Genomic DNA, 42,766 nt, shown 5'->3' on the forward strand with positions numbered 1-42,766 from the left:
GACGCCGCTGCGGGTGAGTGTGCTGCGCACCGCCGCCGACGACCAGGTGCTGCTCCTGCTGCTGCACCACATCGCCGGTGACGAGTGGTCGGCCGGACCGCTGTCGGCCGATCTGGCGGCCGCCTACGCGGCCCGGTGCGCGGGCGGGGTCCTGGAGCCCGCGCCGCCCGCGGTCCAGTACGTGGACTACGCGCTCTGGCAGCGCGAGCTGCTGGGCGACGCGACGGTCCCGGGATCGGTCGCGCACGACCAGAGCGGTTTCTGGCGCGCGGCCCTGGCGGGGCTGCCCCAGGAACTGGCGCTGCCGGTCGACCGCCCGCGTCCGGTCCGCCCCACGCACGAGGGCCGGACCGTGACCGCGGCCCTGCCGCGGGAGCTGGTGGCGGACTTGGAGGCGCTCGCCGGGGAGCGCGGCACCACGATGTACACGGTCGTGACCGCGGCCGTGGCGGCGCTGCTGCACCGAGTCGGCGCCGGCGAGGACATCCCGCTGGGCAGTCCGGTGGCGGGGCGCGGCGAGGAGGCTCTGGACGGGCTCGTCGGGTTCTTCGTGAACACCCTGGTCATCCGGGCCGACCTGGCGGGCGAGCCGTCGTTCGCCGAACTGCTGCGCCGGACGGCCACCTTCGGCGCGGCTGCACTCGCGCACGCGGACCTGCCCTTCGACGCGGTCGTGGAGGCGGTCGATCCGGAGCGCTCCCTCTCACGGCACCCGCTGTTCCAGACGATGGTGGCCTACGAGGACGGCGGCGCCGAGCCGCTGCGCACCCTCGGTTCGCTGTCGGCCGAGGAGTTCCCGGTCACGGCCGGGGACGCCAAGTTCGACCTGGAGATCCTCTTCCGCCGCACCCCGGGCACCGCCGGCTCGCCCGCCGCGATGACCTGTGGGGTGCGGTACGCGACCGATCTGTTCGACGCCGAGACCGTACGGTCGCTGCTGACCCGGCTGCTGCGGCTGCTCGCGGCGGCCGCGGCAACCCCGGAGGTCCCGCTGGTCGAACTGGAGCTGCTGGACCCCGCCGAGCGCACCCAGCTGCTGGAGGGCTGGAACGACACCGCCCGGCCGGTGGCGCCGCAGACCCTGGACTCGCTGGCCGCGGCGGGCGCCCGGCGCGATCCGCTGGGCACGGCCCTCGTCTTCGAGGGGAGCGAGCTCTCGCGGGCCGACTTCGAGGAGCGGGTGAACCGGCTGGCGCGGCTGCTGATCGGCTGCGGCGTGGGCCCGGAGTCGGTGGTGGCCGTGGCCCTGCCGCGCTCCTTCGACCTCGTCGTCGCCCTGCACGCGGTGGTCCGGGCCGGCGGCGCGTACCTGCCGCTCGACCTCGGCCTGCCGACCGAGCGCCTGGCGTACATGGCGCAGACGGCCGCGCCGGTCTGCCTGCTGACGGACCTGCCCTCGCTGGGGGCGCTGCCGGAGCTGCCCGACACCGAGATCCTCGTCCTGGACGCGCCGGAGCGGGCGGCCGAGCTCGCCGCGCTGCCAGGTGGTCCGGTCGCGGACGCGGAGCGGCGTGCGCCGCTGCTGCCCCGCCATCCCGCCTACGTGATCTTCACCTCCGGTTCCACCGGGATGCCCAAGGGCGTGCTGGTCGAGCACGAGGCGATCGTCAACCGGCTGCGCTGGATGCAGGACGCGTACGGTCTCGACTCCACCGACCGGGTGCTGCAGAAGACCCCGGCGAGCTTCGACGTGTCGGTGTGGGAGTTCTTCTGGCCGCTCGCCGAGGGCGTGCCGCTGGTCATCGCCCGTCCCGAGGGCCACAAGGACCCGCGCCACCTCGCCGACCTGATCCGCGAACAGCGCGTCTCCGTGCTGCACTTCGTCCCGTCCATGCTCGCCGCCTTCCTGGCCGAGGCCGACATCGCGGACTGCCCGTCCCTGCGCCTGGTGGTGTGCAGCGGCGAGGCCCTGCCGAGCGAGCTCGTCACCCGCTTCCACGCGTCAGCTCCCGGCGGCGCCGCCCGACTGGTGAACCTGTACGGCCCCACCGAGGCGGCCGTCGACGTCACCGCCGCGGACTGCCGGTCCACCGGGGCGGGTGCCGCGTACGCCTCCTCCTCCGCCTCCATCGGCAGCCCGGTGTGGAACACCCGCGTGTACGTGCTCGACGAGCGGCTGCGGCCGGTACCCGTCGGAGTCCCCGGCGAGCTGTACCTGGCGGGCGTCCAGCTGGCCCGCGGCTACCTCGGCCGCCCCGCCCTGACCGGCGAGCGCTTCACCGCCGACCCGTACGGGGCTCCCGGTACCCGGATGTACCGCACCGGTGACCTGGTGCGCTGGGGCCGGGACGGGCGGCTGGAGTACCTGGGACGCACGGACGACCAGGTCAAGCTGCGCGGCTTCCGCATCGAACTCGGCGAGATCCAGGCCGTCCTCACCGGCGCCCCCGAGGTGGACCGGGCCGCCGTCGTCGTCCGCGAGGACCAGCCCGGCATCCAGCGCCTCGTCGCCTACGTGGTCCCCACGCCCGGCGCCACCCTGGACCCGGCCGCCCTGCGCACCCTGGCCACCGCCCACCTCCCCGAATACATGGTCCCCGCCGTCTTCACCGAGCTGGAACAGCTGCCGCTGTCCGCCAACGGCAAGCTCGACCGGCGGGCCCTGCCCGCGCCCGCGGCGCCGGTCGCCGGTGCCTCGCGGGCTCCGCGCGACGCCCGTGAGGAGATCCTCGCGGGGATCCTGGCCGACGTGCTGGGCCTGGACTCGGTCGGGGTGGAGGACGACTTCTTCGCCCTCGGCGGTCATTCGCTGCTCGCCGCCCGCGCGGTGGGCCGATTCCGGGCCGCTCTGGACGTGGACTGCGCCATCCGCGACCTCTTCGAGGCGCGGACGGTGGCCGCCCTGGCCGCCCTGCTCGCGGAGCGCTCCGGCGCGGGGCGTCCGCGCCTCGCGGTGGGCGCGCCGCGGCCCGAGCGGCTGCCGCTGTCCTTCGCGCAGCGCAGGCTGTGGTTGCTGGACAGCGTGCGCGGTCCGAGCACCACCTACAACGTGCCGCTCGCGGTGCGGCTCAGCGGGCCGGTGGACACCGTTGCCCTGGAGGCGGCGATCAGGGACCTGGTCGCCCGGCACGAGAGCCTGCGGACGGTGTTCCGTGAGCACGAGGGCGAGCCGTACCAGGTGGTGCTGCCGGCCGAGCGGGCCGAGGTTCAGCTGACCGTGCGTGAGGTGGCGGCGGACCGGCTGGAGGAGGAGGCGGTCCGCGTCGGCGGGCACGTCTTCGACCTGGCGGCCGAGGCGCCGGTACGCGTCACGCTGCTGCGGGCCGCTCCCGAGGACCACCTGCTGGTGGTCCTGGTGCACCACATCGCCACGGACGAGGGGTCGACCGGCCCGCTGCTGGCGGACCTGGACCGCGCGTACACGGCGCGGGAGGCGGGCACGGAGCCCGATTTCGCTCCGCTGCCGGTGCAGTACGCCGACTTCGCGCTGTGGCAGCGGGAGTTGCTCGGCGACGCGGCCGACCCGGAGTCGGTGGCGGGCCGGCAGGCCGCGTACTGGCGGCAGGCGCTGGCCGGCGCACCCGCCGAGACGGCGCTGCCCGCCGACCGGCCGCGGCCCGCGGTCCCCTCGTACGAGGGGGGCGTGGTGACCTTCGAGGTGCCCGCGCGGACCGGAGCGGGGCTGGCGCGGATCGCCCGGGAGGGCGGCGCGACGCTGTTCATGGTGGCGCACGCGGCCGTCGCGGCGCTGCTGCACCGGCTGGGCGCGGGTGAGGACATCCCGCTGGGCAGTCCGGTGTCGGCCCGGGAGGGCGAGGAACTGGACGGGCTCGTCGGCTTCTTCCTGAACACGCTGGTGCTCCGCGCCGACCTCTCCGGGGACCCGAGCTTCGACGAGCTGGTGGCGCGGGTGCGCGACACCGGGCTGGCGGCCTTCGCGCACGCCGATCTACCGCTGGAGGCGGTGGTGGAGGCGGTGGATCCGGAGCGGTCCCGGTCGCGCAATCCGCTGTTCCAGACGATGGTGACCTACCACTCCGTCGGCAGCGCGGTACCGGAGCTGTTCGGGCTGCCGGCGCGGGAGCTCACCGTGGAGACCGGTGGGGCCAAGTTCGATCTGGAGATCGCCTTGGGGGCTTCAGGGGAGCACGGGGCGATCGCGGGCGGGATCCGCTTCGCGTCCGACCTCTTCGACCGTGAGAGCGTCGAACTGCTGGCGCGAAGGCTGCTGTTGCTGCTGGACGCCGTCGTGGAGGCGCCGGAGCGGCCGGTCTCGGCGATCGAGGTGCTGGACCCGGCGGAGCGTGAGCTCGCGCTGCACGGCTGGAACGACACCGGCCGGCCGCCGGCCGGGGCGCGGACGCTGGCCGCCCTGGTGGCGGCGGGCGCGAAGGAGGAGACCGGTCCCGCGCTGGTCTTCGAGGGCGGCGAGCTGTCACGGGCCGACTTCGAGGAGCGGGTGAATCGACTGGCGCGGCTGCTGATCGGCCGTGGGGTCGGCCCGGAGTCGGTCGTGGCCGTGGCCCTGCCGCGCTCCTTCGACCTCGTCGTCGCCCTGCACGCGGTGATCCGGGCCGGCGGCGCGTACCTGCCGCTCGACCTCGGTCTGCCGACCGAACGCCTGGCGAACATGACGCGGACCGCCGAACCCGCCCTGATACTTACCGACAGCCTGTCGGGAAATTTGCTCGCGCCCGAAGTGGGCCGGGAGCGGATCCTGTTGGACTCCCCCACCGTCCGATCCCGGCTGGCCGCACTGGCCGGCTCGGACCTGGCCGAGGCGGAGCGGCGCGCGCCCCTGCTGCCCCACCATCCCGCCTACGTGATCTTCACCTCCGGTTCCACCGGGATGCCCAAGGGCGTGCTGGTCGAGCACGAGGCGATCGTCAACCGGCTGCAGTGGATGCAGGGTGCCTACCGCCTGGGTCCGGGCGACCGGGTGCTCCAAAAGACCCCGGCGAGCTTCGACGTGTCGGTGTGGGAGTTCTTCTGGCCGCTCGCCGAGGGCGTGCCGCTGGTCATCGCCCGTCCTGACGGGCACAAGGACCCGCTGTACCTCGCCGACCTGATCCGCGAGCAGCGCGTCTCGGTGCTGCACTTCGTCCCGTCCATGCTCGCCGCCTTCCTCGGCGAGAGCGAGGTCGCCGACTGCCCGAGCCTGCGGCTGGTGGTGTGCAGCGGCGAGGCGCTGCCGAGCGAGCTCGTCGGCCGGTTCCACGCCTCGGCCGCCGGCGCCCCGGTGGCGCTGGAGAACCTCTACGGGCCCACCGAGGCGGCCGTCGACGTCACCTCGGGCTCCTGCACCGCGCGCACCGCGGCCGAGGGACGGGCCTCGGCCTCGATCGGTCTGCCGGTGTGGAACACCCGCGTGTACGTGCTCGACGAGCGGCTGCGGCCGGTCCCCGTCGGAGTCCCCGGCGAGCTGTACCTGGCGGGCGTCCAGCTGGCCCGCGGCTACCTCGGCCGCCCCGCCCTGACCGGCGAGCGCTTCACCGCCGACCCGTACGGCGCTCCCGGTACCCGGATGTACCGCACGGGTGACCTCGTACGGCGCCTCGCCGACGGCCGCCTCGACTACCTGGGCCGCACCGACGACCAGGTCAAGCTGCGCGGCTTCCGCATCGAACTCGGCGAGATCCAGGCCGTCCTCACCGGCGCCCCCGAGGTGGACCGGGCCGCCGTCGTCGTCCGCGAGGACCAGCCCGGCATCCAGCGCCTCGTCGCCTACGTTGTCCCCACGCCCGGCGCCACGCACGACCCCGCCGCCCTGCGCACCCTGGCCGCCGCCCACCTCCCCGAATACATGGTCCCCGCCGTCTTCACCGAGCTGGAACAGCTGCCGCTGTCCGCCAACGGCAAGCTCGACCGGAGAGCGCTGCCCGCGCCGGTGATCGCCGCGCCGGCCGCACCCGTGGTCCCGTCCGGCCAGGTGCCCGCCGGCACCCCCGAGCAGATCCTGTGCGCCCTGATGGGCGAGGTATTGGGCCTGCCCGGGGTCGGCCCAGACGCCAACTTCTTCGAGCTCGGCGGCGACAGCATCGTCTCCATCCGGCTGGTGGGGCTGGCCCGCAAGGCCGGGCTGACCGTCTCCGCCCGGCAGATCTTCACGCACCCGACGCCCGCCGCGCTCGCCTCGGTCGCCACCGTGCCGCAGGGAGCCCCCGCGCCCGCCGCCCGTACGGCGGAGGCGGGTCCCGGCCCGCTTCCGCTGTCCCCGGTGGCGTCCTGGCTGGCCGAACGCGGCGGCCCGTTCGCCTCGTTCGCCCAGGCCCGGCTGGTCCGGCTGCCCGCCGGGGCCCGGCGCCCGCACCTGACGGCCGCGTTGCAGGCCGTACTGGACCACCACGACGGGCTGCGCCAGCTGCTGACGGTGCCCCGCCCCGGGGTGTGGAGCGCGGAGATCCGCCCGACGGGCGCGGTGGACGCCTCCGCCGTCCTGGAGAGCGTGGACGCGGCCGGCCTGTCGCAGGCCGCGCTGCGCGAGCTGGTCGCCACCGAGTCCGAGCGGGTGTGGCGCCTGCTGGATCCCGAGGCGGGGGCCCTCGTGCGCGCCGTGCACCTGGACCGGGGCCCGGCCGAGCCCGGCCGGCTGCTGCTCGTCGTCCACCACCTCGCGGTGGACGAGGTGTCCTGGCAGATCCTCCTGCCCGACCTGCAGGCGGCCCACGAGGCCGCCGCCGCGGGCCGGACGCCCGTCCTGGAACCGGTCGGCACCCCGCTGCGGGCCTGGACCACGCACCTGCTGGCCGAGGCGCAGAGCCCGCGCCGCACCGCCGAGCTGGACCGCTGGCTGGCCGCCACGCCCGGCGGGCCGCTGCTCGCCGGGCGTCCGCTGGACCCGTCCACCGACACGGCCGCCACCGCGCGCCGGCTGTCCGTACGGATCTCCGCCGAGCGCACCGCTCCGCTGCTCCAGGCCGTTCCGGCCGCCTTCCACGGCACCGTCGGGGACACCCTGCTGAGCGCGCTGGTCCTGGCGGTCGGCGATTGGGCGACCCGGTCGGGCCGGCCCCGGCCGGACGGATTCACCGTGGACCTGGAGGGTCACGGCCGGGAGCAGGAGCTGCTGCCCGGCGCCGACCTCACCCGCACGGTGGGCTGGCTGACCAGCATCCACCCGCTGCGCCTGCCGGTGGGCACGTACGACCCGGCGGCGGTCGCGGCCGGGCGCACGGACGCCGGAGCGCTGCTCAAGGAGGTCAAGGAGCTGCTGCGGGCGGTGCCCGACGGCGGACTCGGCGCCGGCCTGCTCCGGTACAACAACCCTTCAACGGCGCGGCTGTTCGATGCGTCCGCCCGGGCCGAGATCCTGTGGAACTACCTGGGCCGACAGACCGGGCGGGCCGATTCCGCCTGGGGCCCGGCCCCCGAGGCGGACGCCCTGTCCGCCCGCCCCGACCCGGCGATGCCGCTCTCCCACGTACTGGAGATCACCGCGGAGATCACCGACGGGAACGGCGGGCCGGAACTGACCGCCCACTTCATCTGGGCGGGCGAGGCGCTCTCCCAGGACACCGTGGGGCAGCTCGCGGACGGCTGGACGGCCGCCGTGGACGCCCTCGCCGCCTGGGCCGACGGCGGCACGTCCGCGGGGTACACCCCCTCGGACCTCGACCTGGTCGATCTCGACCAGGACCAGATCACCATGCTCGAAGAAATGTGGAGGGCCCAGCAGTGACGCAGGCTCGAATAGAGGACATGCTTCCGCTGTCCCCCTTGCAGCAGGGCATGCTGTTCCATTCCGTCTACGACGCGAGCGCGCCGGACGTGTACACGGTGCAGGTCTCCGTGTCGCTGGCCGGCCCCGTGGACGCGGACCGACTGGAGCGGGCGGGCGCGGCCCTGCTGCGTCGCCACCCCAACCTGCGGGCCGGCTTCTGGCACGAGGGAGTGCCGCAGCCCGTGCAGTTCGTACCGGCCGAGGTGACCTTCGCGCTCGGCCGGACGGACCTGTCGGCCGACCCCTCGGAGGCCGCCGTGCGCCGGGTGGAACGGGCCGAGCTGGACCGCCGGTTCGAGCTGCACCGGCCGCCGCTGCTGCGGCTGCTGCTGGTGCGCCGCCGGGGTCCGGACGACCACCTCCTCGTGGTCACCGTGCACCACATCCTGGTCGACGGCTGGTCCATGCCGCTGCTCGTCGGGGACCTCCTCGCCCTGTACGAGAGCGACGGCGACGCCTCGGAACAGCGGCCCGTACGCCCTTACCGCGACTACCTCAAGTGGCTGAAGGCGCAGGACGTCCCGGCCGCCGAGAGCGCCTGGCGCACCGCGCTGACCGGGCTGGACGAGGCCGTGCTGGTGGCTCCGGCCGATCCGTCGCGTACGGCGGTGCGGCCCGGTGTGCACCGGGTGGAGCTGTCGCAGGCGGCCACCGCCCGGCTGACGGCGGCCGCCCGGTCGCTGGGCACCACGCCCAGCACGGTGATCCAGGCGGTCTGGGGGCTGCTGCTCGGCAGTCTGACGGGCCGCCGGGACGTGGTCTTCGGGCTGACGGTCGCGGGCCGGCCGGAGGAACTCCCCGGCGTGGAATCGATGGTCGGACTGTTCATCACCACCGTCCCGGTACGGCTCACGGCCCGGCCCTGGGAGAGCGTCCGGGACCTGCTCGGACGGTTCCGGGACGAGCAGAACGCCCTGCTCGCCCACCACCACCTGGGCCTGCGGCTGATCCAGAAGCAGGCGGGCGGCGGCGAGCTGTTCGACACCCTCGTGGTCATCGAGAACTACCCGGTGGACCCGTCCGCCCGGGCGCCGCTGGCCGACGGGGTACGGGTGACGGGCGTCGAGGCCCGGGACGGCACGCACTTCCCGCTCACCCTGTCCGTGTCCCTGGACGAGCGGGCCGAACTGGCCCTGGAGTACCGGCCGGACGTGTTCGACCCCCGGAACGCCGCCCGCGTGGCCGAACGGTTCACCGCCCTGCTGGACCAGGTCGCGGGCGATCCGGGCCGCCGCGTGGGGGCCCTGGAACCGCTGACCGCCGCCGACCGCGCGGAGCTGCGTACCGCGGAGACGGGCACCGCGCGGGACGTGGCCGACGGTACGGTCGCCGACCGGTTCGCCGCGCAGGCCGCCGCGACCCCGGACGCCTGCGCGGTGGTCTCGGGCCCCGACCGGCTGACCTTCGCGGAACTCGACTCCCGGGCGGACCGGCTGGCCGCGCTGCTGGCCGCGCGCGGCGCCGGACCCGAGTCGGTCGTGGCGCTGGCCGTACCGCGCTCCGCCGCGTCGGTGGTGGCCATCCTGGCCGTGCTGAAGTCGGGGGCCGCCTATCTGCCGCTGGACCTGGACCACCCGGCCGACCGGATCGCCGTGATGCTGCGGGACGCGGCCCCGGTGTGCGTGCTGACCACGCGGGCGGCGCTCCCGCTGCTGCCCGCCGAGGCGGTGGGCGGACCGGAGCGGATCGCCTTGGACTCGGCGGAGACCACCGCCGAACTCGCGTCGCCGGGCGACGGTTCGCGTCCCCCGCGCACAGAGCCCGAGCACCCGGCGTACGTGATCTACACCTCCGGTTCCACGGGCCGGCCCAAGGGCGTGGTGCTGACCCACGGCGGTCTGTCGAACCTGTACGCCAACCACATAGCGGACGTCTTCGCCCCGGCCGTGGCGGCCGCGGGCGGGCGGCGGCTGCGCGCCCTGCACACCGCCTCCTTCAGCTTCGACACCTCGTGGGAGCAGCTGTTCTGGCTGGTCTCGGGGCACGAGCTGCACGTCCTGGACGAGGTCGGCCGCCGCGACGCCGAGTTCACCGTCGGCTACGTCCGCGAGCACCGGATCGACGCCATGGACGTGACGCCCACCTACGCCGGCGCCCTGCTGGAGTGGGGACTGCTCAGCCGCTCGCACCACCGCCCCGGGCTGCTGCTGCTCGGCGGTGAGGCCGTCCCCGAGGCCCTGTGGACCGAGGTCCGCGAGGCACCCGGGGTCATGTCGGTGAACCTGTACGGGCCCACCGAGTACACGGTGGACGCCCTCGGCGCCGACCTCGCCGAGTCGGCCACCCCGATCGTCGGCCGGCCCATCGGCAACACCTGCGCCCGCGTGCTGGACTCCGCCCTGCGGCCCGCGCCGGCAGGCACCCCCGGTGAGCTGTACCTGGCGGGCCACGGCCTGGCCCGCGGGTACCTGGGCCGGTTCGCGCTGACGGCCGAGCGGTTCGTGGCCGACCCGTACGGTCCGGCGGGCTCGCGGATGTACCGCACCGGCGACCTCGTACGGCTGCGCGCCGACGGGCAGTTGGAGTTCCTCGGGCGGGCCGACGACCAGGTGAAGATCCGCGGCTACCGGATCGAGCTCGGCGAGGTGGAATCGGCCCTGTCCACGCTGCCCGGTGTGGGGTCCGCCGCCGTGGTGGTCCGCGAGGACACCCCCGGGGTCAAGCGGCTCGTCGGCTATGTGACCGGCCCGGTCGAACCGGCGGCGCTCCGGGAGGCGCTGGCCGCCGTACTGCCCGACTACATGGTCCCGGCGGCCGTGGTGGTCGTGGACTCGCTCCCGACCAATATCAGCGGAAAGCTGGACCGGGGCGCGCTGCCCGCGCCCGAGCTGGGCGCGGCGGAGCTGTCGCGGCCGCCGCGCGACGCCCGCGAGGAGGCGCTGTGCGCCGTCTTCGCCCAGGTGCTGGGGCTCGCCTCGGCCGGGATTGACGACGACTTCTTCGCGCTCGGCGGGGACAGCATCGTCTCCATCCAGCTGGTGACCCGGGCCCGCAAGGCGGGCCTGGTCCTCACCCCGCGTGACGTCTTCGAGCAGCGGACCGTGGAGCGGATGGCCGCGGCGGCCCGCACCGCCTCGGACCAGGACGGCGGGTACCTGGCCTCGGCCGGCCCGCTCGTCACCCTCGACGCCGGGCAGGAGGCGGCGCTGGCCGCGGTGTTCCCGCAGGTGGCGGAGGTGCTGCCGCTCGCACCGCTGCAGGAGGGCCTGTACTTCCACGCGGTCTACGACGACCGCGCCCTCGACGTCTACCTCATGCAGAACTTCGTCGAGCTGCTGCACGCCGTCGACGGGCCGGCCCTGCGCGCCGCCTTCGACACGCTGCTCGCCCGCCACCCCAACCTGCGGTCCGGCTTCTGGCACGAGGGCCTGGACGGCCCGGTACAGGTGGTGCCGGCCGAGTGGGAGCTGCCCTGGCGGGAGATCGACCTCAGCCACCTGGACCGGGCGGCGCAGGACGAGGCGCTGCGGGAGTTCTCCCTCGCCGACGCGGCGACCCGGTTCGACCTGGCGGCCCCGCCGCTGCTGCGTGTGGCCCTGATCCGGTTCTCGGCCGAGCGCTGGATGCTGTGCGTGACGCAGCACCACATCCTGACCGACGGCTGGTCGGAGTCTTTGTTCTTCGAGGAGCTGTTCGCCCTGTACGGGCACGGCGGTTCGGCGGACGTGCTGCCGCCGGTCACCCCGTACCGGGACTACCTGCGGTGGCTGTCGGCCGTGGACCGGGAAGCCGCCGAGCAGGCCTGGCGCACCCACCTGTCCGGGCTGGACCAGGCCACGCTCGTGGCCCGGGCCGATCCGAACCGGCAGCCGGTGACCGCCGAGGTGGTGGACCTGTCCCTGGACGAGGCCACCAGCGACCGTCTGCGGTCCTTCGCCCGCGGCTGCGGGGTCACCCTGAACACCGTCCTCAGCACGGCCTGGGCGATGGCCCTGGCCGGGATGACGGGCCGCGACGACGTGGTGTTCGGCGCCACCGTCTCGGGCCGTCCCGCGGACCTCGCCGGGGTCGACCAGATGATCGGCATGTTCATGAACACGCTGCCGTTCCGCATCGCCCTGCGCCCCGACGAGCCGCTGCGCGATCTGATGGTGCGGGTGCAGAGCGAGCACGCGGCCCTGCTGCCGCACCACTACGTGGGGCTCGGCCCGATCCAGCAGCTGACCGGCCTCGGGCAGCTCTTCGACACCCTGTACGTCTTCCGCAACACGCCGCTGAACGACGCCGCCCGCGAGGAGGCGGTGGCGGCCCACGCCATCGGCTGGACGCACAGCGTCGACGGCACGCACTACCCGCTGACCCTCGCCGTCACCCCCGGCCCGGCGCTGGAGCTGAGCCTCGGCTACCGACCCGATCTGTACGACGAGGCCACCGCCCGGCACCTGGCGGGCCGGCTCGCGCTGCTGGTGGAGCAGCTCTCCGACGGCGGGGCGCTCCCGGTGGGCCGGTTGGTCACCCTGGCGGCCGCGGAGCGGGCCGAACTGCTGGCCACCGGCGACGACATGGGCCACGCGATCCCGGACACCACGGTGATCGACCTGTTCGCCGAGCAGGCCGCCCGGACCCCCGGGGAGACCGCTCTGGTCTTCGAGGACCAGCGGCTCAGCTACGCGGAGCTCGACGCCCGATCGAACCGGCTGGCGCGGGCCCTGGTGGCGCGGGGCGCGGGGCCGGAGACCGTGGTGGCGCTCGGGCTGCCCCGGTCGGCGGACTTCGTGGTCGCGCTGTTCGCCGTGCTGAAGACCGGCGCGGCCTATCTGCCGCTGGACCTGGACCACCCCGTGGACCGGCTCGGCGCGATGGTGGCGGACGCCGCTCCGCTGTGCCTGGTCACGACGGCCCCGGTGACGGACCGGGTGCCGGTGGTGGAGGGCGTACCGGCGCTGCTGCTGGACGACCCCGCGACACCTGCCGAGTTGGCGGCGCTGGCGGAGGGCCCCCTGACGGAGTCGGAGCTGACGGGGGTGCGGGACGGCCGGCACCCCGCGTACATCATCTACACCTCCGGTTCGACCGGGCGGCCCAAGGGGGTCGTGGTCCCCTACTCGGGGCTGACCAACATGCTCCTCAACCACCGCGAGCGGATCTTCGCTCCGGCGGTGGCGCTGGCGGGCGGGCGCCGGATGAAGGTGGCGCACACCGTGTCCTTCGCCTTCGACATGTCGTGGGAGGAGTTCTTCTGGCTGGTCGACGGGCACGAGGTGCACGTCATCGGTGAGGAGCTGCGGCTGGACCCGGCGGCCCTGACCGCGCACTACGACCGCGTGGGCATCGACGTGGTCAACGTGACGCCCTCGTACGGCATGCAGTTGGTCGAGGCGGGTCTGCTGGACGCCGACCGGCACCGCCCGACGCTGTTCCTGCTCGGCGGCGAGGCGGTGCCGGACGGTTTGTGGGAGCTGCTGAAGCGCACCGAGGGCACCATGGGCTACAACCTGTACGGCCCGACCGAGTACACGATCAACGCGCTGGGCGCCGACGTGGACGACAGCGCCGGCTCCTGTGTCGGCCGGCCGATCTTCAACACCCGGGCCTACGTGCTCGACAGCGCGCTGCGGCCGGTTCCGGCGGGCGTGGCCGGTGAGTTGTACCTGGCGGGGGCGGGCCTCGCCCGCGGCTACTTCGCGCGGCCGTCGCTGACGGCGGAGCGGTTCGTCGCCGACCCCTTCGGCGAGCCGGGCACGCTGATGTATCGGACGGGTGACCTGGTGCGGTGGCGCGGGGACGCGCAGATCGACTACCTCGGGCGGGCCGACGACCAGGTCAAGATCCGCGGTTTCCGCATCGAACTCGGCGAGGTCGAGTCGGCTGTCGCGGCCGAGCCCGGCATCGCGGCGGCGGCCGTGGTCGTCCACACCGGGCCGACGGGCGTCAAGCGGCTGGTCGCCTACACGGTGGCGTCGGCCGCGGACGCGCCCGAACCGGCCGCCCTGCGGGCCCGACTGTCGGCCGTACTGCCCGAGTACATGCTTCCGTCGGCGTTCGTGGAGCTGTCGGCGCTGCCGCTCACGGTGAACGGGAAGGTGGACCGGGCGGCGCTGCCCGCCCCCGACCTGGGGGACGCGGGCGGCGGCCGGGCGCCGAAGGACGCCCGCGAGGAGCTGCTCTGCGCGATCTTCGCGGAGGTGCTGGGGCTGGAGCGGGTCGGGGCCGAGGACAACTTCTTCGAGCTCGGTGGCCATTCGCTGCTGGCGATGCGGCTGGTCGGCCGGATCCGTGCGGAGTTGGGCACGCCGGTCCAGGTCGGGGCCGTGATGGCCGCGCCGACGGTGGCCGACCTGGCCGCCCGGATCGGGTCGGACGCCCGCCGGGACGCGCTGCGCGTGCTGATGCCGCTGCGGGAACGGGGCGCGGCGGCGCCGCTGTTCTGCTTCCACCCGGCGTCCGGTTTCGCCTGGCAGTACACGGGTCTGCTGCGCCACCTGGACGCGGACCGGCCGGTGTACGGGCTCCAGGCGCCCGGGCTCGCGGGCGAACAGCCGGACGTGGCCGACGTGGCCGCGCTCGCCGAGCTGTACCTGGCGGAGATCCGTACGGTGCAGCCGCAGGGTCCGTACCACTTCCTCGGCTACTCCTTCGGCGGGACCGTGGCACAGACGCTGGCCGCGCTGCTCCAGGAGCGCGGTGAGGAGGTGGCCTTCCTGGGGCTGCTGGACGCGTATCCGCCGGAGATCGAGGACTGGTCGTACATCGACGCCCCGGACCGGCGCGAGCGCCTGGAACGCGAGGAGAGCGGCTTCCTGCTCTCGGTGGCCGGGCTGAACCCGGCGGAGGGCGATGCTCCGGTGGACCGGGCGGAGGCGGCCTCCGCGATCCGCGACAGCCAGGGCCTGCTGGCCGGCTTCGACGAGGCGCTGCTGGGCGCGATCGTGGACACGAACATGCACTGCGTGCGACTGCTGTCGCGCAGCCGCACCCTCCGCTACCGCGGTGACGTGCTGTTCTTCACCGCCTCACGGTCCACGCCGGCGGCGCAGGCGCCCGCCCTGGTCTGGCCCGCGTACCTGGACGGCCGGATCGAGGAGCACGTCCTGGACTGCTCGCACGACGACCTGATGTCCCCCGGGGCCCTGGCGGAGATCGGCCCGGTGCTGGCGCGCGCGTTGGCGTCGGCCGGGCCGACCGCCCGGGACTGACGCACCGGGGTGCGGGCGGGCTCCGCCCGCACCCCGGAACAACGCGCGCGCCACATAGTGTCGTTCAGAATTTTATTAGGTTAGGCTTACCTAAGAATTGAGGAGGGGGCGGCATGTCCGACCACCGTGTGCCCGGCATCCCGGGTACCAGCGGATTCACCGGGAAGGTCGCGCTCGTCACCGGCGCCGGCCAGGGCATCGGCGCGGCCGTCGTCCGTACGCTGTTCCGCCTCGGCGCCACCGTCGCCGCGACGGACATCCGGGCCAAGGCCGTCACCGCGGCGGCGGCCGAACCGGACCCGGAGACCGGACGGGCGCCGTCCGCCGGCGCCGGGGCCGGGGCCGTCCACCCCTACGAACTCGACGTCACCGACCCGGCGGCCGTCGAGCGGACCGTCGAGCGGATCGGGCGGGAACTCGGCCCGATCGACATCCTGGTGAACGTGGCCGGAATCCTGCGGACCGCACCGGTCGCGGAACTGACCGACGAGGACTGGGCAGCCACCTTCGCGGTCAACGTCCAGGGCGTCTTCTTCACCTCCCGCGCCGTCGTCCCCGGCATGGCGGCCCGCGGCTCCGGCAGCGTGATCACCGTCGCCTCGAACGCCGCCGGGATCCCGCGTACCGGTATGGCCGCGTACGCCGCCTCGAAGGCCGCGGCCGTCATGTTCACCAAGTGTCTCGGCCTGGAGTACGCCCGCAGCGGGGTGCGCTGCAATGTCGTGGCCCCCGGCTCCACCGACACCCCGATGCAGTGGGCGCTCTGGAGCGACCCGCAGGCGCCCGCCCGGGTGCTGGACGGGGACCTCGCCAGCTACCGGACGGGGATCCCGCTGGGCCGGATCGCCGACCCGCAGGACATCGCGGACGCCGTCGTGTTCCTCGCCTCGGACCAGGCACGCCACATCACCATGCAGGACCTCTACGTGGACGGCGGAGCCACGCTGCGCTGACCGCGGCAGCCCCCGTCCCCACTCGCGTCATGTGCCACACGTGCAACACCCACACCACGCACAGCACGCACAGCACGCGGAATCCCCGGACCACGCACAGCACGCGTATCACCCGCGCCCTGCGCACCGCCTCGCACCGCACGCAGCCGGCGACCGTCCGGCCGCGCCCACCTGCCCGCATCTGCCCCTACCTGCCCCCACCTGAAGAGGAGTCACCGTGCCGACGGTCCACCAAGTCGCCACGCCCCCCGCACCGGCCGATCCGGTGCACCCCTCCGTCGGCGCCGCCACCACGCTGCTCGACGCCTACCGCGGTGGAGCCCGGTTCCTCGCCACCCCCACCCGCACGTTGCTCGCCCACGGCATCCGCCAGGAGGTCGCGCACTCCGCCGAACCGCTGCCGCACCGCGTCGCCCAGGCCCTGGCCGAGGCCCGGCGGGCCGGACACCCCTACCCCGTGGTCATCGGCGCGATCCCCTTCGCCCCGGACGCCCGCGCGGCCCTCGTCGTCCCGGAGTTCCTGCGCAGCGGCCCGCCGCTCGCCTCCGACCCGCTGATCGCCCTGCCCGCCGCCGGTCCGGCGCCCACCGACTGGGCCATCGCCTCGGTCCCCGAGCCAGAGGTCTACGCCAAGGGCGTGGCCTCGGCGGTGGACCGGATGTGGCAGGGCGAGTTCAGCAAGGTCGTGCTGGCCCGGACCCTGGAACTCGCCTCCGACAGACCTCTGGACATCCCCGCCATGGTCCAGCGGCTCGCCCGCCGTGACCCCTCCGGCTACACCTTCGCACTCCCCACCGGTCCCGGCCGGAACCTACTCGGCGCCAGCCCGGAGCTGCTGCTGTCGCGCCGCGGCGACCGGCTCATCTCCAACCCGCTGGCCGGGTCGACCCCGCGCAGCGCGGACCTCGCCGAGGACGTGCGCCGGGCGGCCGCCCTGCTCGGGTCCGCCAAGGACCTGCACGAGCACGCCGTCGTCGTCGACGCGGTGCACCAGGCCATGGCCCCGTACTGCACCTCGCTCGACGTCCCCGAGCGCCCCACCCTGCTGCGTACGGCCACCATGTGGCACCTGTCCACCACCGTGACCGGGGTGCTCGCGCAGCCCGATGTCTCCGCCCTCGAGATCGCCTCCAGCCTGCACCCGACCCCGGCCGTCTGCGGCAGTCCGACCGGCGTGGCCCGCAAGGTGATCGAGGAGACCGAGTCCTTCGACCGCGGCTTCTTCACCGGCATGATCGGCTGGGAGGACGGCAGCGGTGACGGCGAGTGGGTCGTCACGATCCGCTGCGCCGAGGCCGAGGACAACCGGCTGCGCCTGTACGCCGGGGCGGGGATCGTCTCCGCGTCCGATCCCGACGCCGAGACCGCGGAGACCGCCGCGAAGTTCCGTACCTTCCTGCAGGCCGTCGGAGCCGAGCTGTGAGCGAGCCCCACGACTCCCGTGAGTCCGTCGACCCCCGCGTCTCCGCTGTCGAACCCGCTTGGCAGCCCTGGCCCGCCGAGTTCGCGGAGCGCTACCGCGCGGCCGGCTGGTGGCGGGGCGAGACCTTCGGGTCCGTGCTGCGGGAGCGGGCGACGGCCCACCCCGACCGGATCGCCCTCGTGGACCCGACCGGCGGCCCGGACGGCGGCCGGCGTACCTGGAGCTACGACGAACTCGACACCCGGGCCGACCGGATGGCCGCGGGCCTCATGGCGCGCGGCATCGCTCCCGGTGACAAGGTCGTCGTACAACTGCCGAACACGGCCGAGTTCTTCGAGGTCGTCTTCGCGCTCTTCCGGATCGGTGCCCTGCCCGTCTTCGCCCTGCCGGCGCACCGGCGCACCGAGATCTCCTACTTCTGCTCCTTCACGGGAGCCGCGGCCTACGTGATCCCCGCGGTGCACGGCGGCTACGACTACCGCGGGCTCGCCGCCGCAGTGCGCGCCGAAGTACCGGGACTGCGCGAGGTGTTCGTCGCGGACGCCGACCCGGGTGACTTCACGGCACTGGCCGACGTCCCCCTGGACGTACCCGCCGGGGGGCTCGGCCCCGGGCCCGCCCCGCACGACCTCGCGTTCCTCCAGCTGTCCGGTGGCAGCACGGGCGTGCCCAAGCTGATCCCGCGCACCCACGACGACTACATCTACTCGCTGCGGGGCTCGAACGAGATCTGCGGCGTGGACGCCAACTCCGTGTACCTGGTCGCCCTGCCGGCCGCCCACAACTTCCCGCTGTCCTCACCCGGTTCGCTCGGCGTCCTGTACGCCGGCGGCCGCGTGGCGCTGTGCCCGCAGCCGGTGCCCGACGTCGCCTTCCCCCTGATCGAGTCCGAAGGCGTGACGATCACCGGCCTGGTGCCTCCGCTGGCCCTGCTCTGGACGGAGGCCGCCGCCCGCACCGACCGGGACCTCGGCAGTCTTGAGGTCCTGCTGGTGGGCGGAGCCAAGTTCAGCGAGGAAGCCGCCCGTCGGGTCCGGCCGGGCCTGGGCTGCACCCTCCAGCAGGTGTTCGGGATGGCGGAGGGGCTGGTCAACTACACCCGTCTCGACGACCCGGAGGAGACTGTCGTCACCACCCAGGGCCGGCCGATCTCACCGGACGACGAGATCCGGATCGTCGACGACGAGGACCGCGAGGTGCCGCCGGGCGGGTCCGGCCACCTGCTGACCCGCGGCCCGTACACCATCCGCGGGTACTGGAACGCCCCCGAGCACAACGCCCGGTCGTTCACCCCGGACGGCTTCTACCGGACCGGGGACATCGTCCGGATGACGCCCACCGGTCACCTGGTCGTCGAGGGACGCGCCAAGGACCAGATCAACCGGGGCGGGGAGAAGATCGCGGCGGAGGAGGTGGAGAACCACATCCTGGCGCACCCGGCCGTCCACGACGCCAATGTCGTCGGCGAACCGGACCCCTATCTCGGCGAACGCACCTGCGCCTACGTGATCCTGCGTGAGGGCGCCACGGAACTGCGGCCCGCCGCCGTGAAGAAGTTCGTACGGGAGCGCGGCCTCGCCGCGTACAAGGTGCCGGACCGGGTGGAATTCGTCTCCGCCTTCCCCAAGACCGGCGTGGGCAAGGTGTCCAAACGGGACCTGCGCACCGCCGCTCCCGCCGGCCCTCCCGCCCCCGCCCCCGTACCGCCCCACCAGCACTGAACGGATGAACCCATGGCCCTGCCCGCCATCGCCCCCTATCCGCTGCCGTCCGCCGAGGAGTTGCCGGCCAACCGCGTCGACTGGACGGTGGATCCGGACCGCGCGGTCCTGCTCGTCCACGATCTGCAGAACTACTTCCTGTCGGCCTTCGACACGGACGCGCAGCCCGTCACCGGCATGCTCCAGCAGGTCGCGCGGCTGAAGAAGGAGGCGGGCCGCGCCGGGGTGCCCGTGTTCTACACCGCGCAGCCCGGCGGACAGAGCCCGGCCGAACGGGGACTCCAGCAGGACTTCTGGGGGCCGGGCCTGCCGGACGACCCGACGGCCGCCGCGATCCCGGCGGCGGTGGCGCCGGGTCCGGACGACACGGTGCTGACGAAGTGGAAGTACAGCGCCTTCGTGCGGACCGACCTCCTGGAGCGGCTGCGCGCGATGGGCCGGGACCAGCTGGTGATCACCGGTGTGTACGCGCACATCGGTGTGCTGATGACGGCCTGCGACGCCTGGATGCAGGACGTCCAGGCCTTCGTGGTCGCCGACGCCGTCGCCGATTTCTCCGAGCGCGAGCACCGGTCCGCCTTGGAATGGGCGGCGGGCCGCTGCGCCGTGGTCACCACGGCGGACCGGGTCTGCGTGCAGCTGTGAGCCCCCCCCTCATTCCGGGCCCGGGCCCGGGCCCGGGCAGACCCGTGAGCGGGCTGCCTCACTGGCTCCCTGACCCTCACCCCCGTCCCCGTACCTCACGAAGGATCTCCCCATGACGGAACGTCTGAACGCCGCCCGGCCCTACGCCCTGGGCCTCTTCCGGATCGTCACCGGCCTCCTGTTCGCCTGCCACGGAGCCGCTTCCCTCTTCGGCGTCCTCGGCGGCGCGCACGGCGGCGGCACCGTCCCCGTCGGGGCCTGGCCCGGCTGGTACGCGGCGGTGATCCAGCTCGTCGCCGGCGCCCTGGTGCTGCTCGGGGCCGGGACCCGCAGCGCGGCCTTCGTCGCCTCCGGCTCGATGGCGTACGCCTACTTCACGGCCCATCAGGCGGACGCGCTCTTCCCGATCCAGAACAACGGCGAGTCCTCCGCGATGTACTGCTGGGCCTTCCTGCTGCTCGTCTTCACCGGCCCGGGCGCCTTCGCCCTGGACCGACTCCTGCCCGCCCGCGGCGACCGGGCCGCCGTGGAGGCCGAGCAGCAGCCCCGGACCGCGGCCGCCTGAGGCCGTCCCCCGCACTCCCTGAGCCCCGCCCCCGTTCCCCGAGGGCGGGGCTCAGGGCTGCTCCAGGTAGCAGGCCAGGGCGGCGCGGCTGTGCCGCAGGCTCTCGATGCGGGCGTCCATCGCGGCCAGTTCCCCGTCGAGTACGGACCGGATCTCCTCGCACCAGGCGAACCGCACCCCCTCACCGCGCACGCACGGCAGCACCGAGCGGATCACCTCGGTGGACAGGCCCGCCGCGAGCAGCGCGCGTACCTTGCGCACGGCGGCCACGGAGTCCGCGGTGTAGTCGCGGTATCCGTTCGGGCCGCGCTCCGCCTGGAGCAGTCCCTGCGCCTCGTAGTAGCGCAGCAGTCGGGAGTTGACTCCGGTGCGTCGGGACAGTTCTCCGATCAGCATGTGCTGTACCCCTGTGTCCGGTTGACCTTCACATTGATGTCAACGTTTAACGTCGCACCTACCGGCGGGCATTCCGTCGGCAGGGCCGCGCACCGCTGGAGTGATCTTCATGACCGACCGCTCGTTCCTCTTCGTCCTCGGCAGCTCGCGTTCCGACGGGAACACCGAGATCCTCGCGAGGCAGGCCGCCGAGCAGTTGCCCGCAGGGACCCGGAAGCGCTGGGTGAACCTGGCCGGGTCCGCCTTGCCGGACTTCCAGGACGGCCGCCACGAGGCCGAGGGCTGGATACCCTCGGAGGGCGAGGAGGCCCTGCGGCTGGCGACGCTGGAGGCAACCGACGTCGTCATCGCCTCTCCGCTGTACTGGTACGCGCTCTCCGCGCACACCAAGCGCTACCTCGACTACTGGTCGGGCTGGCTCACGGTCCCCGGCTCGGATTTCAAGCAGCGCATGGCGGGCCGGACCCTGTGGGGCGTGACGGCCATGGCGGACCACGACGAGTCCCGCGCCGAGGGACTGGTGACCGGTCTTCACCACACCGCGGCCTACATGCGGATGCACTTCGGCGGGGTACTGCTCGGCAACGGCTCCCGGCCGGGCCAGGTGCGCGACGACGAGCGGGCGATGATCCGCGCCAAGACCTTCTTCGCCCAGGACGCGCCCCTGGCCCGGTTCCCCTAGTACTCCCGATCGACGCGGACCGTCAGCCCGTGGCGGCCTTGGGGACGAGGCGGGTACCGCACCAGCTGCAGTACCGGGCGTCGGCCTCTATGGCGTGCCGGTGGCACTGCTCGCAGACGAGGTGGAGCGGGCACTGCGGTGTGCGCGGTTCGGTGCGGGGCGGCCGGCCGATGGCCATGCCCGCCCGCCTGCGGTGCGCGGTGAGGAACACCAGCCCCTCGGGGCCGGCCCGGAGCGAGCGGGCGGAGCCGCGCGGCAGCAGGGTGAGGGAGCCGGGCACGACCTCCACGGCGGCGCCGTCCAGGGTGAGGGATCCACCGCCCTGTACGACGGCGAGCAGGACGTCCACCTCGGGCTCCCGGTGCACGGCGATCTCGCCGCCGGGCAGCAGGCGCACCACATTCGCGTCGAGTTGTCGGCCCTTGCGCCGTAGTCGCCACAGGGCGCCGCTCTGGCCGTCCTCGGCGGCCTCGACCAACCCCGTGACCGTGACACCCACGGCTTCCCGCTCGACCACCACATGTCCTTCCCGCGCGTTCGGCCGTTCCGCCGACCCCTCGTGATCTCCCATGAGATCACCTCGGCCGGTGTCCGCACCAACCGTCGGGGTGCGAAGCGGTCGCCCGATCGTCAGGACGTGAGCCGCTCGGCCCGCCCGACGCGGCGCAACGGCCGTTCCTCCCGCACAGGTTGACACCGTTCGGCGTGGGCGAAGGCGGGTTGGGGAGGCATGCCACCCGTTGGGGTCAAGATCTGCCGGGTCACGGGTCTGTCCCGGCGCGCGATGACCTCGTACCGGTGCGCGTGAGTGAGAGAAACCGCCGTACTCGCCGGTCGGACGCGCGTCCGGGGCGGCTGTGGGCGTTTCGGATTCGGCGATACGTGTAACAGGAATGTACGGGTGGGCGGTCGGGTGGAACGGCAGTACGGGCCGGTCCACTCCTGATGATCGAAGACGCTCTCCGGTACCGACCCGTACCGACCGCCCGCACCGCCCGCACCGCCGACCGATCGACCTTGAGGAAAAAACGATGCGCGTTCACCAGCTGACCCTCGCCGCCGTGGCCGTCGCCGCGAGCTTCGCGCTCACGGCCTGCCAGAACGGCGACGACGGCGCGGGGCCGAGCACCCCGTCGGCTTCGTCCGCCGCGTCCGCCCCGTCCACCGCCTCGCCCTCGGGGGGCGGTTCGGATCAGGGCGGCACGAAGCCCTCGCCGGGGACGGGCTCCGACGGGAAGGGTACGGCCGCCGGGACCGGCTCCGACGCGAGCGGCAAGACCGGCAAGTGCCGGACCGACGAGCTCGCGATCACGGCCGCGGAGCGCACCATCGGCGGCGACACGGACGGCACGGTGGCCGTGACGCTGAAGAACCGCGGCACCCGGGACTGCACGATCTCCGGGTACGCGGGCGTCGACCTGAAGACCGCCTCGGGCTCGCTGTCCGCGCAGCGCACCGGCCAGCAGGCCGACACGGCCGTCCTCAAGAAGGGTGAGTCGACGTACTTCGGCATCAGCTACCCGCTCAACACCTCGGGCGGCTCCGGCGTCCGCGTCACCGGGCTGGTGGTGACCCCGCCGGACGAGACCAGGTCGGTCACCCTCGCCTGGCCGGGCACCGGCACGCTGCCGGTCACGGAGGGCGGCGGCTCCCCGGTGAAGGTCGGCCCGGTGGGTAGCGCCGGCCAGGGCGGCTGACCCGAACGTCTGAACACCTGAACACCGGAACGCCTGACAGCCGACTGCCCCGTACCCGGGTCGTGACCCCGGGTACGGGGCAGGTCCGTTTCCGCCCGGCCGGACACGACGATCCGTCAGCCGGCGTGCCCCCGACGGCTTCCGCTACGCGGACCGGTCCAGCGAGTTCCGTACGTACGCGCCCGGCGTCTGACCGAAGTGGCGGCGGAAGGCCAGGATGTAGCCGTTGGTGCTGACGAACCCCACCCGGGCGGCGACGGAGCTCACCAACTGGCCCTGTTCCAGCAGGCTCAGCGAGTGGTTGAGCCGGAGCCGAGTGCGCCACTCGGAGAAGGCCATCCCGGTCTCCGCGCGGAACGCCCGGCGCAGGCTGGTCGAGCTCGTGTAGAGGTTCTCCGCCCACTCCGTCGCCGTCCGCGGATCGCTCGGCGTCCGGGCCAGCTCCCGCGCCACGAACCCGGCGGTGTGGCTGGTGGGTTGGGGCAGCGGCAGGCAGTTGCGATGCCCGGCGGACAGCGCGGCGAAGACCTCCGGATCCTCGTCCTGGGCGCGGGTGCTGCGCATCCGGCCGAGGACCAGCCGGCGCTGGGCGTCGGTGATGTTGATGGTGGTGACGTCCTGGTACGGCAGCTCGAACCGGCCCGCGTCGAAGGACTCGACCGCGATGACGGAGTCGGCTCCGAACCGCGCGCTGTGCGCGATGCCCGCCGGGATCCACAGGGCCACCGAGGCGGACAGTTCGTGGTCCCGGCCCAGCGCGGTGACCACGATCCTGCCGACCGGCACGTGCAGGAACTCGTGGAACTCGTGGACGTGGAGCGGGTGTCCGCCCTCGGCGATGAAATCGTCATCGGCCATGACCACGTCCCCGGCCCGGGTCTCCTCGCCTCGCACGCTGCGCAGTCCCGTCTCGGTCACAACATCCTCCCCCTACCGCAGGGGTCGTGTTCTTGACCCCTGATTGTGAGCGGTTCGCCTCCGGCATTGGACCGGACCCCGCTTTGGTAAGGCTAGCCTAACTTCGAGCTTGAGCAGGTGAGGAGTACCCGAAGACCCATGAAGCAATCGGCTTCGCCGGACGCACCACCGGCCCCGACGCCCGCGCGGACCCGTGCCTCGCGTGGCACGGTGGTCGTGGTGCTCGCCGGCCTGATGCTGGCCGCCGTGACCATCGCGAGCATCGGCCTCGGTGCGCGCGACATATCCCCGTTGGAGATCGTGCGGATCCTGCTGCACCCGAGCGCGGAGGGCTACAACGGCGACGTCCTGTGGACGGAGCGGATACCCCGCACCCTGCTCGGCCTGACCGTCGGGGCCGCCCTCGGCGCCTCCGGGCTCATCATGCAGGCATTGACGATGAACCCACTGGCCGAGCCGGGCGTCCTCGGCGTGCAGCAGGGCGCGGCGGTGTTCGTCGTCCTCGGCATCCTGTTCCTCGACACGTCCGGCGTGCAGGGCTACTTCTGGATGGCGCTGACCGGCTCGGCGGTGACCGCGGTCCTCGTCTTCCTGATCGGGACCCGCACCGACGCGGGCAGCAGTACGATCGGCCTCGTCCTCGCGGGAGTCGCCGTCGCCGCGGTGATGTCCTCGCTGATCACCCTGCTCGTGGTGCGCGACGAGGCCGTCTACGCCCACCTGCGCTTCTGGTCCGTGGGTCAACTCACCGGCCGGGGACAGTTCCTGGGCCAGGCGCTCCCGTTCGCGCTCACCGGCCTGCTGCTGGCGCTGCCGCTCGGGCGGACCCTGAACCTGCTGAGCCTCGGTGACGACACGGCCCGTGGGCTCGGCGTCCGGGTGGAGCGGGCCCGACTGGCGAGTGCGGCCGTCGCGGTGCTGCTGTGCGCGGCCGCCACCGCGGCCGTGGGGCCGGTGGCCTTCGTCGGACTGGTCGCCGGACATGCCGCCCGGATGTTGGTGGGCACGGACCACCGCTGGTCGCTACCGCTGTCGATGGTCTGCGGAGCGGTCCTGCTCGTCGGCGCCGACACCGCGGGACGACTGGTGATCGACCACGGCGAGATCCAGGTGTCGGTGATGACCGCCTTCGTCGGCACCCCCTTCTTCGTGTGGCTCGCGCGCCGCCGCGACCTGGTCCGGATGTGAGGGACATGCCACAGGCACACGCGCCACATACACATGCGCCTCGGACACACGCGCCGGGGGCGGACGTACCGCAGGCGGGCGGGACACCGAGCCTCGGGCAGGCCTCCCCGGAGACGGCGGCGGAGCTCAAGGCGGCCACCGTGGCCCGTCTACGCGCCGCCCACCGGACCGGAATCCGCCGGTTCCGCCTCGTCACCTGCGTACTCCTCGTGATGCTGCTCGCGCTGCTCGTCGCCTCGATCCTGCTCGGCGGGGTCAAGCGGATCCCGGCGGGCGACATCCTGCCCGCGGCCTTCGGGATGCGTACCGGTCTGGCCGACTACGTGATCTTCCGCATCCGGATGCCGCGCGCCCTGGCGGCGCTGCTCGCCGGAGCCCTCTTCGGCCTCTCCGGGGCCCTGTACCAGCGGCTCGTCCGCAACCCCCTGGCCACCCCGGACATGGTCGGCATCTCGGCCGGGGCCGGGGCAGGCGCCACCACGATGCTGCTGTTCGCGCCCGCGGTTCCCTTCGGGACCTCGCTCGCCGGCCTCGGCGGTGCCTTCGTCCTCGTGGCGACGGTGCTCGCGCTGAGCCGGCGCGGCGGGGGCGTGGACACGTACCGCTTGGTCCTGGTGGGCATCGGCCTGAGCGCCGTGTGCACCGCCTACGTGAACTACCTGTTCACGGTGGCCGGACAGCACGGGATCGCCCAGGTGATGCGCTGGCTGGTCGGCAGCGTCAACGACGCCACCTGGGACGGGGTGTCCACACTGGCGGGCGCGCTCGCCGTGTGCGGGCTCTGCACCGCGCTGCTGAGCCGCTCCCTGGGCAACATGGCCCTCGGCGACCAGCTCGCCCTCGGGCTCGGCACCCGGGTCGGCGTCGCTCGGATCGCGACCCTGCTGGTCGGGGCCGCCGCCGCCGCGCTGGCCACGAGCGTCACCGGCCCGATCGGCTTCGTCTCGCTGATCAGCGGCCCCATCGCGACCCGGCTGGTCGGCGCCGACCGGTCCGTCGCCCTGGCCGTCCCGATCGGCGCCGTCATCGTCCTAGGCGCCGATGTGCTCGCCCAGCACGGCCCGCTGATCAGCCCGGTACCGACAGGTGTCCTCACGGCACTGCTCGGCGCCCCCTACTTCGTCCGGCTGATCCTCCGGCGCAGGCAAGGAGCCACCGCATGAGCGCACGACCCGTACTCGACTCCCCCGACGCCGAGTTCCGGCTCGAAGCCCGCGGCATCAGCGCCGGCTACGACCGCAAGCCGATCATCGAGGAGCTGTCCCTCGGGATCGTGCCCGGCAGGATCACCGCGCTCGTCGGCCCGAACGCCTGCGGCAAGTCGACCCTGCTCAAGTCGGTCGCCCGGCTGCTGCCCGTCGCGGCCGGGTCGGTCCTCCTCGAAGGCCAGGACATCCACGACCTGCCCACCCGCGAGGTGGCCCAGCGCCTGGGCATCCTGCCTCAGTCGCCGATCGCCCCGGAGTCCATCACCGTCGGCGACCTCGTCCGGCGCGGGCGCCACCCGCACCACCGGTTCGGACAACGGCGCACCGCCGCCGACGACGAGGTCATCGCGCACGCCCTGCTGGCGACCGGGACGGCCGAACTGATCGACCGCCCGGTCGACCAGCTCTCCGGCGGTCAGCGCCAGCGCGTGTGGATCGCCCTCGCGCTCGCCCAGGACACGCCGACGCTGCTCCTGGACGAGCCCACCACCTACTTGGACATCGCCCACCAGATCGAGGTCATGGACCTCCTCGCCGACCTCAACGAGCAGGCCGGCAAGACGATCGTGCTGGTGTCCCACGACCTCAACCAGGCCGCCCTGTACGCCTCGACGATCGTCGCCATGCGCGACGGCCGCATCGTGCGCCAGGGCACGCCCGAAGAGGTGCTCACCGAGGAGACCGTGGCCGAGGTGTTCGGCCTGGACTGTCTCGTCGTCCCCCATCCCCGCTCAGAGCGGCCCCAGATCTTCCCCCTGGGCCGTCGTACCCCCGCATAGGAGACACCACCATCATGTCCGTCCTGCACAGAACGCGCCGCCGCCCGGCCCGCTCCCTCGCCGCCCTCACCGCGGCCGCCGCCTGCCTCGGCCTGCTCACCGCATGCGGCGGCGGCGAGGACTCGACCGCCGCCAAGGACAAGCCGGCCGCCGCCGGAGCCGACGCGTCCGCCGCCTTCCCCGTCTCCCTCACCAACGCGTGGGGCAAGACGGAGGTCAAGAAGAAGCCGGTGAAGGTCGCGACGGTCTCCGACGGCGACACCGCCATAGCGCTGGCCCTCGGTATCGTCCCGGTCATCACCCCGGACGTCGAGGACGGCGCGAAGGTGCCCGAGTACAAGCAGCGCGCCATCGACAAGCTCGGCGCCGGCAAGCTGAAGACGTACGACGACACCGACGGCACCGCCTACGAGGCCATCGCGGCCGAGGCCCCCGACATCATCCTCGGCATGAACACCTGGGAGATGGACGCGGACTACGCCAAGTTGCAGCCGATCGCCCCGGTGGTCACCTTCACCGACAAGGCGCACGCCGACACCCTCACCTGGCAGGACCGACTGAAGACGGCCGCGAAGGCCCTCGGCCTGAGCGCCAAGGCGGACGAGGTCATTGCGGCGAACGAGAAGGCCACGACGGAGGCCGCCGCCGCGCACCCCGAGTTCAAGGGCAAGACCTACACCTACACGGTCGTCCACCCGGAGCAGGTCAGCTTCATGTCCTACGCCGACCAGGACCCGGGCGTCTTCGAGAAGCTCGGCTTCACCAAGACCGACAAGGCGAAGAACTACGCGCCGAACAAGAACGCCGTGAGCCTGGAGAACCTCGACCAGCTCGACGCCGACGTCCTCCTCGTCACCTACCCCTTCGGCGACCGCGGTGTCATCAGCGCCACCGAGCTGGAGTCCAACAAGCTCTTCCAGTCGCTGAACGCGGTGAAGACCAAGCACTTCACGGTCATCCCCTCGGAGAACTCGCTCTCCTCGGCCATCGCCTACCCGGACGCACTGAGCGCCCCGTGGGTGGTCGAGCAGCTCACCCCGCTGCTCGCGAAGGCCGTCGCCGGCCAGTGACGTCCGCCGCCACGCGGCCCCCGGCGGGCCCGTCTCCTGCGGGAGGCGGGCCCGCCGGGGCAGCCGCGTGGGCTGCCCCTCCTCAGTGCTCCGTCCCCAGGGCCTCGCGCGCTGCCCGCTGGAAGGCGGCGAGCGGGGCCTGCTTGGCGTCGGCGGCGGACGCGAACCGCGCCCGATGGTCGTCGACATGGGCGACACCGCCCCTGATCGCCGACCGCGCCCAGTCCACCACGATCATCTCGCACCTTCGCATCGCCCGATGCAGGGCCGCTGCCTCGTCCGCCGCGGACCGCGGCCCGGCAACGGCCACGGCTGAGGAACCCGTACTGAATCTGGCCCAGGCGTCATGGGTTTCGGCGAGCGCCGCTTCCCAGTCGGCCGACGTGCTCGCCTGTGAAACCAGTTGGTCGGCCACCTTCCAGCACGCCGCGTTCAACTCCCGCGTGGCGGCCAGGTACGAGGCGTACGCGTCGCGTCTCATCTCGTCACGCCATTGCTGATGGTCGGCACGCTGCTGCTCACGGCGCTGCCTGGACTGGCCGACCACGGAGAGCCAACCACCGGTCAGCCCTCCGATCGCCCCTATGGCCGCACCGACGATGGCTGCCAGGCTCCCGTCCACAGTCCTCGATTACACAGCACGGACGCCCCGCACGCCAGATCGCTCGAAGCCGCCTGCGCCGGCCTCCGTGTTCGGGACGGGACCGCTCAGTGGTGCCAGGCCTGACCTCCGGTGTTGTGGACGAACCGCTGGAGGACCTTCAGGGTGATCACGTACTCCTCGTCCGAGATGCCCCGGTGCCGCTCCTGCCACAGCTCCGCCTGGGTCTCGGCCACCCGGGCGGAGAAGTCCTCCCCCAGGGGCGTGAGTTCGAGGTGGCCGTCCGGGTTCTGGGTGACCCAACCACGGGCGATGGTGGCGTCGATCTCCTCGTCCAGGTCGTCGATGCCCGCGACCGCGTAACCGCTCAGTACCCCGGTCACCGCCTCACGGGTCGGCGGCGGCTCGGCCCCGGCGATCCGTCCCAGGATCCAGGCCTGGGGCTGGGTGGTACCGATGCCGGCGAGAACGGCTCGGATACGGGTGACCACGGCGTCGGAGGCGGCCCGACTCCAGTAGCCGATGGGCTGCCGGACCAGTTCGGCGTCGTTGTGCGAGTACTCCATGGCGGATCCGCTCCGTTCGCTCTCTTCGAGATCTCCTACGCACAACACCGTATGAACTCAAGCGCACTTGAGGTCCACCCCCACGAGGGGCGGGTATCCGCGAAGGGCGTCCGGATTGCGCGCGGGGTGTCAGTGCCGTGGTCCGCGGGTTGGATACGGGGCGCGCGTGGCGTCGTAGCGTGGCCGCATGCCGGATCTGCCGGACGGATGTGAAGGAGCAAGTCGGATGTCCAGCCGTAGTCCCCGCTCGGTCGTCACCTTCCCCATCGTGCTCAGGGAGTTGACGGTGCTGCGCGTCTCGGACGTCACGCCCGGGATGCGGCGGGTGACCCTGGGCGGCCCCCAGCTGCACGCCTTCGAGCACGCGGGCCTGTCCCTCCCGGCGCTGCGCACGGAGGGCTTCGACGACCACGTGAAGTTCTTCTTCGCGGAAGAGGGCCGGGATCCGGTCCTGCCCCGGCAGAACGTGAGCAGCCTGGACTGGCCCTCGGACGGCCGGCCGATCTCCAAGGACTACACGCCGGTGCGGTTCGACCCGGTGGCCGGGGAGATCGACTTCGACTTCGTCCGGCACGACGGCGGTATCGCCTCGGCGTGGGCCCAACAGGCCGCTCCGGGCCAGGTGACCTGGATCGCCGGGCCGAAGATGTCGCACGGTCACCCCGAGGGCGCGGACTGGCTGCTGGTGATCGGCGACGAGACGGCGCTGCCCGCGATCGCTCGCTGGCTCGACGAGATGCCCGAGGGGACCCGGGCCCGGGTGTTCGTCGAGGTCGGCGAGGACAGCCACCGCCAGGAGCTGCCGACGCGCGCCGAGGCCGAGGTCACCTGGCTGGTGCGGGACGGCGTCCCGGCCGGGCGCAGCGATCTGCTGGAGCGCGCGGTGCGGGACATGGAGTGGCTGCCGGGGACGGTGTTCGTCTGGGCCGCCGGTGAGGCCGTCACCCTCAAGGGCATCCGACGGCACCTCTCGGTGGACCGGGGCGTGCCGCGCGAGCAGACGCACATCACCGGCTACTGGCGGCGGGCCGAGGTGGTACCCGGCCTCGCCGAGCCGGCCGATCCCGACGTGCTGGAGGGCGAGGACGCGCACGGCAGGCTCCACGAACTGACCGACCTGGCCCCAGGTCTCGCGATCCGCGTGGCCGTCACGCTGGGCCTGGTCGACCTGGTCTACCAGGGCGTACGGGAGCCCGCGGAGCTCGCGCGGCGCAGTGGGATCGAGCCGCGCTCGCTCGGCGCGCTGCTGAAGTATCTCGTGGAGATCGAGGTGTTCGAGGTCGGCGACGACGGGTACCGGCTGACGCCGGTGGGCGAGGAGCTGGTGGAGGACGACCATTCGTCGGAGGAGTACGACCTGCGCGGCGCGCAGGCCGCCTTCGACCTGTCGCTGGCGGGGCTCGCCGAGCGACTGCGTTCGGGCGCGAACGGGTGCCGGACGGCGTCCGGCGAGACCTTGGCCGATGCGCTGCGCACCGACGCGCGCCTGGGCGGTTCGGCCCGTACCGCGATCGAGGACGAGGCGCGCTGGGTCTCCACCGGGGTCGCCGGTGCCTACGACTGGTCTGCGGTGGACGTCCTCGGCGCGGCGGGCAACGGCGCCGGCACGGTGGTCAACGCGCTGGTCAAGGAGTTCCCGGGGCTGCGGGTGCGGATCGCCGCCCTGCCGTCGGTGCTGGGTGTCCTGGGCGGGGAGATCCTCGACCCGGAGGTGTTGCCCCGGGTGGAGCTCGTCGCGCAGACGCACCCGGTGCCGTCGGGTGCGGGCACCCTGCTGCTGTGCCGGCTGCTGGAGTGGCTGCCGGACGAGGACGCGGTCCTGACCCTGGCCGAGGCCGCGGCCGCGCTGTCGACCGATGGTGCCCTGGTGCTGGTCGAGCAGGTGGAGGCGGCGGATCCCGACGACATCGACGCGGCCCTGCACCACCTGCGGCTCACGGCGGCCTTCGGCTCCGGACTGCGCTCGGTGAAGGACGTGACCGCGCTGGCCGAGCGGGCCGGGCTCACGGTGCGCGCCTGCCGTGACGTCGGCTGGGACCACCGACTGTGGGTGCTCGCGCCGACCGCCTGACCGGAGAGCGACGGCGTGCCGTGCCCTGCCCGGTGGGGTACGGCACGCCGCCGCGTCGACCCGCCCCGCTTCGTGCGAATCTGTGGTCATGACGTCTGAGGTCACGGCAGCGGCCTGGGCCGGGCAGCAGGTCGCCGCGGTCCGCGACGACCCGACGGGGCGGATGGCCTTGATGGAGCGTTGCTACCACGGCCCGTTCGGCAAGGCGCCCCAGCACCTGCCGTTCCGCCGGGCGGCGATGTCCTTCATGCGGTGGCAGGTGCGGCGGGGCGTGTTGCGGCCTCCGTCCGCCGATCGGCCCGGCAGTCCCTGGTGGCGGGCGGTGAACGAGCGGATCCTCCGGGACGGCTGCGAGGCCGTGGGCCTGAGCGGCGGACTTCCCGGGCCTCCCTCCGCGCGCACGGTCGACCATTGGCGGGCCTTCGCCGAGCACCCGACGGCCCGGGCCTGGTACCGGGCCCACAACGGGAGCGTGGTCGCCGCCTACCTCGAGAACCGCGATCTCGCGGAGGCGGAGAACGAGACCGAGCGGTTCTTCATGAACGTGGTCCTCTGCCGCGTGCTGTACGCCCACGCCCTCGTCTCGGCGCCCCGCCTCGCCCTCGGGTGGCTGCGCCCGCTCGCCCCGTTCCTCGGCGATCCCCGGGTGGAGATGACCGGGATCTTCTTGCAGTTGTCGCGCGTGCTCCCCGACGCGTACCCGCTCCACGACACGGTGCGGTCCCACCTCGACCGGGAGATCGGCTTCGGTCGCCTCCTCGATTTCGGAGTGATCACGCCGAGGCTGCGGCAGCTCTACGCGTGGTCGGCCCACGAACTCGGGGCTCCCGACCTGCTCGGCTGCCTGCGCGACGGAGCCCCCGTCTACGCCTGGTCGTTCGACGACCGGCATGTCTGGGAGCCCCCGAACTCCTTCGCCCTCCGTGTGATCCACCGGGCGCTCCCACCCGAACCGGAACGGCGCACCCGGTACCGGTGACCGGTCGTACGGTCCCCCGCCTCAGCTCCGCCGGGCGGTGGCGGCCGGTGCGCCCGCCTTACGGGCGTGCAGCACGTGCGCGTCCAGGGGCAGGGGGCGGCGGCCGACGAGCTGGAGCCCCGCGTCGGCGAGCAGACGTGCGTAGTGGTCGGCCCGCCGTTCGCGGCCTCCGACGTTGCACAGCATGTGCAGATCCCAGGCGGTGGCCAGCGAGGGGGAACCGTCGACGGGCAGGAGGCGCTCCACGACGAGCAGGTCCGCGTGGGCGGGCATCGCACGGACGCAGTGGCGCAGGATCTCGCGACAGCGGTCGTCGTCCCAGTCGTGCAGGACGCGGGACAGGATGTAGACGTCGCCGCCGGTCGGCACGTCGGCGAAGTCGCCCGCGCGGTAGTCGCAGCGCGAGCCGCAGCCCGTGGCGTCGAGGAGGCGGCGGGCGGCCTGCACGGCGTGCGGGCGTTCGAGGAGGACACCGCGCAGGCGCGGGTGCGCCGTGAGGATGCGGCCGAGGAGCTCGCCGTTCCCTCCGGCGATGTCCACGACGGTCGCGGCCCGGGACGCCTGGGCCGCCTGGGATGCCTGGGCCGCGGCGGTGATCACGGGATGGGTGGGGAGCGGCTGGAACATCCGAGAGCTCGCGGCCATGGACCGGTCGAAGAGGGCGGCGAGTTCGGGGTCGCGGGCGAAGTGGTCGAAGTGGTTCTCGCCGAAGAGGTGGTCGAAGGCCGGCTGTCCGGTCCGCACGGCGTGGTCGAGAGCGCCGAAGGAGCGGTAGAACGGGCCCGCGTACATCAGGGCCAGCGGTCGCATCGACCCGGGCGTGTCCGCGCGCAGCAGGGCGCCGAGTTCGGTCAGGCGGAATCCTTCCTGCTGCTCGACGACCGCTCCGAGCATGGCCAGGTAGCGCAGCAGGGTGGCGAGGCTTCGCGGGTGGGTGCCGGTCGGCCGGGCGAGGTCCTCGGTGCGGTGCGCGGTACGGGTGTCCATGACGTCGGGCAGGCCCAGCCGGGCGAATGTGGCCAGTGCCTGCGTCGTCCACGCGCCGGTGAAGAGGTGAAGGAGCGTTTCGGCGGGCTGCCGCGCGTCGTCGCGGGGGCGGTGGTCCAGGTCGGAGTGGTCCAGGTGCGCGGCGAGGGTGTCGCGGTGGTCGCCCGGGGCGTAGAGCTCCAGCCGCCGGTAGTCGCAGGCCGCGTCGGCGGGGAGGGTGAAGTAGAGGACGGTGCCGTCCTCGTGCGGGTTGTAGCCACCGCCGTCGGGCCGCGCGCCGTGGCGGCCGAGGATCGCGCACAGGCCGCGCAGGGCCAACGGCTCCGGATGCTCGACCTCGAAGGCGAGGTGCGCCTCGTGCCGGCGGACGCGTTCGTAGGCGGCGAGCGGTTCCAGGTCGGAGTGCGGGGGCACGGTCAGGGCGAACACCTCGACCGCGCGCCGCTCCCCGTCGTGGCCGTCCACCGGCGGGCGCAGGATCCGGACGTCGAGCTCGGCCGGGTCCCGCCGGTGGCGCCGGGCGAGCCGGTCCCGGACCACCACGCTGGGGTGGGAGGGAGTGTCCACGGCCAGTCCGCAGTCGACGAGTTGGGCCCGCAGGCCGTCGGAGTCCGGCGGAAAGAGCAGCAGTCCGGCGTGGGCGAACCGGCAGTGCTCGGCCAGCGTCCGTAGGTCCGGGCCGCCGAGTCCGGGCAGGAGGTGCGGGAGCAGGGCGGCGCTGTCGTGCTCGCGGACGAACCGGGCTGCCGCGCGCAGGCAGGCGGTGTCGTCCCGGAGCAACGTTTCGTCGGGGAGGGTCGTCGTCATCGTGAAGGTGTCCTCGGGCCGGTACGGGGCTGGGCAGGGCGAAGCAGGTGGCGGGGGCGGAAGGGGTGGAGGGGGTGGAGCGTGCGGAAGGAGGGTCCGGGCGAGCCGTACGGGGCCGGCCCCGCGGCGGTCACACGCCGACGTAGTTCTCGGCGAACCAGTCCTGGTGGATGCGCGAGGTGCGCAGCGAGGCGAGCCGGGAACGCCGCAGGCCGGCCTGGAAGAACGATCCGGCATCCTGGTCCCGGTCGGAGGGCGCGTGCAGGAGCCGGGTCATCCACCCGGTGAACTCCTGCGCCCGCCAGATGTGCGCCAGGCAGCGGTCCGAGTAGGTGTCGAGCCCTGCGGTGTCGCCCCGGGTGAGGGCATCGGTCAGGGCTTCGGCCAGCATCTCGGCTTCCAGGACCGCCAGGTTGGCGCCCTTCGCGGCGGCCGGCGCGAGCAGGCTCGCCGCGTCGCCCGCCAGGAGGAGCGAGCCGTGCCGCAGCGGTTCGACGACGTCGCAGGTGAGGTCGAAGACCCCGCGTTCCAGGAGCGTGCCCCGGCGCAGCGGGCCGTGGTCCGCGGCGCCCATCCGCACGTCGAGCTCGTCCCAGATCCGCTGCTCGGGCCAGGCGTCGGCGGGAGTGCCGCGCTGCCATTGGAGGTAGTAGCGGGTGACCTCCGAGGTGCGGGCCATGTGTCCGGCGAAGCCGCGGTCGTGGATGGCGTAGCCGACGGCGTCGAGGCTGGGCGGGGCCTCGGCGAGCAGGCCGAGCCAGGTCACCCCGTGGTCGTAGCGGTGGTGGCGGACGGCGCCCGGCGCAAGTGAGCGCCGGGCCGCCCCGTACCGGCCGTCGCAGCCGGCGACGTACCGGGCGGTCCAGCGGGTGGTGCGGCCGTCGGATTCGCGCGTCATGACGGACGGCCGGGTGCTGTCGGTGTCCCGCACGGCGAGCGCCTCGGTGCAAAAGCGGATGCGTCCGCCGAGGTCGAGGTAGTGGGTCAGGAGGTCCGTGACCAGGTGCTGCTGCGGGTAGACATGATGCTGCGCCCCCTGGCCGAGGGCGCCGTAGTCGAGGCGGAACCGGCCGTCCGGCGTGCGGAATTCGCACGTGCCGTGGCGGCGGCCGTTCCGGTGCAGCCCGTCGGCGAGGCCGTGGCGGTCCAGGATCTCCACGGTGTTCGGGGCGAGGAACCCCGCGCGGGCCCGGGCCTGGACCTGGGTACGGGAGGCACGTTCCAGGACGACGCTGTCGATCCCGGCGGCGTGCAGCAGGATTCCGAGAACGAGCCCGGCGGGGCCGGCGCCGAGGACGACCACATCGGCTGACTCACATAACGTGGGGGACTTGTGACTTTCCGTCATAGCGGGTGAAGCATAAGCACGCGAAGATCCACACACCTACCTGAACCATCCCTAGGTAGGAATAGAGTGACAATCGGCATGCGCGTGGCCGCCCGGCGACCGTGGGTCCGGGATCCGTTTCCGCAGCTGAGAGGTGGTGCGCTCCGGGCGCGCGAAGGTGGGCGCGCTCTCCTGCTACGCCCCCGGCGCGCGCACGAGCGAGCCCAGCGGGTCAGCGCCCTCGGCGGGACCTGTCAGGTGCGGCCGGAGGTGCCGGAACTCGCACCGGCGGCGATCCGCCGGGGCGTGGCTCGTATCCCGTCCAAGGCCGCCCGCGCGGCGACCTCGCCCTCCTCGTAGGCGTTGGCCCGGGCCTCTCGGATGGCCTCGCGGAGCTGTCGAACGGCCTCGCCGGTACGTCCGACGGCGGCGAGCGCCTCGCCGTGGAGGGTACGCAGAACCACGCGCCGTGGGGCCGCCAGCGGAGGCGCGGCGAGCGTGAGCCCGTGGGCCGCGTGGTCGGCGGCCTCGGCTGCGGAGCCGACCGACAGCAGGTGTTGGGCGAGGTGTTGGTGCGCCAGGGTGGCTGTCTCGGTGAGGCCTGCCCGCTGGGCCAGGGCGAGGGCCTCGGCCAACAGGGCGCCGGGCCGCTCGTGGTCTCCGTGCCGCATGAGCGCCACGGCGAGGTTGATCCGGGCGACCGCCTCCCCGGCGACGTCCCCCGCGCGGATCGCGAGGTCGGGGGCCCGCTCCAGTCGGGTCAGGGCCTCCTCGGGCCTGCCCTCCTCGGACAGCACCCAGCCGAGCAGTGCCGACGCCCGGGACTGGGCGGCCGGATCGCCGTCCAGTTCCGCGGACGTCAGGCCCTGTTCGAGCAGCGGCACCCAGCCGTCGCGGACCTGCCACACGATGAGCGGCCACTGGAGCAGGACGATCCGCCAGGCCCGGTCGTGGAGGCCCGCCGCGACGGCGGACTCGACCGCTGCCCGCAAGGTGCCGCGTTCGGCGGAGTACCAGGCGAGCGCGGCCGTCCGGTCGGCGAACGGGCGGATCTCGGCCGAGAGCCGGGCCCCGGCCGGCAGGGCGCAGCACGGTTCGCCGCCGGGCTCCGCGGCCGCGCACGCCCCGAGCAGGGTCTGCACCCAGTGGTCGAGCAGCCTCAGCAGCCCGGCGGGTTCGTGGCCGGGTGCCAGGCTGCGGGCGAAGAGGCGCACCAGATCGTGCAGCACATAGGATCGCGGGCCCGTCTCGACGACCAGCTGGGCCGCGGCCAACTGGTCGAGCGCCAGGGCGGCCTGGGGCGGCGGGCAGTCGGCGAGCGCGGCAGCGGCGGCGGTGTCGAGCGTGGCGCCGGTGTGCGGGCCGAGGTGGTGGAACAGTCCGCGGGCCGGTTCGGGCAGATGCCGCAGGCTGAGGCCGAGCGCCGCGGCGACGCCGGTGTCCTCCGCCTCGAGCAGGTCCAGCCGGTGCTGCTCGTCGGCGAGTTCACCGGCGAAGGAGGCCAAGCCCCGGTGCGGCCGGGTGGCGAGCCGGGCGGCGGCGACGCGCAGCGCGAGCGGCAGTCCGTCGCACAGGACGGCCAATCGGGCGGCGGCTTCCGGTTCGGCGGCCACCGATTCCGGGCCCAGTACGGCGGCCAGCAGCGCCGTCGAGTCGGCGGCGGGCAAGGTGCCGACGGTCACCGGGCGAGCGGCGTCGGTGGCCACCAGGCCGTCGAGCCGTTCGCGGCTGGTGACGAGGGTGACGCAGTCGTCCCCGCCGGGCAGCAACGGGCGGATCTGCTCGGAGCCGGCGGCGTTGTCCAGTACGACCAGCAGTCGCCGCCCGGTGGTCAGTTCTCGGTAGCGGGCCCCGAGGGCGGCGGGCGAGCCCGGCATCCGCTCGACCGGGACGCCGAGCGCCAGCAGGAACTCGCGGAGCACGGCAACGGTGTCACGGGCCGGGGTGGGGCTGAAGCCGCACAGGTCGGCGAAGAGGGTGCCGTCGGGGAAGTCGGCGCGGCGCCGGTGCGACCAGTGCACGGCGAGCGCGGTCTTGCCGACGCCGGCGGTGCCCGTGAGCGTGACGAGGGGGCCCGGAAAGGCGCTCGTGACGCGGTCGAGGACCGCGAGTTCGTCCTGTCGCGCGATGAAGCCCCGAGGCCGACGGGGCAGCAGTTGGGGCGTGACGGCCTCTGCGGCCATGGCCGTCCCGTGCGGCCGGCGGACGGTCGGCGACCGGGCCGCCGTCTCGTTGTCGGCACGGTCATCGACATCGGCGGGGGTACCGACGGCGGTACTCGTACCGGTACCGGTATCGACATCGGTCTCGGTCTCGGCGCCGGTGTCCGTACCCGGCTCGGCGGCGGCGGCGTCGGCAGCTGCATCGGCATCGGTGCGCAGGAGGGTGCGGTACGCGTCGGTGAGTACCGGTGCGGGGTCGACGCCGATCTCGTCCGCGAGCAGCTTCCGCGTGCGGTGGAAGAAGTCCAGCGCGTCCGCCTGCCGGCCGGCCCGGGCCAGGGCCAGCATCAGCTGTGCCACGAGCGGCTCCCGCAGAGGGTGCGCGGTGGCCTCGGCGTGCAGTACGGACGCGGCGGCTCCGTGGTCGCCCAGTCGCCCGTACGCGCGCGCCAGCGCCTCCACGGCCGAAAGGCGCAGTTCCTCCAACGCGTGCGCGGGCGCCTCCAGCGGTGCGCTGTGCACGATCCCGGCGAACGCCGGTCCCTGCCACAGGCCCAACGCCTCGCGTAGGACCGCCACGGCCTCCGCCGGGTCCGCGCTCCGCCGGACGAGCCGGAGCGACTCCTCGAACCGGTGGGCGTCCACGAGTGCCTCGGGCAGGCACAGCCGGTACGCCGCCCCTTGGGTGAGGAGTTCCACGCCGTGTGCCGCCGCGTCGTGCTGCGCCAACACCGCCCGGAGCCGGGAGACATGTCCCTGCAGCACGGTGCGCGCGTGCTTCGGCGGTTCCTCGTCCCACAGTGCCTCGGTGAGTCGCTCGACGCCCACGGGCGCGTTCGCGTGGGCCAGCAGCACGGCGAGCAGGCTCCGGCGTTTGGCAGGGCCGAGCGGGAGGGGTGTCCCGTTCGCCGTCGTCACGGAGACCGGCCCCAACACGCGGAACTGCACAGATCCCACCCTTGTCGTTCCGTACCGCTTCGTACCGTTCCATCCATGTACAGCTGGCCCCTGATCGAGGATAAGTCGGATGGTTCCGGCGACATGAGTACGGCCTCGGCCAATCGTGGAACGCCCATGCCGCCCTCGAACGCATGAGGTCAGGGCGCGGTACGGACCCTGTGGGCGGAGCGTTAGCGGGCCGTTAGAGCATCGTTGGCGGCCGGTGGAAGTGTTCGGGGCGTCGAGTCGTTCCGTCATCCCGATTGGGGAGTACACACATGACCTTGGCCATCCTCCGCCGGTCCGCCCTCGCGATCACCACCCTCGCGCTCTCCGGGGCCGCCCTCGCAGGAGTCACCGCCGCCCCGGCGCAGGCGGCGGCGCCCGCCTCCGCCGCCGGCTTCTGCCACGTGTCCGGCCTCGGCGGTGACTACATCTGCGAGTACGGCGAGGCCTGGCTGACGTACCCGGCCGGAAACCGTCAGGTCTTCATCGTCGGCACGGACTTCGCGGTGTGGACCCGCTGGCAGTACGCAGGCGGTTCGTGGAGCGAGTGGACCTCCATGGGCGGCACCGTGCGCAGTGGGGTCCGCATCGAAGGCAACAACACCTGGAACCCGACCATCTCGATCGTGGGCATGGACGGCGAGCGCTGGTCCCGGCACCGCCTGACCAGCGGCAGCTGGACTCCCTGGCAGAACTGACCCCCGCATCCCCGGCGAGCCGCCACCCGCCGGTCCAGGGAGAGAACGGAACAACACCCGTGACGGGGGTGTCCCTGGCACGGCGGCAGGCGCCCCCACACACCCCCACGCCTGACCGCCGGCCCGCCGGGTCCGGCCACCGCCACCCCAGGCGGCCGCCGGGCCCGGCCACGGCCCCCCGCGCCGCACCCCCCGACGCGGCCACGAGCCGTGACGCGCCGCAGCGAGTCGCGACGAGCCCCCGCGTCAGAACGCGTAGAGGGTGTTGTCGTTCAGGGTCGCGGACATCACGCACGCGTTGGAGAAGGTGTGCTTCCACGCGACGGGCTGACCGCGCCATACACCGTCCGCGGTGACGGTCACGGGGTCGTAGTGCCGCGGGCACACCCGGCCCGGATTGGGTGCGGCCAGCAGGCTGTCGAACTCGCCGCCGGTGGCGTTGAGGGCGTCGCACGCGGCCCTGGGGTCGGGGTGCGTGCCCTCGGCGGTGTAGGCGCAGCTGAGGACGGCCGCACGCAGGACCGTGCCCGTGGCGGCGTCGCCCTGGGCGATGGTGAAGACCATGGCGGAGGGTGCGTACAGGCTCGTCGGGCTCGCCTCCGCCACGCCCGCGGTGCCTGCGAGGCAGAGGAGAGCGGCGGCGGAGACGGTGGCTAAACGGCGACGCATGACAAGGCCTACTTTCGATTCGAAGGATGTTTGGTGCGCTAGAACTTTCATGTAGCGCTCAACTGGCCCTGAGCCTGCCAGGTGTGAAGGTGCATCGCACATGGGCGGTCGATTTACGGACAGTCCGTTCGGATGTCGGTCGCCCGAGGGGCACTTCGCGCAGCTCCCGCCGGGTGCCCGCTGGTCCGCAGCATGCGGGAGCGCGGCACATCGACCGGTGTGACGTCGCCACCCGCACCTGCGGCCCAGGTGGCGGCCATGCCCGGTTCACCGAACGGCCCATCAGGGTGACCGGATCGCTACGGTGCGAAGCCCCCACGCTTCGCGGCCGCCTTCGCGTGCTCGGTCCCGTCAGCCGGCCTTGAGACGGCGGCCGATCTCCTCGGTCATCCGGCGCTGGAGTTCCGCGAGCTGCTCGTTCGTATAGCCCGTCAGGTCGCCCGGATCCCCTGGGTTCTTCGCGCCCTCCTGCTGCTGTTTCTGCTGCTCCCGCCGTGTGAGCTCCTGCTCCTCGGGGGATCCGGGCACCGCGTACGCACACCGGATGAGCGCTCCGTCGGCGGCCTTCAGGCAGGTCGCCTCACGCCCGCCCACCTGGCCCTTCCCCTCCACCCGGTAGCGGACGTTCTGTTCGCTTCCGACGGTGGCGGTCCACGTCCCGCCCCCGGTCGGTACGACCTCGAAGACCTGGTCGTCGTTGTAGCAGCAGACGTCCCGGTACTCCGCCTTGATCAGGGCGACGAGCGCCTTCGGGGACGACCACGCCGGATCGAGGCGATGGACGGTCATCGGCGCGAGTCCGCCGCCCTGGTGGCGGGTGGGCACCGTGGACACGGCCACGACCGAACTGGCCTCGCCCTGGGGCGTGAGCGGGGTGACGTACGCGCTGCGCCCGGCCTCTTGGACGTACCGCAGGGTGAACTCGGACTCGTTGCCCTCGTTGGCGCCGTCCTCGGAGGCGTCCCATCCGCTGCGCTCGAACCACCAGTCGCTGAAACCGCCCACCGCGGCGGTCCCTTCCCGCTGACGGGCGGCGAGGCTGATCGGGTAGGACGGGCCGGGAACGGCGGAGGTGTCGGTGGTGATGGTGAGCTTTCCGGTCCGCCCGTCGTAGAGCGCGACGCCGGCGGGGCGCTCGGTCACCACGAGGATCCCGGTCTGTCGCTTGAGCGGGACGACGACGACCGGTGTGCCGCCCGAGCAGGTCACGTAGGCGTCGTCGGCCTCGAACCGGACCCAGCGCTTCTCGGCCGAGATCTTCCTGCCGAGATTGTGGGTGAACCAGCCGCTGATCCTGGCGTCGGCCGCGGACACGTCGAAGGCGCACCGCTCCTGGCTACGGCTCTCGCCGCCGAGCGGAACGTCCTGCACGAGGCCTACCTCGTACCCGGCCAGCCAGCCGCGGCGCTCCACCAGCGTCGCGAACCGGTCCGAGTCGGGCAGGTAGGTGATGTCGGAGATCTCGCCGGTGACATCGCCCAGGTGCGGGGCGGCCTGTGCCTTGCCGGCCACGTACGGCACGCGGGCCGCCAGCGCCGGTACGGGCTCGGTGACGACCTGCGCGGTGGCCATGTACGCACGGTCCTGCAGGTACGAGCCGTACACCAGCCAGCCGACGGTGAGGCCCAACCCGACGACGGCGCCCAGGCACCCGAGGGTGGCGGCCGCGTTCCCTGCGCCCGCGCCGCGCCCGGACCGACGCCGCAGCAGTCGGACCACCAGCACACCCACCAGGGCGACCGCCGCGGCCAGCAAGGGCAGGGCGAACCAGGCGACGAGCTTGCGCAACTCCCAGACCGCGATCGTGGTGTAGTACGAGCCGTACCAGAGCACGAAGCCCACCGGCAGAACGACCAACCCCACGCGCAGCAGTGTCCGACCCATCAGCGCCCCCGCCCCCTCGGCCCCACGTCCCCGTGCGTCCGATTCTCCACCCCGGACCAGGCCGTGTCACCGGGTTACGCGGAGGCGGCCTCGGACCAGGACTAGGACTCGGGGTCGGGCTCGGCCTCCCCGTCGGCGGGACGGCGTACGGCGGCGGCGATCTCACGCACGCGGTCCAGGGTGATCCCCGTCCGTTGCTCCACGGCCAGGGGGTGGTCGGTGCGCTCCAGCTCGATGGAGGGGCGCCGGCCCAGGGGGCGGGTGTGGACGTGGGTCTTCAGGTTGAGCGTCGTGGACGGGTACACCAGCAGCTCGGTGGTGAGCCAGCCGAAGTACGGCGGCTCGGACTCCCGCCCCGGGGTGTCCCACAGATCGGCGGCGCGTGAGAAGTTCTCGCGGCTGAGCGAGACCCAGACACCCCAGGAGAACACCTCGTCGCGGCCGATGACCGGTATCTCGATCAGCCCCTTGACGAAGTAGTGCTGGGCCTTGATCACGCACTGGTCCGACGAGAGCAGACAGTCGTCGGCCTCGGCGAACGCCGGGTCCCACACGGCCGGGGCCTCGGCCGTGTAGTTCATGGGCAGCTCGGCGTGGGAGGAGCCGCAGCACGAGCAGGTGAATCCGTGATCAGTGGTCATGAGGGGAGCCTAGGGCGTGTCTTTCGGATCGGGCCGGATCAGGGAGCGGCGTCCGGTGCGTGCGATCGCACGGCGGCGGAGGGAGCCGACGCGGAGGGGGCACCTCCCCGCGGTGGCCGGAGGAGTCGACGACCGACGACAACGCGGTGAGCGTGCGTTGCCGGACGCCGCGAGCCCGGCCTGATCGCGAAAGGCACGCCCAGGGCTTGCCCCGGCAACGGATCGGCGGCGGTCGGTCGGTCGGTCTGCAAGCCGCTCCACACCCGCGGCTTCCGGCCGGTCCGCGGAGGGGCCTAGGCCGTGTTTTAGAACTGGGGTCCGTGTCTCGCCCTGTGCCGTGATGATCTCGGTGTGGGGCGAGGGGATCTTTCAGATGAGCAGTGGGCGG

The 42,766-nt window shown here is 73.3% G+C and carries 27 protein-coding genes (1 of these 27 running past the window's edge); 16 read left to right on the top strand and 11 right to left on the bottom strand.

Annotated elements, in window-relative coordinates; genetic code table 11:
- The 7 genes from BCL76_RS36355 to BCL76_RS36385 form a co-directional block, all read left to right on the top strand.
- A protein-coding gene (locus BCL76_RS36355) for a non-ribosomal peptide synthetase (protein ID WP_181382880.1) crosses the window boundary here: on the top strand, window positions 1-7,618 show its 3' portion. Its footprint begins 6,674 nt before the window's first position; the window shows 7,618 of its 14,292 coding nt (coding positions 6,675-14,292); its start codon lies beyond the left edge, outside the window; its stop codon occupies window positions 7,616-7,618.
- Between the two features lie 20 nt (window positions 7,619-7,638).
- Window positions 7,639-14,796: an amino acid adenylation domain-containing protein gene (locus tag BCL76_RS36360; RefSeq protein WP_109783692.1), complete on the top strand. Its 7,158-nt coding sequence runs from the start codon at window positions 7,639-7,641 to the stop codon at window positions 14,794-14,796.
- 113 nt (window positions 14,797-14,909) lie between these two features.
- Window positions 14,910-15,749 (top strand): 2,3-dihydro-2,3-dihydroxybenzoate dehydrogenase, encoded by an 840-nt coding sequence (locus BCL76_RS36365; protein ID WP_109783694.1) that lies wholly within the window; start codon window positions 14,910-14,912, stop codon window positions 15,747-15,749.
- 217 nt (window positions 15,750-15,966) lie between these two features.
- Window positions 15,967-17,172, top strand: coding sequence for an isochorismate synthase (locus BCL76_RS36370; RefSeq protein ID WP_109783697.1), 1,206 nt, complete (start codon window positions 15,967-15,969; stop codon window positions 17,170-17,172).
- Window positions 17,169-18,893 carry a (2,3-dihydroxybenzoyl)adenylate synthase gene (locus BCL76_RS36375; RefSeq protein WP_109783699.1) on the top strand — a complete coding sequence of 575 codons (1,725 nt, stop codon included), beginning with the start codon at window positions 17,169-17,171 and terminating at the stop codon, window positions 18,891-18,893. The genes BCL76_RS36370 and BCL76_RS36375 overlap by 4 nt, the downstream gene beginning before the upstream one ends.
- 12 nt (window positions 18,894-18,905) lie before the next feature.
- Complete coding sequence (locus BCL76_RS36380; RefSeq protein ID WP_109783701.1) at window positions 18,906-19,538, top strand: isochorismatase family protein; 633 nt, start codon at window positions 18,906-18,908, stop codon at window positions 19,536-19,538.
- A 112-nt stretch (window positions 19,539-19,650) separates the two neighbouring features.
- A complete protein-coding gene (locus BCL76_RS36385) occupies window positions 19,651-20,103 on the top strand; it encodes a DoxX family protein (protein ID WP_109783702.1) in 453 nt (150 codons plus the stop codon).
- A gap of 51 nt (window positions 20,104-20,154) precedes the next feature.
- Here BCL76_RS36385 and BCL76_RS36390 read toward each other — a convergent pair whose 3' ends face one another.
- A complete protein-coding gene (locus BCL76_RS36390) occupies window positions 20,155-20,499 on the bottom strand; it encodes a MerR family transcriptional regulator (protein WP_109783704.1) in 345 nt (114 codons plus the stop codon).
- Between the two features lie 109 nt (window positions 20,500-20,608).
- Between BCL76_RS36390 and BCL76_RS36395 the strand changes: the two genes are divergently transcribed.
- Complete coding sequence (locus tag BCL76_RS36395; protein WP_109783705.1) at window positions 20,609-21,181, top strand: flavodoxin family protein; 573 nt, start codon at window positions 20,609-20,611, stop codon at window positions 21,179-21,181.
- Window positions 21,182-21,203: 22 nt separating this feature from the next.
- Here BCL76_RS36395 and BCL76_RS36400 read toward each other — a convergent pair whose 3' ends face one another.
- Window positions 21,204-21,752: a hypothetical protein gene (locus BCL76_RS36400; protein ID WP_258310126.1), complete on the bottom strand. Its 549-nt coding sequence runs from the start codon at window positions 21,750-21,752 to the stop codon at window positions 21,204-21,206.
- Between the two features lie 460 nt (window positions 21,753-22,212).
- On the opposite strand from BCL76_RS36400, the gene BCL76_RS36405 reads away from it, so the two are divergent.
- On the top strand, window positions 22,213-22,878 hold the full coding sequence (locus BCL76_RS36405) for a DUF4232 domain-containing protein (protein ID WP_109783710.1): 666 nt from the start codon (window positions 22,213-22,215) through the stop codon (window positions 22,876-22,878).
- 144 nt (window positions 22,879-23,022) lie between these two features.
- Here BCL76_RS36405 and BCL76_RS36410 read toward each other — a convergent pair whose 3' ends face one another.
- Complete coding sequence (locus tag BCL76_RS36410; protein WP_258310127.1) at window positions 23,023-23,796, bottom strand: helix-turn-helix transcriptional regulator; 774 nt, start codon at window positions 23,794-23,796, stop codon at window positions 23,023-23,025.
- Between the two features lie 138 nt (window positions 23,797-23,934).
- On the opposite strand from BCL76_RS36410, the gene BCL76_RS36415 reads away from it, so the two are divergent.
- From BCL76_RS36415 to BCL76_RS36430, 4 genes are all read left to right on the top strand, one after another.
- Window positions 23,935-24,984: a FecCD family ABC transporter permease gene (locus BCL76_RS36415; protein ID WP_109783712.1), complete on the top strand. Its 1,050-nt coding sequence runs from the start codon at window positions 23,935-23,937 to the stop codon at window positions 24,982-24,984.
- Window positions 24,985-25,124: 140 nt separating this feature from the next.
- Window positions 25,125-26,147, top strand: coding sequence for a FecCD family ABC transporter permease (locus tag BCL76_RS36420; RefSeq protein ID WP_258310128.1), 1,023 nt, complete (start codon window positions 25,125-25,127; stop codon window positions 26,145-26,147).
- Window positions 26,144-26,971 carry an ABC transporter ATP-binding protein gene (locus tag BCL76_RS36425; RefSeq protein ID WP_109783716.1) on the top strand — a complete coding sequence of 276 codons (828 nt, stop codon included), beginning with the start codon at window positions 26,144-26,146 and terminating at the stop codon, window positions 26,969-26,971. The genes BCL76_RS36420 and BCL76_RS36425 overlap by 4 nt, the downstream gene beginning before the upstream one ends.
- Before the next feature lie 14 nt (window positions 26,972-26,985).
- Window positions 26,986-28,041, top strand: a complete 1,056-nt coding sequence (locus BCL76_RS36430; RefSeq protein WP_109783719.1) for an ABC transporter substrate-binding protein — start codon at window positions 26,986-26,988, stop codon at window positions 28,039-28,041.
- Window positions 28,042-28,123: 82 nt separating this feature from the next.
- Here BCL76_RS36430 and BCL76_RS36435 read toward each other — a convergent pair whose 3' ends face one another.
- Together BCL76_RS36435 and BCL76_RS36440 are read right to left on the bottom strand one after the other, a co-directional pair.
- Window positions 28,124-28,663, bottom strand: coding sequence for a hypothetical protein (locus BCL76_RS36435; RefSeq protein ID WP_109783721.1), 540 nt, complete (start codon window positions 28,661-28,663; stop codon window positions 28,124-28,126).
- An 86-nt stretch (window positions 28,664-28,749) separates the two neighbouring features.
- Window positions 28,750-29,208 carry a MarR family winged helix-turn-helix transcriptional regulator gene (locus BCL76_RS36440; protein ID WP_109783723.1) on the bottom strand — a complete coding sequence of 153 codons (459 nt, stop codon included), beginning with the start codon at window positions 29,206-29,208 and terminating at the stop codon, window positions 28,750-28,752.
- A 226-nt stretch (window positions 29,209-29,434) separates the two neighbouring features.
- Between BCL76_RS36440 and BCL76_RS36445 the strand changes: the two genes are divergently transcribed.
- A complete protein-coding gene (locus BCL76_RS36445) occupies window positions 29,435-31,279 on the top strand; it encodes a siderophore-interacting protein (protein WP_109783726.1) in 1,845 nt (614 codons plus the stop codon).
- Between the two features lie 88 nt (window positions 31,280-31,367).
- Window positions 31,368-32,258, top strand: a complete 891-nt coding sequence (locus BCL76_RS36450) for a hypothetical protein (RefSeq protein WP_109783728.1) — start codon at window positions 31,368-31,370, stop codon at window positions 32,256-32,258.
- A 21-nt stretch (window positions 32,259-32,279) separates the two neighbouring features.
- Here the strand turns inward: BCL76_RS36450 and BCL76_RS36455 are convergent, their stop codons facing one another.
- From BCL76_RS36455 to BCL76_RS36465, 3 genes are all read right to left on the bottom strand, one after another.
- Window positions 32,280-34,052 carry a methyltransferase gene (locus BCL76_RS36455; protein WP_109783731.1) on the bottom strand — a complete coding sequence of 591 codons (1,773 nt, stop codon included), beginning with the start codon at window positions 34,050-34,052 and terminating at the stop codon, window positions 32,280-32,282.
- Between the two features lie 130 nt (window positions 34,053-34,182).
- Entirely contained in the window at window positions 34,183-35,400 is a 1,218-nt protein-coding gene (locus BCL76_RS36460; protein WP_181382881.1) for a 4-hydroxybenzoate 3-monooxygenase, read from the bottom strand.
- A 233-nt stretch (window positions 35,401-35,633) separates the two neighbouring features.
- Window positions 35,634-38,489: an AfsR/SARP family transcriptional regulator gene (locus BCL76_RS36465; RefSeq protein ID WP_109783734.1), complete on the bottom strand. Its 2,856-nt coding sequence runs from the start codon at window positions 38,487-38,489 to the stop codon at window positions 35,634-35,636.
- 269 nt (window positions 38,490-38,758) lie between these two features.
- Here BCL76_RS36465 and BCL76_RS36470 point away from each other — a divergent pair, with 269 nt between their 5' ends.
- Window positions 38,759-39,184, top strand: coding sequence for a hypothetical protein (locus BCL76_RS36470; protein ID WP_109783737.1), 426 nt, complete (start codon window positions 38,759-38,761; stop codon window positions 39,182-39,184).
- Between the two features lie 246 nt (window positions 39,185-39,430).
- Here BCL76_RS36470 and BCL76_RS36475 read toward each other — a convergent pair whose 3' ends face one another.
- The 3 genes from BCL76_RS36475 to BCL76_RS36485 form a co-directional block, all read right to left on the bottom strand.
- Window positions 39,431-39,853: a subtilase-type protease inhibitor gene (locus BCL76_RS36475; RefSeq protein ID WP_181382882.1), complete on the bottom strand. Its 423-nt coding sequence runs from the start codon at window positions 39,851-39,853 to the stop codon at window positions 39,431-39,433.
- Between the two features lie 351 nt (window positions 39,854-40,204).
- Entirely contained in the window at window positions 40,205-41,716 is a 1,512-nt protein-coding gene (locus BCL76_RS36480) for a hypothetical protein (RefSeq protein WP_258310129.1), read from the bottom strand.
- 122 nt (window positions 41,717-41,838) lie between these two features.
- A complete protein-coding gene (locus BCL76_RS36485) occupies window positions 41,839-42,318 on the bottom strand; it encodes a DUF2199 domain-containing protein (RefSeq protein ID WP_258310130.1) in 480 nt (159 codons plus the stop codon).
- Between the last annotated feature and the right edge of the window lie 448 nt (window positions 42,319-42,766).

Origin of the sequence: Streptomyces sp. CG 926, assembly GCF_003148825.1 — a bacterium.
Classification (GTDB): domain Bacteria; phylum Actinomycetota; class Actinomycetes; order Streptomycetales; family Streptomycetaceae; genus Streptomyces.

Excerpts from the sequence above, each read along its gene's own strand:
- BCL76_RS36390 (WP_109783704.1), bottom strand. The coding sequence starts at position 20,499 with ATGCTGATCGGAGAACTGTCCCGACGCACCGGAGTCAACTCCCGACTG.
- BCL76_RS36460 (WP_181382881.1), bottom strand. The coding sequence starts at position 35,400 with ATGACGGAAAGTCACAAGTCCCCCACGTTATGTGAGTCAGCCGATGTG.
- BCL76_RS36425 (WP_109783716.1), top strand. The coding sequence starts at position 26,144 with ATGAGCGCACGACCCGTACTCGACTCCCCCGACGCCGAGTTCCGGCTC.
- BCL76_RS36430 (WP_109783719.1), top strand. The coding sequence starts at position 26,986 with ATGTCCGTCCTGCACAGAACGCGCCGCCGCCCGGCCCGCTCCCTCGCC.
- BCL76_RS36385 (WP_109783702.1), top strand. The coding sequence starts at position 19,651 with ATGACGGAACGTCTGAACGCCGCCCGGCCCTACGCCCTGGGCCTCTTC.
- BCL76_RS36365 (WP_109783694.1), top strand. The coding sequence starts at position 14,910 with ATGTCCGACCACCGTGTGCCCGGCATCCCGGGTACCAGCGGATTCACC.
- BCL76_RS36380 (WP_109783701.1), top strand. The coding sequence starts at position 18,906 with ATGGCCCTGCCCGCCATCGCCCCCTATCCGCTGCCGTCCGCCGAGGAG.
- BCL76_RS36400 (WP_258310126.1), bottom strand. The coding sequence starts at position 21,752 with ATGGGAGATCACGAGGGGTCGGCGGAACGGCCGAACGCGCGGGAAGGA.
- BCL76_RS36450 (WP_109783728.1), top strand. The coding sequence starts at position 31,368 with ATGACGTCTGAGGTCACGGCAGCGGCCTGGGCCGGGCAGCAGGTCGCC.
- BCL76_RS36395 (WP_109783705.1), top strand. The coding sequence starts at position 20,609 with ATGACCGACCGCTCGTTCCTCTTCGTCCTCGGCAGCTCGCGTTCCGAC.
- BCL76_RS36485 (WP_258310130.1), bottom strand. The coding sequence starts at position 42,318 with ATGAACTACACGGCCGAGGCCCCGGCCGTGTGGGACCCGGCGTTCGCC.
- BCL76_RS36360 (WP_109783692.1), top strand. The coding sequence starts at position 7,639 with ATGCTTCCGCTGTCCCCCTTGCAGCAGGGCATGCTGTTCCATTCCGTC.
- BCL76_RS36445 (WP_109783726.1), top strand. The coding sequence starts at position 29,435 with ATGTCCAGCCGTAGTCCCCGCTCGGTCGTCACCTTCCCCATCGTGCTC.
- BCL76_RS36440 (WP_109783723.1), bottom strand. The coding sequence starts at position 29,208 with ATGGAGTACTCGCACAACGACGCCGAACTGGTCCGGCAGCCCATCGGC.
- BCL76_RS36415 (WP_109783712.1), top strand. The coding sequence starts at position 23,935 with ATGAAGCAATCGGCTTCGCCGGACGCACCACCGGCCCCGACGCCCGCG.
- BCL76_RS36470 (WP_109783737.1), top strand. The coding sequence starts at position 38,759 with ATGACCTTGGCCATCCTCCGCCGGTCCGCCCTCGCGATCACCACCCTC.
- BCL76_RS36455 (WP_109783731.1), bottom strand. The coding sequence starts at position 34,052 with ATGACGACGACCCTCCCCGACGAAACGTTGCTCCGGGACGACACCGCC.
- BCL76_RS36405 (WP_109783710.1), top strand. The coding sequence starts at position 22,213 with ATGCGCGTTCACCAGCTGACCCTCGCCGCCGTGGCCGTCGCCGCGAGC.
- BCL76_RS36475 (WP_181382882.1), bottom strand. The coding sequence starts at position 39,853 with ATGCGTCGCCGTTTAGCCACCGTCTCCGCCGCCGCTCTCCTCTGCCTC.